Annotated in this window: 51 protein-coding genes and 5 pseudogenes (2 of these 56 only partly in view); 32 read left to right on the top strand and 24 right to left on the bottom strand. The window is 61.5% G+C overall.

Features of this window, described 5'->3' with window-relative positions:
* Window positions 1-73: the 5' end (the start) of a hypothetical protein gene (locus tag BB934_RS40855; RefSeq protein WP_237050650.1), read on the bottom strand. It extends 74 nt beyond the left edge of the window; only the first 73 of its 147 coding nucleotides appear in the window; the start codon lies at window positions 71-73; its stop codon lies off the left edge, out of view.
* 58 nt (window positions 74-131) lie between these two features.
* Entirely contained in the window at window positions 132-815 is a 684-nt protein-coding gene (locus BB934_RS40850) for a Crp/Fnr family transcriptional regulator (RefSeq protein ID WP_335645668.1), read from the bottom strand.
* A 317-nt stretch (window positions 816-1,132) separates the two neighbouring features.
* Between BB934_RS40850 and BB934_RS40845 the strand changes: the two genes are divergently transcribed.
* A complete protein-coding gene (locus BB934_RS40845) occupies window positions 1,133-1,645 on the top strand; it encodes a response regulator (RefSeq protein ID WP_099515318.1) in 513 nt (170 codons plus the stop codon).
* Between the two features lie 161 nt (window positions 1,646-1,806).
* A complete protein-coding gene (locus BB934_RS40840; RefSeq protein WP_099515317.1) occupies window positions 1,807-2,172 on the top strand; it encodes a hypothetical protein in 366 nt (121 codons plus the stop codon).
* Here BB934_RS40840 and BB934_RS40835 read toward each other — a convergent pair.
* The 5 genes from BB934_RS40835 to BB934_RS40810 all read right to left on the bottom strand — a co-directional run bounded on the left by BB934_RS40835 (window position 2,157) and on the right by BB934_RS40810 (window position 8,900).
* Window positions 2,157-2,435 carry a hypothetical protein gene (locus BB934_RS40835; protein ID WP_099515316.1) on the bottom strand — a complete coding sequence of 93 codons (279 nt, stop codon included), beginning with the start codon at window positions 2,433-2,435 and terminating at the stop codon, window positions 2,157-2,159. The genes BB934_RS40840 and BB934_RS40835 overlap by 16 nt on opposite strands.
* A 719-nt stretch (window positions 2,436-3,154) precedes the next feature.
* Complete coding sequence (locus BB934_RS40830) at window positions 3,155-5,029, bottom strand: adenylate/guanylate cyclase domain-containing protein (RefSeq protein ID WP_099515315.1); 1,875 nt, start codon at window positions 5,027-5,029, stop codon at window positions 3,155-3,157.
* A 450-nt stretch (window positions 5,030-5,479) separates the two neighbouring features.
* A complete protein-coding gene (locus tag BB934_RS40820) occupies window positions 5,480-5,662 on the bottom strand; it encodes a hypothetical protein (RefSeq protein ID WP_099515313.1) in 183 nt (60 codons plus the stop codon).
* 543 nt (window positions 5,663-6,205) lie between these two features.
* Window positions 6,206-7,501: an ISNCY family transposase gene (locus tag BB934_RS40815; protein WP_099514570.1), complete on the bottom strand. Its 1,296-nt coding sequence runs from the start codon at window positions 7,499-7,501 to the stop codon at window positions 6,206-6,208.
* Between the two features lie 832 nt (window positions 7,502-8,333).
* Window positions 8,334-8,900, bottom strand: a complete 567-nt coding sequence (locus tag BB934_RS40810; protein ID WP_099515312.1) for a DUF1003 domain-containing protein — start codon at window positions 8,898-8,900, stop codon at window positions 8,334-8,336.
* 444 nt (window positions 8,901-9,344) lie between these two features.
* Here BB934_RS40810 and BB934_RS51330 point away from each other — a divergent pair, with 444 nt between their 5' ends.
* The 5 genes from BB934_RS51330 (at window position 9,345) to BB934_RS40785 (ending at window position 12,917) form a co-directional block, all read left to right on the top strand.
* Window positions 9,345-9,680: a helix-turn-helix domain-containing protein gene (locus tag BB934_RS51330; protein ID WP_099510188.1), complete on the top strand. Its 336-nt coding sequence runs from the start codon at window positions 9,345-9,347 to the stop codon at window positions 9,678-9,680.
* The gene (locus tag BB934_RS40800; RefSeq protein ID WP_157934170.1) at window positions 9,641-10,459 is read left to right on the top strand and encodes an IS630 family transposase; all 819 of its coding nucleotides are present in this window, start codon (window positions 9,641-9,643) and stop codon (window positions 10,457-10,459) included. Before BB934_RS51330 ends, BB934_RS40800 begins: the two co-directional genes overlap by 40 nt.
* Window positions 10,460-10,855: 396 nt before the next feature.
* Window positions 10,856-11,857 (top strand): adenylate/guanylate cyclase domain-containing protein, encoded by a 1,002-nt coding sequence (locus BB934_RS40795; protein ID WP_099515311.1) that lies wholly within the window; start codon window positions 10,856-10,858, stop codon window positions 11,855-11,857.
* A gap of 103 nt (window positions 11,858-11,960) precedes the next feature.
* A complete protein-coding gene (locus BB934_RS40790; protein WP_099515310.1) occupies window positions 11,961-12,278 on the top strand; it encodes a DUF1330 domain-containing protein in 318 nt (105 codons plus the stop codon).
* A gap of 231 nt (window positions 12,279-12,509) precedes the next feature.
* Window positions 12,510-12,917, top strand: a complete 408-nt coding sequence (locus BB934_RS40785) for a hypothetical protein (protein ID WP_099515309.1) — start codon at window positions 12,510-12,512, stop codon at window positions 12,915-12,917.
* On the opposite strand, the gene BB934_RS40780 is transcribed toward BB934_RS40785, so the two are convergent.
* From BB934_RS40780 to BB934_RS50755, 4 genes are all read right to left on the bottom strand, one after another.
* Window positions 12,914-13,279, bottom strand: coding sequence for a hypothetical protein (locus BB934_RS40780; RefSeq protein WP_099515308.1), 366 nt, complete (start codon window positions 13,277-13,279; stop codon window positions 12,914-12,916). The two genes, BB934_RS40785 and BB934_RS40780, sit on opposite strands and share 4 nt — an antisense overlap.
* Before the next feature lie 56 nt (window positions 13,280-13,335).
* Window positions 13,336-14,430, bottom strand: coding sequence for an amino acid ABC transporter substrate-binding protein (locus tag BB934_RS40775; protein ID WP_418294820.1), 1,095 nt, complete (start codon window positions 14,428-14,430; stop codon window positions 13,336-13,338).
* A 1,143-nt stretch (window positions 14,431-15,573) separates the two neighbouring features.
* Window positions 15,574-16,017 carry a Crp/Fnr family transcriptional regulator gene (locus BB934_RS50760; protein WP_335645667.1) on the bottom strand — a complete coding sequence of 148 codons (444 nt, stop codon included), beginning with the start codon at window positions 16,015-16,017 and terminating at the stop codon, window positions 15,574-15,576.
* Window positions 16,018-16,095: 78 nt separating this feature from the next.
* Window positions 16,096-16,314 carry a hypothetical protein gene (locus BB934_RS50755; protein WP_335645666.1) on the bottom strand — a complete coding sequence of 73 codons (219 nt, stop codon included), beginning with the start codon at window positions 16,312-16,314 and terminating at the stop codon, window positions 16,096-16,098.
* A 124-nt stretch (window positions 16,315-16,438) separates the two neighbouring features.
* Here BB934_RS50755 and BB934_RS48765 point away from each other — a divergent pair, with 124 nt between their 5' ends.
* From BB934_RS48765 to BB934_RS40750, 3 genes and pseudogenes are all read left to right on the top strand, one after another.
* Window positions 16,439-16,717: a DUF6894 family protein gene (locus BB934_RS48765; protein ID WP_175608902.1), complete on the top strand. Its 279-nt coding sequence runs from the start codon at window positions 16,439-16,441 to the stop codon at window positions 16,715-16,717.
* Window positions 16,718-17,512: 795 nt separating this feature from the next.
* Entirely contained in the window at window positions 17,513-18,376 is an 864-nt protein-coding gene (locus BB934_RS40755) for a tyrosine-type recombinase/integrase (RefSeq protein ID WP_099515306.1), read from the top strand.
* A gap of 10 nt (window positions 18,377-18,386) precedes the next feature.
* Window positions 18,387-18,803: pseudogene (locus BB934_RS40750) on the top strand (IS91 family transposase); the annotation flags it as partial.
* Window positions 18,804-18,863: 60 nt separating this feature from the next.
* Here BB934_RS40750 and istB read toward each other — a convergent pair.
* Together istB and istA are read right to left on the bottom strand one after the other, a co-directional pair.
* Entirely contained in the window at window positions 18,864-19,736 is an 873-nt protein-coding gene (istB, locus tag BB934_RS40745) for an IS21-like element helper ATPase IstB (RefSeq protein ID WP_099514429.1), read from the bottom strand.
* Window positions 19,733-20,986, bottom strand: coding sequence for an IS21 family transposase (istA, locus tag BB934_RS40740; RefSeq protein WP_099514078.1), 1,254 nt, complete (start codon window positions 20,984-20,986; stop codon window positions 19,733-19,735). The genes istB and istA overlap by 4 nt, the downstream gene beginning before the upstream one ends.
* 143 nt (window positions 20,987-21,129) lie before the next feature.
* Here istA and BB934_RS40735 point away from each other — a divergent pair.
* Window positions 21,130-21,915 (top strand): annotated as a pseudogene (locus BB934_RS40735) (IS91 family transposase); the annotation flags it as partial.
* Window positions 21,916-22,492: 577 nt separating this feature from the next.
* On the opposite strand, the gene grxC reads toward BB934_RS40735, so the two are convergent.
* The gene (gene grxC / locus BB934_RS50750; protein WP_157934635.1) at window positions 22,493-23,350 is read right to left on the bottom strand and encodes a glutaredoxin 3; all 858 of its coding nucleotides are present in this window, start codon (window positions 23,348-23,350) and stop codon (window positions 22,493-22,495) included.
* A gap of 99 nt (window positions 23,351-23,449) precedes the next feature.
* Between grxC and BB934_RS40725 the strand changes: the two are divergent.
* The 6 genes and pseudogenes from BB934_RS40725 to BB934_RS40695 all read left to right on the top strand — a co-directional run.
* Window positions 23,450-23,701, top strand: a pseudogene (locus BB934_RS40725) (NAD(P)(+) transhydrogenase (Re/Si-specific) subunit beta); the annotation flags it as partial.
* An 89-nt stretch (window positions 23,702-23,790) separates the two neighbouring features.
* Window positions 23,791-24,289, top strand: a pseudogene (locus tag BB934_RS40720) (TerC family protein).
* 682 nt (window positions 24,290-24,971) lie between these two features.
* Window positions 24,972-26,255: a group II intron reverse transcriptase/maturase gene (gene ltrA / locus BB934_RS40710; RefSeq protein ID WP_237050646.1), complete on the top strand. Its 1,284-nt coding sequence runs from the start codon at window positions 24,972-24,974 to the stop codon at window positions 26,253-26,255.
* Between the two features lie 474 nt (window positions 26,256-26,729).
* A complete protein-coding gene (locus tag BB934_RS50490) occupies window positions 26,730-29,156 on the top strand; it encodes a calcium-binding protein (protein WP_269467698.1) in 2,427 nt (808 codons plus the stop codon).
* Between the two features lie 304 nt (window positions 29,157-29,460).
* A complete protein-coding gene (locus BB934_RS40700) occupies window positions 29,461-30,360 on the top strand; it encodes a tyrosine-type recombinase/integrase (protein WP_099515303.1) in 900 nt (299 codons plus the stop codon).
* A gap of 10 nt (window positions 30,361-30,370) precedes the next feature.
* Complete coding sequence (locus BB934_RS40695; protein ID WP_157934671.1) at window positions 30,371-31,567, top strand: IS91 family transposase; 1,197 nt, start codon at window positions 30,371-30,373, stop codon at window positions 31,565-31,567.
* A 486-nt stretch (window positions 31,568-32,053) separates the two neighbouring features.
* Here the strand turns inward: BB934_RS40695 and BB934_RS40690 are convergent, their stop codons facing one another.
* The 8 genes from BB934_RS40690 to BB934_RS40655 all read right to left on the bottom strand — a co-directional run bounded on the left by BB934_RS40690 (window position 32,054) and on the right by BB934_RS40655 (window position 40,395).
* A complete protein-coding gene (locus tag BB934_RS40690; RefSeq protein WP_099515302.1) occupies window positions 32,054-32,839 on the bottom strand; it encodes an SDR family oxidoreductase in 786 nt (261 codons plus the stop codon).
* Complete coding sequence (locus tag BB934_RS40685; RefSeq protein ID WP_099515301.1) at window positions 32,839-33,765, bottom strand: dihydrodipicolinate synthase family protein; 927 nt, start codon at window positions 33,763-33,765, stop codon at window positions 32,839-32,841. Before BB934_RS40685 ends, BB934_RS40690 begins: the two co-directional genes overlap by 1 nt.
* A gap of 13 nt (window positions 33,766-33,778) precedes the next feature.
* The gene (locus BB934_RS40680; RefSeq protein ID WP_099515300.1) at window positions 33,779-35,203 is read right to left on the bottom strand and encodes an FAD-binding oxidoreductase; all 1,425 of its coding nucleotides are present in this window, start codon (window positions 35,201-35,203) and stop codon (window positions 33,779-33,781) included.
* On the bottom strand, window positions 35,200-35,889 hold the full coding sequence (locus tag BB934_RS40675; RefSeq protein WP_099515299.1) for an aspartate/glutamate racemase family protein: 690 nt from the start codon (window positions 35,887-35,889) through the stop codon (window positions 35,200-35,202). Before BB934_RS40675 ends, BB934_RS40680 begins: the two co-directional genes overlap by 4 nt.
* Window positions 35,886-36,557 (bottom strand): flavin reductase family protein, encoded by a 672-nt coding sequence (locus tag BB934_RS40670; RefSeq protein WP_099515298.1) that lies wholly within the window; start codon window positions 36,555-36,557, stop codon window positions 35,886-35,888. The genes BB934_RS40675 and BB934_RS40670 overlap by 4 nt, the downstream gene beginning before the upstream one ends.
* 4 nt (window positions 36,558-36,561) lie before the next feature.
* The gene (locus BB934_RS40665; protein ID WP_237050644.1) at window positions 36,562-37,815 is read right to left on the bottom strand and encodes a Zn-dependent hydrolase; all 1,254 of its coding nucleotides are present in this window, start codon (window positions 37,813-37,815) and stop codon (window positions 36,562-36,564) included.
* On the bottom strand, window positions 37,812-39,161 hold the full coding sequence (locus BB934_RS40660; RefSeq protein WP_099515297.1) for a dihydroorotase: 1,350 nt from the start codon (window positions 39,159-39,161) through the stop codon (window positions 37,812-37,814). Before BB934_RS40660 ends, BB934_RS40665 begins: the two co-directional genes overlap by 4 nt.
* Window positions 39,162-39,273: 112 nt before the next feature.
* Entirely contained in the window at window positions 39,274-40,395 is a 1,122-nt protein-coding gene (locus tag BB934_RS40655; RefSeq protein ID WP_099515296.1) for a DUF917 domain-containing protein, read from the bottom strand.
* Between the two features lie 119 nt (window positions 40,396-40,514).
* Between BB934_RS40655 and BB934_RS40650 the strand changes: the two genes are divergently transcribed.
* The 7 genes and pseudogenes from BB934_RS40650 to BB934_RS40620 all read left to right on the top strand — a co-directional run bounded on the left by BB934_RS40650 (window position 40,515) and on the right by BB934_RS40620 (window position 47,177).
* Window positions 40,515-41,441 (top strand): LysR family transcriptional regulator, encoded by a 927-nt coding sequence (locus BB934_RS40650; protein ID WP_099515295.1) that lies wholly within the window; start codon window positions 40,515-40,517, stop codon window positions 41,439-41,441.
* A gap of 30 nt (window positions 41,442-41,471) precedes the next feature.
* Entirely contained in the window at window positions 41,472-42,428 is a 957-nt protein-coding gene (locus tag BB934_RS40645) for a substrate-binding periplasmic protein (protein WP_237050642.1), read from the top strand.
* Entirely contained in the window at window positions 42,428-43,195 is a 768-nt protein-coding gene (locus BB934_RS40640; RefSeq protein ID WP_099515294.1) for an amino acid ABC transporter ATP-binding protein, read from the top strand. Before BB934_RS40645 ends, BB934_RS40640 begins: the two co-directional genes overlap by 1 nt.
* 9 nt (window positions 43,196-43,204) lie before the next feature.
* Window positions 43,205-43,879, top strand: a complete 675-nt coding sequence (locus BB934_RS40635) for an amino acid ABC transporter permease (RefSeq protein ID WP_099515293.1) — start codon at window positions 43,205-43,207, stop codon at window positions 43,877-43,879.
* Window positions 43,879-44,553 (top strand): amino acid ABC transporter permease, encoded by a 675-nt coding sequence (locus tag BB934_RS40630; RefSeq protein WP_099515292.1) that lies wholly within the window; start codon window positions 43,879-43,881, stop codon window positions 44,551-44,553. The genes BB934_RS40635 and BB934_RS40630 overlap by 1 nt, the downstream gene beginning before the upstream one ends.
* 28 nt (window positions 44,554-44,581) lie before the next feature.
* Window positions 44,582-46,063 (top strand): dihydropyrimidinase, encoded by a 1,482-nt coding sequence (gene hydA / locus BB934_RS40625; protein WP_099515291.1) that lies wholly within the window; start codon window positions 44,582-44,584, stop codon window positions 46,061-46,063.
* Window positions 46,064-46,090: 27 nt separating this feature from the next.
* Window positions 46,091-47,177: pseudogene (locus tag BB934_RS40620) on the top strand (NAD(P)/FAD-dependent oxidoreductase).
* Window positions 47,178-47,513: 336 nt separating this feature from the next.
* Here BB934_RS40620 and BB934_RS40615 read toward each other — a convergent pair.
* Both BB934_RS40615 and BB934_RS40610 read right to left on the bottom strand, forming a co-directional pair.
* Window positions 47,514-48,380, bottom strand: a complete 867-nt coding sequence (locus BB934_RS40615; protein WP_173909566.1) for a group II intron maturase-specific domain-containing protein — start codon at window positions 48,378-48,380, stop codon at window positions 47,514-47,516.
* Between the two features lie 526 nt (window positions 48,381-48,906).
* Window positions 48,907-49,614 (bottom strand): GntR family transcriptional regulator, encoded by a 708-nt coding sequence (locus tag BB934_RS40610; protein ID WP_099515289.1) that lies wholly within the window; start codon window positions 49,612-49,614, stop codon window positions 48,907-48,909.
* Window positions 49,615-49,808: 194 nt separating this feature from the next.
* Here BB934_RS40610 and BB934_RS40605 point away from each other — a divergent pair, with 194 nt between their 5' ends.
* The 8 genes from BB934_RS40605 to BB934_RS40570 form a co-directional block, all read left to right on the top strand.
* The gene (locus tag BB934_RS40605) at window positions 49,809-50,468 is read left to right on the top strand and encodes an aspartate/glutamate racemase family protein (RefSeq protein WP_099515288.1); all 660 of its coding nucleotides are present in this window, start codon (window positions 49,809-49,811) and stop codon (window positions 50,466-50,468) included.
* Window positions 50,465-51,844 (top strand): dihydroorotase, encoded by a 1,380-nt coding sequence (locus tag BB934_RS40600; RefSeq protein WP_099515287.1) that lies wholly within the window; start codon window positions 50,465-50,467, stop codon window positions 51,842-51,844. The genes BB934_RS40605 and BB934_RS40600 overlap by 4 nt, the downstream gene beginning before the upstream one ends.
* Window positions 51,841-52,239 (top strand): VOC family protein, encoded by a 399-nt coding sequence (locus BB934_RS40595; protein ID WP_099515286.1) that lies wholly within the window; start codon window positions 51,841-51,843, stop codon window positions 52,237-52,239. The genes BB934_RS40600 and BB934_RS40595 overlap by 4 nt, the downstream gene beginning before the upstream one ends.
* Window positions 52,240-52,286: 47 nt before the next feature.
* A complete protein-coding gene (locus BB934_RS40590; protein ID WP_099515285.1) occupies window positions 52,287-53,855 on the top strand; it encodes an ABC transporter substrate-binding protein in 1,569 nt (522 codons plus the stop codon).
* A 90-nt stretch (window positions 53,856-53,945) separates the two neighbouring features.
* Complete coding sequence (locus BB934_RS40585; RefSeq protein WP_099515284.1) at window positions 53,946-54,911, top strand: ABC transporter permease; 966 nt, start codon at window positions 53,946-53,948, stop codon at window positions 54,909-54,911.
* A gap of 7 nt (window positions 54,912-54,918) precedes the next feature.
* Window positions 54,919-55,791, top strand: coding sequence for an ABC transporter permease (locus tag BB934_RS40580; protein ID WP_099515283.1), 873 nt, complete (start codon window positions 54,919-54,921; stop codon window positions 55,789-55,791).
* 20 nt (window positions 55,792-55,811) lie between these two features.
* Entirely contained in the window at window positions 55,812-56,792 is a 981-nt protein-coding gene (locus BB934_RS40575) for an ABC transporter ATP-binding protein (protein WP_099515282.1), read from the top strand.
* Window positions 56,789-57,671, top strand: the 5' portion of a protein-coding gene (locus BB934_RS40570) for an ABC transporter ATP-binding protein (RefSeq protein ID WP_099515281.1). It continues 146 nt past the right edge of the window; only the first 883 of its 1,029 coding nucleotides appear in the window; the start codon lies at window positions 56,789-56,791; the stop codon falls past the right edge of the window. Before BB934_RS40575 ends, BB934_RS40570 begins: the two co-directional genes overlap by 4 nt.

Below are 57,671 nucleotides of genomic sequence, written 5' to 3'. Positions count from 1 at the left end.
CCGCGTCGAGAACCATCATGCCCTCTTCGTCGAAGCCTGTGGTAACGCGGATTGGCTGAAGGGTGAAACTCATGCGGCCGCCTGATCCCTCTTCAGGTGCAGGTAGGTTGGGTCAAAGTCGCCTGCCCGCTTCAACGTCTCCAATCGGGAATGTTCAGATGCACGCCTTTCGTCTGGATCAGGCCATCGGCCCGCATGTAGTGAAGCACCCGGTTGACGTGAACCGTCGAGACGCCGATCGCATCGGCAAACTCGGCCTGGGTGATCGGCAGGTCCCAGGCATGATCCTCGGCCAGGCCAACCGCCCTCAGGCGCACCAGCAACTCGCAGAAGACATGGGCCATCCGGTTGTAGGCTTCGCGTCGTCCGACATTCATCACCCATTCCCGGAAGATGGCGGCGTCGACGAGGGTCTCGCGCCAGAAGGCGGCGGTGATGCGGGGGTAACGCTCGCACAGGTCGCGCAGGGCTTCGTGCTGGATGAACCCCACCCGGCACGGGGTGAGGGTGCCAAGGCTGTTGTCGAGAACCTCGAGGTGCAGGCTCTGCAGGTCGGGAATGTCACCGGGGATGCTGAAACCCGCGATCTGGCGCTTGCCGTCTCCTGTGACCTTGTAGACGCAGGCAAAGCCGCTCAGGAGCAGGCAGGACCGGGAGGGACGATCGCCTTCGCGCACAATGTCCTGACCTTCCTTGATGACCACAATCTGCATCGGCAGGTTTTTGAGGGCCTGCCGCTCGTCATCGGTAAGGGTGAAGATGCTGTCCAGCTTGCGGATGAGTGGATTGTACTCGTGATTTAAAGTGTTGTCCAAGATGGCTCTCCCGTTTTATTTAGGTGGGAGCGCGCGCATCTCTCAGCCATCAGAGCCTAATATTATCGTCTGGCGATAAAATACTTACAGCACATCAAGAAGCATCTGTCATTGATCTATGTTGGGTTTCCGATATCTTTGTGTCTGCCGGCGAGGCTACAGGGCGTTCCGCGTAGTGCCTATATGGAACTCTGCCTGTCTCGCGGCACTTGAAGAGTTAGCTGCCGGATCCCTTCCGGGCGGCACTGGCGTAAGCCGCCCAGCCCCGAGAGCCCCAGCACTCCTGTCTGAGTGCAGGTGAGGGAAAAGGGTCGGCCATGAACATCAATCAAAACGACCAGCAGCCGGTGGTTGTCCTCCTTGCGGAGGACGAGGCTCTCGTTCGCATGATGGCTGCGGATGTGCTCAGGGAAGAGGGTGGCTTCAAAGTCGTTGAGGTGGTCGATGCGGATGAAGCTCTGACCGTTCTCGAGGCAACAGCCGAGGTTCGAGCGCTCGTGACGGATGTGAATATGCCCGGTTCCCTGGATGGCTTTACGCTGGCCCGCGTGGTGAAGCAGGCATGGCCTCATATCGGTGTCGTGGTGACTTCAGGCAGAATGGCACCCGGGGCGCAGGAGCTTCCCTCAGGCGCGCTGTTCATTCCCAAGCCTTACCGGCCGGCCGATCTGGTTGCTGCCGTGCGGACGGTGATGCCGTCAGACCAGACCGAGATGCCTGCTGAAGCCCCTGTCCCAGTGCTTCCCTCCGCGATCAAGATCAGTCAGCCCCACACCGGCACTGGCGCTGCTGGCGGTCTCGCACAGCCCCTTCGCGAGCCCGAAGAATAGACCTTAGAGGGGGTGCGATTTCGCATAACCTCCAGTATGGAACAGCCGAATTGCAAGCGTAGCGGAGGAGGCGTATTCTAAGGCTGGCTATCGACCTGGCTCCTCCCGCGGCCTCGACGCTCCGATCCAGCGCCGCCGCCGCCCAGCACAGGGAGCGTCACATGCGTGTCAGATTTGCCCTTGCTCTCTCTGCCCTCGTCAGCCTGCCGTTACCAGCCCAAGCCCACGACATCTACTCGCATCTGCGGGATGTGTGGGGCGGCAGCTGCTGCGATAACAATGACTGCCGCCCTGCGCTCTATCGGTTTGTCGCAAGTGACCTGCAAATGTTCGTCGACGGGCGGTGGATCGAAGTGCCGGGCGAACGGATCCAATACCGTGGGCTGCCGGGCGACACTGGCGAAACCGGCGGGGGCCATTGGTGCGGGTTAATCTACCAGCCGGACTTCAGCAGCCGAGGCGCCCTTTACATGACGAAATGTGCGGTCCTGCCACCTCAATCAGCGGCGGCTCAGGACGAGCCGTAATTTCGCATAATCCTCATTAAGGGGCAGATGCCAAGTCGTTGAGCTGGCGTTGGCCGAGGGAGGTCCTCGTTACAGAATTCCTCGGCTCCATCAACAGCAGACATGAAATCCGCCGGATCAATCTCCGGCAGGGCCAATGTCCCGGTCGCGTCGACGCAGCCATCCCGGTCATCGTCGCGGAAGAACCGGCGGGAGCGAAAATCCATTATCAGAAACGGCTTCTGTTCGAGAAGCTGGTCACAGGCCATGTAGAACACTGCCATGGTGTTCAGCCCTTTTGGGGTCTCGGAGTAGAGTGACCCTTGATCAGGCGACCGGTCGCGAACACGCGTGGGCTGCTGCGCAGGACGAGCGCATTCAGGTCCGGCATGGGCTGTCGTCCTGAACGGCATGATTGTGAGGATGCTGGATAGCGGAGCGGACGAGCCAGACAGGCACTTGTCAGCACCAGAAGAACCGGAAGGCAGAGTAGGGCTGCAAACATCACAGCCTCCTCTCAAGGCCAGACAGTATGCGCCTCCTTGGACCCGAGGGTTAGCTTGATGTGCGGTAGCCGCGAAATTTTGCATAACGCCCAGTATGAGACGCGATTTGAAGTGCTCTTGAAATCCTCCCGCTGCTTCATGGACCGCCGCGCCGGCTATTCAGCAAAACCGGCTCCGCCGCAGACTTAAGACAGAGAGTGTGAATACTCGTGGTTGCGCAGCGTGGGAGAGGCCGAGATGAGCACGTTTCCCCGGTCTCTTCCCTGCCTGGATGAGAAGCAGTTGGGGCCATGCCCCGGACCCAGGCCAAGAGATCATAGCTGCCGCATCTCCCAGGCAGGAGGATGATAGCTGGCTTTGCACCGTCCTACAGCAGGATCGTTCCCCGCTTCGGCTTGGTCCGCTGCGAATTCAGCCGTCTTCAGCGCCGACCCGAGATGATCGTCAGCTTCTTTCGTCACGCAGGGCTCTCCGTTGCAGGACTTCTGTGAAGATCATTAGGTAAGGAGTTCAAGTACTTCTGCGAAGCGTGGATGACGGCGGATCGGATCGAGATCAGAGTCGTGTTTCACCCAGCTCTTTCTCTCCTGGGTGGCGCTCGGGAGGAGGTCCACCAGCAAGTCAATTGCTCGTTCATGTTCACCCACAAGAGAGCAGACGCAGGCTACATTGTACTTCGTCAGGCCGTCGTCAGGATCGATAACCAGAGCACGTGCTGCCCACTCTTTAGCCCGATCAAGCTCGCCAAGGACTGCCAGACCCACAGCTCCCAAATAGGCGGGTCTCGGGTTTCCTGGATGAAGCAGGAGCTCGCGCTCGGCGCGCGCAACACCTTCTCGCGCCGCCTCCTGCATTTCCTGCTCACGCCCGAGGGATCGGTAGATCCCAGTGAGCACAAGCAAAGCCTGATAATCGTCAGGCTTGAGCTCTGCCGCACGCTGAAAAAGCCGGGCGGCTTCCTCAAGCTTCCCTTGAGCAAAGCAGGCGCGAGCGTAGAAATAATGCGCTTCGAACAGATTGGGGTCAAATGCGATTGCCTGATCGAACTCAGCTACTGCCTCCGGATATCGCTCGCGCAACGAGAGCGCCAAGCCACGCGACGCATGCGCTTCAGCAAGGCCACCTTCCAGATCCAGCGCCTTGGCGCTCGCCGCTAGAATGCTGTCGGTCGAGACATCGGCGTTATAGTGCAGAAAAAGGAAGGAATCGCAGTCAGCCAATCCGGCATACGCCCGCGCATACAGCGGATCGAGCTCGATTGCCTTGGCGAACATGCGCTTTGCGAGAACGTAGTATGATTTTGAATGCCGGTGCAGGAACTGTCGGCCTCTCAGATAGTACCCATATGCCTCCATGTTCTCAGTCGGCACCCGGCTGATAATTTCCTTCTCCTCCGGCAGCAGCTTGATCCTCAGCTGCTCAATGATGGAATGGGTGATCTCGTCTTGAATGGTAAAGATGTCGGTGAGATCGCGGTCGTAACGGTCGGCCCACAAGTGACCGCCGTCTCTGCCATCGACAAGTTGTGCGGAGACGCGCACGCGCGAGCCGACCTTTCGAACACTTCCTTCCAAGATGAAGGTGACCCTGAGGTCCTGGCTCAGCTGCTGCGCCTTTACGGGCTTGCCCTTGTAGGTAAAGGATGTGTTGCGGGCAACGACGAACAGGCCGGATATCTTCGACAGGTCCGTGATAAGGTCCTCAGTGATCCCGTCGCCAAAATATTCCTGCTCGGGATCGCCGCTCATATTGTTGAAGGGCAGGACCACGATGGACGGCTTCTCAATGCTCCACGTTTTCTGTGAGCCTACATCCAACCGGCTCGCCACGAGCGCTGAGGGAATGTCGAGCAGGACGCTATAAGCGCGCACTGGCCTATCGATATTCTTGAGCCTTTGCTCGCCGATGTCTTCAAACCGCAGATCGAGCCGATTGCCGACATTGTCCCGCACAGCTCCAGAGACGATGATCCCGCCCGGCTCGGCAATGCCTTCGAGCCGTGCCGCCACATTGACGCCGTCGCCGTAGATATCGTCGCCCTCGACAATTACGTCGCCGAGGTTGATGCCGATGCGAAGTTCCATCCGGCGATCTCGCGGCAGCCCTGCATTACGCTCCCGCATGCCGTGTTGGATCGCAGCCGCGCAAGCAACCGCATTCACAACGCTCGGGAACTCCGCCAGAAAACCGTCACCGATGAGCTTGACGGTACGGCCTTCATGCCCAGTGATCGTGGCGTCGATCAGCTCGCCGCGATGGGCTTTCCAGGCTGTGTGAGTGCCTGTTTCATCCAAATCCATGAGGCGGCTATAGGTCACTACATCTGCTGCGAGGATGGCGGCCAACCGTCTGCGCACAATGGGATTGCCCATGTGACTACCAGTCTATGCGTCTTGCCACGTTCGCGGGTTGCTCAAATCTAGCCCACTCTCAGCATACTCCAGTGGGTCATGGATGTCTTATCTCAGATGAGGCCACGCTTATGCGGCGACGTCACTGACTGGCATCCGGCCAGTCCGGTTGGCCCGGAGATCTGTCACGACGAAAGCGAGAAGGACTGCATTCAGGAGGATGACCAGGAGCGTGACCATGCGCGTCACTCTCTCGCGGCGAATTAGTCGAGCGTTGGCGCCCCTAATCTTGCGGCGCTGCTCACCCAAATCGTGGGTTCGCCCTGTATGGCTTCTCCTCGGACTTGGACTCAGTTTATCAGCCTGATGCGCATCAGAAGAATGTCATGGTACAATAATTCGCAGAATTGCCTTTATGGAACCGGCGAGATGCTGAAGGTTATCGTCTCGTCAAAGCGGGGATAATCATCATCAGAGGTTCATCAAGATAGTCAGGAAGCCCATGGCGAGAAACACAAGGGTGAAGGCGGGATAAAGCACGAACATGGCAGTTGATGCAAGGAATGGCCGGACGTGTTCCCCTCTGCGGGGACGCCCCAGAAAAATCATCCCGAGACCGATGACCAGCATCACGATACCGATTGTTAGGTTCATCGCTTTCTCCCCTGGCCCTCCCCCGAGATCACGGCATTAGTACCAGCCTACTCCTCCTTGGCCGCTTTGGCTGCGTAATTCGCAGAAGGCGCAGTATGGAACTGGATCCCGGTGCAGATTTTGCTTGACCGGATGAGACACGAAACTCCCATCAAGAAAATTTGAACTTCTGCCGTTAATGCCCGTTATTGCTCCGCTCATCCGTGAGGTAGATTGACCTTATGGGACACCAATCCTGAGGGTCTGATGCCTAAGCCGAACGGTCACAGAGCCAGATGGGTGCAAAGGGAGGCGGCCCAGCACACCACCCCCGAAAGCATTCGGCGGCGAATTGCCCATGCGGAAAAGCAGATCGATGCCTTAGCGAGTGCCGGTCTCGGTCAAGAGATGGAGAAGGCTCGGGAAGCCCATGTCGATTTGATCCAGGTTCTGTCGGAACGCCTCGCGCGCGCAGGAAACCGGTCTTCGTTGTCAGAACTCGTTAGACAAGTCTCTGATTGTCCTCATTAGAGATGTCACCTCCGGGGAGTGACTGCTGAGAGCTCAACCCACCTTGAACAGGCTCTTGCCTTGGCCGCGCCGCCGCGGGGCGCTGTTGCTCCGGCTCATGTCGAGCTCCTTCTGCCGCTCGGCAATGTAGGCCAGAACCGGGCCCAGCCGCTTGTTCTCGACAACTGCCGCCTGATCCACCTGCTGACGGCGGTCAAAGGGCCTGTACGGCAGCTCCAGGCCCTTGTGCTTGATGGCAAAGCGCCCATCCGGATAGTCATAGACGGTCACCCGCTGGCGGGCGAGGGACAGCGTGATCGCGTTCGGCTCGAGAATGAACAGCACCTGGTCGTACTGCAGGGTCAGACTGCGCGAGACCGTCCGCTCCTCGCGCCAGGCGAACACGTCATCCAGCTCATCGTCCTCGCTGAGCGGGCGATGCAGGTCCTTGTCGCTGTAGGGCGCCTTGGCAAAGCGGCGGTTGAAGTCCGCCATGAATGCCGGCAGGAAGGCATTGCCCGCCTCAAGGGTCGAGATCCCAGCCAGTCGCATCTCCTTGACCAGGCGGTCCTGCAAGGTGCCGTTGGCGCGCTCGACGCGGCCTTTGGCTTGGGGCGAGTTGGCGCAGATGATGTCGATGTTGAGCTGATGCAGCGCCCGCCCGAACTGGGTCATGCCGTCACCGCCCACCGCTCCTTTGCCGTTGACGCGGAAGACGGCATGCTTGTCGGAGTAGAACGCCACCGGCTTGCCGTAGGCCTCCAGGTACTCCCGGGTCGATCGGAAATAATCAAAGGTCGACTCGGTCTCGACGAACTTCAGGTGCATCAGCCGGCTGGTGGCATCGTCAATGTAGACCAGAAGCGTGCAGGGTGGGCCGCGATCCTCGAACCAGGAGTGCTCGGAGCCGTCGATCTGGACGAGTTCGCCGACGCAGTCGCGCCGATAGCGCGGCTGGTGCACCCCTTTGAGCTTCTGCCGGCGCTCCTGCCAGAGACCCGCCGCGATCATCCAGCGCCGGATCGTCTCGACACCCAGATCGATGCCGTGCCGCTCGGCGAGCTTCTCGCAGGCGAGCGTCGGGCCGAAATCGGCATAGTTGGCTGTGATCAGCGCCAGCACCTCGGTCCGCAGCGCCGCCGGGTAGGAGCGGTTGCTGGGCTTGCCGCGCCGGCGCGACACCAAGGCCGTGGGACCACCGGTCTGATAGGCCTTGAGTAATCGGAACACTTGGCGCCGTGTGATCCGCAGCAGTTGGGCAGCTTCGCGCACCGTAATTCGCTCCGCCACGACGTCCCGCAGAATGTGAACCCGATCGATCTCCGGCCGGCTCATCCCGATCACCGTCATCAGACCCAATCTCCCCAGCACCATCACCCAGGGAGAGTGACATTTGTAACGGGGAGAGGAGTGACCTTTCTAACGGGGTTCTACAGGAAACCGGTCTTCGTAATTCGCATAAGCCTCAGTATGGAACGCGATTTGTAGATTTCGGAAAGTCTTCGCCGCGCCTTATGGAACGCCGCGCCGCCCATTCAGTAAAACCGGCTCGGGAAGGCGACACGGCGGCTGCGAACACTGGCGAATGCTGTCCTTGACGCGCGCGGGTGAAGAGGGATCGGTGACGCCACCTTCCGACCCCTCCTGCCCGGTCCCGAACACCAAGGGATTGCCGCGTCTCCAAGGCGGAGAAACCATAGCCGGCTCTGAGGATCCTAGCAGCAGAGTGATTATCCCGCGCTTAGGACAAAGGCCGGCAGTGGACTGTCTGCCGAGAGGGGCGGAGCGGTTAGAGGTCTGCAAATCCGTCGCCCCAGCCGACAAATGGGGTTGTCTCGCCGAGCGGGCTCATGAATTTTTGCCAATCGGATCAATCGCTCTAACAGCCATGTGTCCCAACCTCAGGATAGTCCGTAGTGGGTCAATCTGAGCCGTTGGGCTAGGCCTTATGAAGGTCAGCTTACCCTATGATCACGGAAGTTCGGCTTTCGTCTGCCTCGTGCCATCACCAGACCTCCGCCAAGGCGGGTGACGAGCTCAGTGCAGCATCTCAGCGGAAAGAGCTTGCGCTAGCTGGCACATGTCGAGGGGCTTGTCGCAGTAGAGCACGTCGGCGTAGGCCTGTGGCAGCGCCCATTGCTCATAGGCGATCCAGGGCAGTACGGACTAAATGCGTGGCAGATCAGCTTGATAGTGGCTTAGCGAGGGTTGCCCGCACCATCTTGTCTAGCTCCTCAACCCGCTGCGTCTGATCCTGAAGCAAGCCTTCGAGATGCTCGACGCGAATGCGGTCAAGCTTGTCGTGTAGGGCCATGATCTCAACCTCCGCCTTCAAGTTGACCTCGTAATCCAAGCTGGCGGCCAACCGATCCCTGGCGGCTTGTCGGTTCTGAGACATCAGGATCACAGGGGCTTGTAGCGCGGCAACCATCGACAGGATCAGGTTCAGGAAAATGTAGGGGTATGGATCAAAGCCTCCGCCGACGCGGGCCAGGGCAACGCTGTTCAGGACGATCCAAGCCATGAGCATCCCCGTGAAGATCGTGATGAAGGTCCAGGATCCCCCAAATTGAGCGACCCGATCCGCGAGGCGTTCGCCCAATGTCTGCTGTTCTTCAAGAACGCTGTTCACATTTCGGGCGATATGCGATCGCTTGGCGATGTGGAGAATTACCCGCTGCTCGCGCTCAGACAGTCTTGTTACGCCGCTGTCCAGCAACTGCCGGGCGAGTTGAGTCACCTCGTCCATAAGCACCCTCCGCTGTCACTCTGATCGGAGGTTGCAGTCTCCTCTAGCCTTAGAAGCCGGAGGAGCTTTGCCGTTCGCGCACGTGGCATATCCCAAGGTGATGTGGCGTATCCCAAGGTGATCAAGACAACCTTCTCTTGTACACCGAGACCCGTGCCGCTCTTCAGAATGCCGGGCGGCGGCTGCCTGATTGCCAAGTCCATAATCGGATCCCGCTGTACACATGATACACGCAAGACTCAGGAGGATCAGAGAAGCATAGTGATCCGCTTCCCAAGTTTCTAATCTCTTGGATTGCGCCCATAGCTTGCCAACTCTCTCCGACCCTATCGAATAATTCATGTTTCGAGACAATCATATACTTAAACTGCATCCAGTTTGAGAACCATGGTTTTGGGCTTGGATTAGCGGCGGGCGTTCCCATCTGAGGCACTTTCCTCAGATATGGGTGGCGTCATGCTACGGGTTGATTGTGCACGCTGGGGTCAAACACCGGATGACCTGCGGCGGCTGGCGCTAAACGCACCTCATGCGCGCACCCGCGAGCGCGCGCTCGCCCTCTACGACATGGCTCAAGGAAGCTGCGCCACCCAGGTGGCGGCACGCACCGGGCGCCACCCGCAGACCGTGATGGGTTGGCTGCATGCCTACCACACACAGGGCCCCGCGGCCCTGGCCTATGGCCGCACCGGCGGCCGTCCCCCCTTTGTGCCCGAACCGCCGCCAGTCTCGGCGAGGTCGTGCGCGCGGCCCAGGGTGCGGCGGCCGCGCCGCCCGTAGACGGCGCCGATCCGCCGCCTCGCTTCACCCTCAAGCGCCTGGTGGCGTTCGTGCGCGAGCGCTTTGGTCTCAGCGTCTGTCGCGAGACCATCCGGGCGGCCCTGCACCGCCTCGCGCTGTCGTGGAAGAAGGCCAAAAAGCTGCTCGGCCGCGCGGATCCGGAGCAACGACGGGCTTTCATCGATCGCCTCCCGGACCTGCTGGCCGGCGCCCAACGCGACCGCCACCTCCTAGTCTATCTTGATGAGGCTCACCTTCACCAAGACACCGATCTTGGTTATGGCTGGTGCGCCCGCGGCCAGCGGCTGTGGGTGGCCTCCTGCTCGCCCGGGCTCTCGGCCAAGGTGTCGTTCTATGGTCTCTATCTCTACAACGAGGGCGAGGTCCGGCTGTGGCCCTATGCCCGCGCCAACGGAGAGCACACGATCGAGGTGCTGCGTCGGCTGCGGGCCGAGGTGTCCGACCGCAAGATCATTCTGCTGTGGGATGGAGCGCCCTACCATCGCGCCCAGGCGGTCCGGGCGGAGGCCTCCGATCTGAACATCGCGCTTGTGCCCTTACCCAGCTACAGCCCTGACCTGATGCCCGTGGAGGCGCTCTGGCGCTGGCTGCGCGAGGACGTCACCTATCACCACTGCCACAGCAGCCCTGAAGATCTCACCCGACGCGTCGCCGCTTTCGAAACCCGCATCAACACGGATCCATGCGCCCTGGCCGATCGCCTCTGGGTCAAGGATCAGCTCGACCCCAAGGAGGAAGAACTACGGTTCCCAAAATAGACGCGGTTTAGGTCGAATAAGCGTGTATACTTCAATTAATTTAGGAGGACATCATGGTTCAGAGAATCAGGTCCTACATTTCTTACGAAAACGAGGCGCTCGTTGTTGCGGCCATGGCCTTCCTGTTCTGCGGGGCCGTGATCTTGGGGGTCATGTGATGCTTTCCCAAGTGTTGATTTCACTCCTCCTGATGGCTGGCATTCTCGCCGTTTGCACGCTGACGATCCGCTCCCACGGGTGAAAGAACCCGGATCTGGAGGGCCGGTCGTTGCAATTTCGCTGGTGCCGCCGGTCTGTCAGGAACGACACTCAGTCCTGGCCAATTATCCTGTAGACCACGAGGCTCTACCGACGCGACATGGGTCTAGGTTGGCCCATGAAGGGCGGTGTCCGACCATGAACAAGCGCGCCTCAGTCATGCAACGCCGCCTCGCAGCGATCTTCTACGCTGACGTGGCAGGCTACGTGCGCCTGATGAACGCGGATGAGGCGGGGACCCTCTGCCTGCTCGACTCGCGCCGTGAGATCATGGATCGGCACATCACCCAGTACGGCGGTCGCACAGCCAACACCGCAGGCGACAGTATTCTCGCTGAGTTCCCAAGCGTCGTTGACGCGGTCCTATGTGCGGTCGGCGTTCAGGAAAGGATTGCTGCGGCAAATGAGGAAACCCCAGAGGAGCGCCGGGTGACCTTCCGGATCGGCATCCACGTTGGAGAGGTTATGGTCCGCGACGGCGACATGTTTGGTGATGGGGTGAACATTGCCGCCCGCATGGAGAAGCTGGCACAGCCGGGATTGGTCTGCCTCTCAGGAATGGCCTATGACTACGTGTCCAGGGTGCTGCCGCTGGCCTTCGACGACCTCGGGACGCAACTCGTGAAAAACCTGGATGCGCCCATACGGGCTTATCTGGCCCATCCCACTGATCACCCGCTGTCTCGGGCGCTGCCACCGGTTCACCGCCGCAGTGAATTCAATCTGGGGCGACGCTTCCATACCATCCTGAACCGCGCGCTGGTGGACGTGACCAATCAAGAGGGCCTGACACTGGTCGAACCTGCGGTTCTGGCCTCCCTCCACGATGCGCCGAACATCGACGAGCGGCGATTGGCCGAGCGGATCGGCATTGACCTCGCCAGTGCCCAGCGGATGGTCAAGCACCTTGAGCTTCTAGGGTTCGTCAGCCGGACACCGGGGAAACACGGACGCGACCTGCGCCTTCTCAGCCTCTCACCAGAAGGGCTCGAACTCTATGCACGGTTATACCCGGCGATCCTTGCGGTGCGGGATCGCGTGATGGCTGCCCTGTCGGAACGGGAGCGGGAGACCCTGCAAGACCTCTTGGCGCGCGTGATCAACACCAATGAACTCAAGAGCGATCGTCGCTCCGACTAATCCTGGCAAAACCAAGCGGCTGCAATAAGGGCGCATCGTTCTGAGCGCTATGACTGATTGCTCGAGTGTGCTGTGATAGCGCAAGCCTTCAGGGAGGTATCCCATGGCCTATGTCATGTTTCAGTATGACCGCCCGACCGAGTCTCATCGCTGGAACGACTACAACCAGCATGTCAGAGATTGGATCGCGCAGCTTCTGCAAATCCCGGGTGCGGTGTCGTTTATGGCCTATCGTACGACTGATGGAGCCAGCCCGAACACGATCACCATGCTGGAGTTCCGTACTGTGGAGGATGCCCGCAAAGCGCAGGAATCCGAGCAGATGCAGAGAATTCTCGATGAGCTACGGTCGCTCGGCGTGGCCGCCAGGATCCTACTGGTGGAGCGCTCGCCATTTACGCCCAAGCCATTTCAAGCGTGAGACCAGAGCCGCGTTGGCAGGGCAAGCGCGCCCGCGCGCAACCACCCGACCTTGCAATCTCGACCGTAGACCGCAGTCCGTGGAATGGAGCCTGACTCAAAATCCGCTCCCCCTGATCAGGGAGCGTGCTTGAAGAAGGCCCGCGTCCTTTGCGGAATGTCATTTATAGAGTTCGGTGAAACTGTGCTATCATGTTGCGAGGGGCATACTCTTGGGTGAGAGGAGGCTGCCATGGGCGCATCGATCCAGAGGCTCCGCCACCACATCTCCCGTCTGCCGTTCTTAAGCTTCCTCCGTAACCGTGACTATCTCGTCGAGCCGTGGGGTTCTACAGATGAGGTCACATTCAGGTTCAAGGAGTGCGAGGACGACTGCGGGCCGTCCGCTGAGGAGGTCGAGGCGAAAGAGCATGAGCGTGCAGAACAGTTCAGGCGCGATCAGCTTTTACCTATCATGGGGATGGTCTACCGGCGCACCGGGCTAAACGAAGGGGGCCGGGGGGCATCCCTTGCGCGTGACAAACAAGGCCGCGTATTAGCCCTAAACACTTTATGGGTTGGGCAACCGCTGGGCCATGCAAGTTTAATTGATTGGGGGATGATGAATTGCGCAAACCGGATGGCTGATGCCTGGAGCTAGGCGCCGAGTTCGAAGATAAAGAACATCCCAAACCCGACGACGATCAGCCCTGCGCTCACGATCTTTGCCACGAGGAGCGGTACTGCGGCAGCCTCGAGTTCGGCATGCCTTTTTGCTCTCTCGGCTGCGGACATGCGCTCCACAGCGGTGATGTGCTGGGCGTAGAGGCTTGAGGCCTGACCGTGGCCGACTGGGCCACCCCGCTCCATTTCGATGGTCAAGGCAAGCACCCCAATGATCAGACCGACAACGCCTATGCCAAGGAAACCGACGATCCGGTAAGCGACGGAGGACACTCCTCCCACGCTGACCACCAGCAACAGGAGATAAGCCCAGTCCGGTGTCCTGAGGCGCAGGTGCATGTTACATTACCTACAGGGATGGACTGTAAACTGAAATCGGCCGCTCTTGAGTATCCTCAACGGACCGGAATGCCATACTGGAGCCCTCCCTTGCTCCACAGGGCGTTCTGACCGCGCTTGATCTTCAGGCGCGATCCCTCGCCGACATTCCGGTCAAAGCTCTCACCGTAGTTGCCCACATGCTTGATGATGCGCACGGCCCAGTCGTTGGGCAGGCCGGTGGCCTCACCGAACTTGCCCTCCGTGCCGAGGAGACGCTTGATCTCCGGGTTCTCGGAGGTCTTCATCTGGTCGACATTGGCCTTGGTCACGCCGAGTTCTTCAGCGTTCAGCATGGCATTGTGGGTCCAGCGGACGATGTCGGCCCACTGGTTGTCGCCGTGGCGGACGGCCGGGCCAAGGGGCTCCTTGGAGATGATCTCAGGCAGCACCACTTGCTCATCGGGCGCCGACGCGCGCAGGCGCTCGGCATAGAGGCCGGAAGCATCCGTCGTGTAGGCGTCGCAGCGGCCGGAATCGTAGGCCTTGAACGTCTCGTCCGAGGTCGCGAAAGCCACCACTTCGTACTTCATGTTGTTGCCACGGAAGAAGTCGGCGAGGTTCAGCTCGGTCGTGGTGCCCTGCTGAGTGCAGATCGAGGCGCCGTTCATCTCCTTAGCGGAGGCAACGCCAAGTTTCTTGCGGACCATAAAGCCCTGGCCGTCGAAGTAGGTAACCGCCGGGAAGTCGAGGCCGAGCTGCGTATCGCGCGACATGGTCGCGGTCGAGTTACGGGACAGCACGTCCACTTCGCCCGACTGGAGCGCCGTGAAGCGGTCCTTGGCGGCGAGCGGGATGAAGCGAACCTTGGTCGAGTCGTCGAAGATGGCAGCCGCAATGGCGCGGCAGAACTCGACGTCGAGGCCCGTCCAATTGCCCTGCGTGTCGGGCAAGCCGAAGCCGGCAAGGCCATTGTTCGAGCCGCAGGTCAGGAAGCCCTTCTGCTTCACACTATTGAGCGTCGCCTGGGCCGAGGCGCCCGTGGCAAACAGGCTAGCTGTCAGGCCGAAGGCAATCGACACAAGAGCCTTTTTCACGGTGTTGGATCGACTACGACGAGGATCGTCAGAGGTCTGGATCTGTGCCTGTGACAGGTTGCTTTGAAGTACCATTTTAGCCTCCCTCAAAGGGGAGGAAGTCGTCCAAATTCTGTGTGGCTAATGAGGACGGATTAGGAATCCGCCAGAATTAGGAGCACCGGCAGCCATGACGCGACGTCCTCACCCAGCAAGAGCATCATAGCACCTTTCAGGGCCCAGCCCGAAGATAATGCTGGCCGACTGGACCCGCCTCTGTTGTAAGGGCACCGGCTGCTGCTGACCGGGTCCATCGGTTTGAGGGCATCGGGTCCAAGACGGCCCGACCGAGCAGAGGCGAGATCGCGCGTGTAACGGCACCCGAAGGGCAGCTTCCCGAAGGGCTGGTTTCCTGATCCTAACAACACACATGGGACCGCACAATGAACAGAAGTGCCCTTATGGAACAGTCCGAGAGCCCGGGTGTCGACAGCCATTGGCATCAAATCCCGGAGTGCCATGCCCCGCTACTTTTTCAACATCCATGACGGTGACCACTTCACGCCTGATCATGTGGGGATGGAACTGGAGGGCGAACGAAGCAAAGAAGGCTCTGCCGATTATTGTGAAGGACGAGGCCGGACGGGAAATCGTGCGGACTACGCTCTCGCTGGCCTCGGAAGGCCGCTTGGCCACGGTTCTGTTGTAAGCGTGTCGGAACGGGCGTATTCTCAAGCCTGCAGTTGACCTAGCCTCTCTTGCAGCGCCTCGTGGCTCCGACACCGCCCCCGAGCCGCCCTGAGGGACCGAGCCCGTACGGAGGGGCGTATGTGTTCAAGCACTGCCCTTATCGCCATTGTTCTCGCTGTCAGCTTGCCGTTGCCGCTCCAGGCCCACGACATCTACTCGCATCTGAAGGACAAGTCGGGTGCAAGCTGCTGCGATGACAGGGATTGCCAACTTGCTCCGTACCGGTTCACCGTAAATGGTGTGCAAATGCTCGTGGCCAAACGATGGATCGACGTGCCAAGCGAGAAAATCCAATATCTTGCGATCCCAGGAGATACGGGCGAGACAGGTGGAGGGCATTGGTGTGGGTTAGCTTATGAACCCAGCGGTAGCGCTTTGTACCTAACGCGCTGCGCGATCCTGCCGCCTCAGTCTGCATCGGTCCAGGTCGACCCTCCGTAATTCCGAAAATGTCATTTATGAAATGGGCTGGTGAAAACCTCCCGCCGATCAAAGGGCCTCTTGTTTCACCAGATGCAGGTAGATGGGATCGAACTCGCCGGCCTTCTTTAGACCCTCCCAGTCCAGCACCTTCAGGGAGACACCGCGTAAGGTGATCAGGCTGTCTCTTCGGAGATCTTGCAACACCCGATTGACATGCACCGTCGAGAGCCCAAACGCGTCACCCAGCTCCGCCTGGGTGACCGGCAGCGTGAAGGCATGGTCCTCCACCAGCTCGACGGCCCGCAAGCGCACCAGCAGCTCGCAGAGGAGGTGGGCGATCCGACCATAGGCGTCGCGCCGCCCGAGCCCCACCATCCACTGACGGAAGATCGCCGCATCGATCAGGGTGTCGCGCCAGAGCAGGTCGCTGAGGCGGGGGTGGCTGCGCATGAAGGTGCGCAGGTTGTCATGCTGGATGAAGGCGAGGCTGGAGGGGGCGAGCGTCGCCAAGCTGTGATCCATCACGTCGATGTGCAGGCTCTGGAGGTCGGGAATATCGCCGGCAATGTGGAACGACAGGATCTGGCGCTAGCCCTCGGCCGTGATGATGTAGCGACAGGCAAAGCCCGCGACGATGAGGCAGCTCTCGGAGGGGCTGTCACCCGCCCGCACGATGTCCTGGTGCGCCGCGACGGTTTTCAGCCGCAGGGGCAGGCGCAGCAGGGCGGCCTTCTCCTCGGGCGCGAGTGGGGCGATGCTCTCCAGCTTGCGGATCAACGCGGCCGTGTGGTGGTGAATGGTGTTCAAGACAGCCCCCTGTGGTCAGGCGGGAGCACCGGTCTCTCTGTTGTCAGCGCCTCATGCTCGGATGCCGACAATGCGCAGATTATCATAGGTTAAGGCGCCTTTAGTAAGGCGGAACAAGGGACCAATGTCCCGGTTGATCAGGATGTCCCGCTATTACTTCGACATTCGCGAGGGGGCGAGGATCGTCCCTGATGAAGAGGGCATGGAGTTCGAGAGCCTGGACGCTGCCGAACGCGAGGCCGCCGAGGCTGCGGCCGAGATTGGTCGGGACCGGCTGCCGAAGGGCGACGCTCAGGAGGTCACAATCGAGCTAAAGAACGAGCATCGCCAGCGGGTGCTGACCGTGACCGTCGCCATAGAAATCAACCCGGTCGACCCGGAGCCGCTGCCCCCGCGCTGGTGAGGAAATCGTCTCCGAATTTCCGATAAAACCCCTTTTTGGGAGCCGGGTAGTGTATCTTTTGAGCGTCTTCGGAAGCTTTTTTGGACTGGTGCTTTGCGCCAGTTGAGTAGAGCGTCGGTCCAACAGGCTCTTAAGCGCCGTCAGTGCTGGCGGATATGCTGGCGAGATCTTGCGTGGCGCCCGGCCAAAAACTCCGGCCTGGTTTCACTTAGGTGAAGGCTGTCGCCCTGCGGAAGGCGCACTCTCAGGATTGTGGATTGGTCCTTTTTGATCCTTCGGGATCAATCCACCTCCAAAGACCAGCAAGTCAGCTCCTGAGAGAACTCCCCCGTCGATTGCCCCTCGACGGGGGAGTTTTCACGTCGGCTACTGGCCCGAGCGCACCGATCCGGTCGATATCTCCTGCCGCGTCTAACCTAAGTTTGGGGCGGTTGGGCCAGAGACGTAGCTTGATTTGCCCAACTTCGGGCGTTTCCTCCTGAAACTCGGCTCCCTCCTGCTCCCTCAGCGGCGAGGGAGCTTTTTCGTGATGAGGGGTGTATCGAACAGGAACTGAAGCGCCCTCCGCAAAGACGCATATAGTGTGTGATCTCGCGGAACGGGAATGACGGAGCCGTGGCAGACACAAACCATGTTGGAAAAGCTAGAGTCAGCTCCGGGTCAAATGGACTAAACCGCTACCGCGGTAGGATATGCCGGCTCTGTTGGCGTCTGGACCGATCATAGAGGTCACGCCGGGACGCGTCCGGCCTGAGAATGGAGAGGTTTCCTCCAGCCTCAGGACAGGAGCCTCCCATGACCCACGCGTCCGTCAGTCCTCTCCGCCAACGCCTGATCGACGACATGACGATCCGCCATTTCGCCTCGCGGACCGAGCAGGCCTACATCCGCGCCATCCGCCGCTTCAGCGCCTTTCTCGGCGCCTCCCCCGACCAGGCCGGCTTCGAGGATGTGCGCCGCTACCAGCTCTTCCTGAGCGAGACTGGCGCCAGCCCGCCCACCATCAACCACGCCGTCACGGCCCTGCGCTTCCTCTTCCAGGTCACCCTGCACAGGCCTGAGGTCATGCAGCAGATCCCGTTCGTGCCCGAGCCGCGCAAGCTGCCGGTGGTCCTCAGCCCCGACGAGGTCGCCCGCCTGCTCGAGGCGGCGCCCAACCTCAAGTCCAAGGCGGCGCTGAGTGTCGCCTACGGGGCGGGTCTGCGCGCCTCTGAGGTCGTCACCCTCAAGGTCAGCGACATCGACTCCACCCGCATGGTCATCCGCGTCGAGCAGGGCAAGGGCCGCAAGGATCGCTATGTCATGCTCTCACCGCAGCTGCTTGCGCTCCTGCGCGCCTGGTGGAAGGCGGCCCGGCCGCAGGGCTGGCTCTTTCCCGGTCAGAACCGGGTCAGCCCGCTCACCCCGCGTCAGCTCAACCGCGCCTGTCATGCCGCCGCCCGCCTGGCCGAGATCGACAAGCCCGTGTCGCTGCACACCCTGCGCCACAGCTTCGCCACCCACCTGCTCGAGCAGAACGTCGACATCCGCGTCATCCAGGTGCTGCTCGGGCATACCAAGCTCGACACCACCGCCCGCTACACCCGCGTGGCGACCCAGCTCATCCGCACCGTGATGAGCCCGCTCGATCATCTGCCTCTCGCGGATCCGCCCGCCTGAGGCCAGGCCCATGCCCCACCCGGCTCTCGAGGTGGCGGAGATCTTCCGCGCCCACGGAGCCGCCCGGCGTGCTGCCCATGCGGGTCACATCAGCCTCGGCCAGCTCAAGGTGATGAGCGCGATCGAGGCCTGCCGCACGGCCGCGCTCGGCGGGCATGTGGAGCGCTGCGAGAGCTGTGCCCGTACGCAGGTTGCCTACAATTCCTGCCGCAACCGGCACTGCCCTAAATGCCAAGGGGCGGCGGCCCGGGACTGGCTTGCTGAGCGCGAAGCCGAGCTGCTGCCCGTGCCCTACTTCCATGTGGTGTTCACGCTGCCGGCCGCGATCGGCGATCTGGCCTGGTCCAACAAGGCGGTGGTTTATGATCTCCTGTTCAAGGCCGCCGCCGAGACCCTGCTCACCCTGGCCGCCGATCCTCAACACCTGTGTCAATGCCGTGTGAATCATCCCCAGAAGCGCCGAAGTAAAATTCCCCACTTCTGCCGCTTACGTCCCCAGGGGCTCGGGACCATTTTTCGGAGGCCGACCTCGCGGACGGGAGACGGACACCGGATTGGGTGGCGTGATCAGCGCCTTGGAGCGCACATGCTCGGGCATCAGTTCGGCGTGTTGCCGCAGCCGGTAGCTCGAGCCTTCGATCTGCACCACCACAGCATGGTGAAGAAGGCGATCCAAAAGCGCCGTGGCCACAACGGGATCGCCAAAAACCTCGCCCCATTCCGCAAAGCCGCGATTGGAGGTCAGGATCATGGCGCCTTTCTCATAGCGGGCGTTGACCAGCTGGAAGATCAGGTTGCCCCCGCCGGACACCACGGGCAGGTACCCGATCTCGTCAACGATCAGCAGCGAAGGCCGGCAGAAGAACCGGATCCGCTCCGGCAGACGCCCCTCACGCTCGGCGCGGGCCAGCATGCCGATCAGATCCGCCAGCGTGCAGAAGTACACGCTCTTGCCGGCCTTGACCGCCTCTACCCCCAGGGCGATGGCGAGATGGCTCTTGCCGGTGCCGGGCGGGCCAAGAAAGTGCACCACTTCGCAGCGGGCGATAAAGCCCAACTGCGCCAGGGTCAGGATGCGGTCCCGGTCGAGCGAGGGTTGGAAGGTGAAGTCAAAGCCCGACAAGGTCTTGATCGTCGACAGCCGCGCCATGCGCAAGCCGGTCTTGATGCGGCTGTTCTCGCGCAGGCTCAATTCCTCGGACAGCAGCGTGTCGATCGCCTCCAGCGCACCGATCTCGCCCTGCTCGAGGCGACGCACGATGGCATCGAGCGCCTCCAGGGCGCGCGGCATCTTCAGGCCAACCAGATCCTGACGGATCCGCTCCAGGGTCGTGGGAATGAGCTCCAGGGGCGCACTCATGCGCGCGTCTCCCGGGCCAGGTGACGGGCGACCGCGTCGTAGAACGCGAGCGAGCGCTGGGCGACCACGTCGCCGGTGCGGCCGACCGGAGCGACCTTGGCTTCACGCCTTTGCGGTGCGGGAAAGCTCTTGCGGTGGCCCGGCGCGACCCGGCGCTGGTGGCGGCCCTCCAGAACGGGATGGGCGCCAATCAGCTCACCCTCCTCGAAGATGCGGATCTCATCAGCCAGGGTGTGGACCTCGACCACGCGCCGGCGTGTGGCATCGGGCACGCTATAGAAGTTGCCGCCGACACTGACCATGCCGTCGCGCGAGATCCGCCGCTCCAGCCGCAAGACGGACCGGAAGGGGGCCAGCGGCAGAGGCCGCAAGAAGGGATGCTCCTCGGCAAAGGCCTCCATGACAACGCGGCGCGTGGTGGCATGAACGCGCGGGTTGGCCACGGTGGACAGCCAGTGCTGCAGCTGCCGGTTCAGGTCCTCGAGATTGCGAAAGGAGCGGGCCAGGAAGAAGTCCTCGCGGATGTAGCGGAAGGGCCGCTCGACCTTGCCTTTGGTCTTGGCCCGGTACGGGCGGCAGGCTTTGGGATGGAAGCCGAAGTGCCGGGCCAGGTCGATCAGCGCGCGGTTGTAGATAATGCCGCCGGGAGAGGTCTCGCCGGTGACCACGGTCTTCATGCGGTCGTAGAGCACCTCGTGCGGCACTCCGCCCAAAGCCTCGAAAGCCGCCACGTGACAGCGCAGCACGGTGGCCAGATCCTGATGCAGCACGAAGCGGGCCCAGATCAGGCGGCTGTAGCCGAGCACCAGTGAGAACAGCCAGACGATGCGCGGGGTTGTAGGCTCGTCGGCGAACACGACCTGGAACTGGGCGAAGTCGACCTGGGCCTGCAGGCCGGGCGCGGTCTCGAAGCGGACCTCGAAGGAGGATGACGGGGTGGGGCGGATCTCGCGCAGGAAGTCGGTGACGGCGGTGTAGCCCCCGGCATAGCCGTGCTCCTTGATCTCGCGGAACAGGCGGCTTCCGGTCAGGCCCGGGAAGGCGCTCACCCGCTCGCGCAAGTAGCCGGTGAAGGGATCAATGACGGTCTGACGCGGCTTGCGTGGGCCATAAGCCGGAGCCTCCAGGCCGCGTTGGATATACTTGCGCACGGTTTTGCGATCGAGGCCGCTCTGTCGGGCAATGGCTGAGACCGACATGCCCTGCCGGTGCCAATCCAGGATCATGACTAACTCCCCAAGCTGGATCACCGCATGCCCTCCTGATCATCAGGAGCAGCATCAGCGAAGAGGGCCTGCCCGTCTTCCCCGAGACGGCCAAACCAACTGGCCACCGCTCTCACCTGGGGAAAATTCAATCGGCAGGTCTGGGGAGTTTTACTCCGGCATCAACACACCTGGGCGCCCGCATCGGCTTCACCGCGGTGCTGCACACCTGGGGCTCGGCCCTGACGCATCATCCGCATGTGCACGTGATCGTGCCCGGCGGCGGCATCGCCTTGGATGGGAGCCGCTGGATCGCGGGCCGGCCCGGCTTCTTTCTGCCGGTGCGGGTGCTCTCGCGGCTGTTCCGGCGCCTGTTTTTAGAGGGGCTGTCCCGGGCTCATGCGGCCGGGCGCCTGGGCTTCTTTGGACCTCAGGCTCGTCTGGCCGAGCCGGAGACGTTCAGCACCTTGCTGGCGGCGCTGCGGCGGATCGCGTGGGTGGTCTACTGCAAGCGCCCGTTCAGCGGCCCCGCGGCGGTACTGGCCTACCTGGCGCGCTACACGCATCGGGTGGCGATCTCAAACAGCCGACTGATCGCCTGCGATGCGGATGGGGTCAGCTTCCACTGGAAGGATTACCGGGACAAGGGACGTCAGCGCTCCAAGGTGATGCGGCTGAGCGTGGATGAGTTCATCCGCCGCTTTCTGCTGCACGTGTTGCCCGACGGCTTTCACCGCATCCGCCATTACGGGCTGTTCGGCAATGGCGTGCGTCAGGCGAACCTCGCTCGCGCACGGACGCTCCTGGCCGTGGCCGGGAAGCCGATGGCCGATGCTCCTGCAAGTGACGCATCGATCGAGCCATCGCGGTGTTGCCCGTGCTGCGGCGGTCGCATGATCCTCATCGAGCGGTTCGCCCGCGGATGTGCACCGCGCCCTGCGCCCTCTCATCCCATCCGGATCGACACCTCATGACCTCACGCGGGCCGCCCATGACCTTCATGCTGCTGATGATGGGTGCCGCATCCGGGGCACAGGCGCTCGCTGCGTCGCCCTCTGCGGTGATCCCGATGCATCCTCATCTATGCCGTTGGTACTCCGAGGGTGTCGTCTGCCGCGCCCGCGGTGGCCCTCACAGCGAACTCACCCACACCGGTTCTAGTCACTGGTGTTGGCTCGGCACCCGATGCCGACGCCACAATCCCCATAACAGCCGCAGCATCAGCACGGTGTTCCGCGGTTTCCTCCTTTGAGGCTTGTCGAACGCCTGCCGCTCGAGCCGCGGCTCCGTTCCGCCGCGGCAGGCATCCAACAAGCCTTAACAACCTAAGAAGGTTGCTGATGGCACCGAGCGAGGTAGCGGTGCCGATGGCCGCCAGACCGGCGACGCCGGCACCCACGACGAGTTGCAGTACCAGCGCACGCATAACAGGATGATCTCGACCGGAAACCGGCGGCGTTTGAACAGAGACAACAGGACGGCTCCTCACATAGCCGTCCCTCCCTATACCGCCGAGGTTAATGCAACAGTTCCGCAGGACCTCCTTCCATATCAGTCCGCCGACACCAGTTTGGAAAGCTCTCCCGACCGATCCAGAGCGGCCAAGTCGTCGGCGCCCCCGACATGCCGCTGTCCGAAGAATATCTGCGGCACCGTCTGCCTGCCCCCGCTGCGGAGAACCATGCTCTTTGCTGCGTCGGCATCTTTTCCGACATCAATCTCTGTGAAATCGATGCCTCTTTCAGAGAGCAAGGCTTTCGCAGCCTTGCAGTAAGGGCATTCCGTTGTGGTGAAGATCGTCACGCCCGAACCAAGCGGTGAAGCGTCACCGGGACTGGGCTGGTCCCGCAGCCAGTCGAGGACTTCACCCGCGGACTTGTTCGGCGGGAACACCGGGTAGAACACGTGCTCGATGACCCCATCGTTGATCACAAGTGTCAGCCTCTTGATGAGACGCATGTCCTCGACGCTCATCGTCGGCAGGTTCAGTGCATCGGTGAGCTTGAACTCGGTATCGCTGAGGATTGCGAACGAAAGGCCCAAGCGATCGGCAAGCTCCTTCTGATATTGGGGCGTCTGCGTGCTCAACCCGAATATCCGCACATTGAGCGCGGCGAAGATGTTCTGCTGCGCCTGGAAGGAGAGCGTCTGGGGCGTGCATCCGCGGGCTCCGGGAATGTCGGTCCATCCCTTCGGCAGCTCGACACCCGGGACGCCGGTCATCGGGTAGGCATAGACGACGGTGCGACCGGGCAGCCGGGAGAGATCGACATCCGCCCCGGACGTTGCCCTCAGTCCGATGCTTGGCATCCGCATGCCGATCAGGTGAACCGCTCCCCCGTCGTCGACTGGTTTGGGCAGATCATCCGGAAGGAACATCGGGTTTGTCGTTTGATGTTTTGGGTTCATAGTCAATCTCCTTGGATGACGGCAGCATGACCTAGATTTGGCCTATCGATTAGATCCAGTCATGACCTGAATGTCTGGACCAGTTTAGAGCAGATCAGGCCCCATGCGCAGTATGCCTTCGTGATCGGCGCCAACGACGTAACGACCCCGGCGGCAAAGACCGACCCGGCCTCGCCGATCTTCGGCATGCCCATCCTGGATGTCGAACGCGCCAAGACCGTGCTGTTCATCAAACGTGGCATGGGCTCGGGCTATGCGGGCGTGGAGAACGAGCTGTTCTTCCGCGACAACACCATGATGCTCTTCGGCGATGCCAAGAAAGTGGTCGACACGATTTTGAAGAACCTCTGATCCGGTCTGTCATCAAGTATCTCAAGGGGATGATTCTGCTGTGCCCCGGCAGCGACCCTCCTCGAAGTCAAAGTTCGGAAGGATCCACCATGAGTGAGCTTCTGACCACCGAGGCTTTATCGGCCTTGCTCCAGGTGATCATGATCGACTTGGTGCTGGCCGGGGACAATGCCGTTGTGGGTGTGCTGGAAGATGTGGCGCGAGCTGCGGGCGGGCCATGCCGAGAAGGATCTCGAGGCCGAGGAAGCCCTGGAGGACCGCGACCTCGATCAGGACGGCCTGATCGCCGAACATGCTCCGAGGAAGACGTTCGGCCAGGCGGCCTGGCAGATCGTGCTCGCCGACGTGTCCATGTCGCTCGACAACGTGCTGGCGGTGGCGGGAGCCGCGCAGGATCACCCGGTCATCCTTGTCTTTGGCCTTGTCCTGTCAATTGCCCTGATGGGCATTGCTGCCAGCTTCATCGCTCGCCTGCTTCAGAGGCACCACTGGATCGCCTACGTCGGCCTCGCCGTCATCCTCTACGTCGCGGTCGAGATGATCTACCGCGGGGCTTTGGAAGTCTGGCCAATGGTCGGCAGCGGCTGATCAGCAGCCCAGTCCTATGGCTTTCGCATGAACAATGCTTCTCTGGTGGGCTCTGATCAGAGCCCACCAGAGAAGCCTCTCGACCTAGCCCCTGCATCAGCAGGATGAAAGAACCCGACATCTGTGAAGGTCTGGACCGGGTGTGCGCCGTGACAAGGCGGCGCTTTCCAGTGGGTGCAAGTCCCACCCGGCAAAAGCTCCAGCCGGAAGCAACCGGAGCAGTCATGGAGGTAACGAAATGGCTGAAGCCTTCGGATAGCGGGTCACGAATTGGTGACCGCGCGAGTGTGCAGGCCGCAACGTGAGTGAACGCTGAGCAAGCCTCGAAAAGGACGATGTGCAGGCCGACCCGACAACCCTTTCGGGGAAGGCTGATACGGCTGGGTGAATGAGCAAAGAGTACGCCCAGGCGCTGCACCGGGGTAGTGGCGGCAGCATGGACACAAGGAAAGCGCACGCAACACGGGAAGCCCCAGGACGTGGTCAGGGATGACCAACCGGAGGCCCGCGAGGGACAGGCCGGGCGCCCTGGGGTGGCGGAGAGGCTCGTAGGACCTTGGAAGCCGGGTAATGCCGGTGGAGGAAAGGGGCCTCAGTTCAAGACAGACGCACGACGTGGTGAGGGACCTGGAGATTGGGCAACCTATCAACTCCGAAGAGTGTTCAGAAACTGCAGACGGCGTTGCACGCGAAAGCGAAGGCAGAAGCCGGTTATCGCTTCTACGCCCTGTACGACAAGATCAGCCGCGAGGACATCCTGGCGCATGCCTATGCCCAGTGCCGCTCCAATAAGGGCGCACCGGGTGGCGACGGTCAGGACTTTGCGGACATCGAGGCGTATGGGGTCGAGCGGTGGCTGGGTGAACTGGCGCTTGCGCTCAGGCAGGAGACTTACCGACCGGACCCGATCAGACGCGTGTTCATCCCGAAGGCCAACGGCAAACTCAGGCCGCTGGGCATCTCGACCGTGCGGGATCGGGTCTGCATGACAGCAGCGATGCTGGTGCTGGACCCGATCTTCGAGGCCGACCTTCCACCAGAACTCTACGCCTACCGGACTGGGCGCAATGCCCAGCAGGCGGTGATCGAGGTGGAAGAGCTGCTGTTCCGAGGCCATCCGGACGTCGTGGACGCCGACCTCGCGGACTACTTCGGGAGCATTCCCCATGCCGAGCTGATGACGTCAGTGGCGCGCCGCATCGTGGATCGGCGCGTGCTGCACCTGATCAGAGGGTGGCTGGACTGCCCCGTGGAAGAGACCGACACACGAGGACGGACGACACGGACAACGGAGGCGCGCGATCAACGGCGCGGCATCCCGCAGGGCTCACCCCTCTCACCCTTGCTGGCCAATCTGTACATGCGCCGGTTTGTGCTGGGATGGAAGAAGCTCGGGCTGGAGCACAGCCTCGGCAGTCGCATCGTGACCTATGCGGACGACCTCGTGATCCTGTGCAGGAAGGGCAAAGCCGAAGAGGCCTTGCACCGGCTGCGCGAGATCATGGGCAAGCTGAAGCTGACGGTGAACGAGGAGAAGACACGCATCTGCAAGGTGCCGGAAGGCGAGTTCGACTTCCTGGGGTACACGTTCGGACGGATGTATTCGGCGAGAACCGGCCAGGCCCGCCTGGCGCAACGGCCCTCGAAGAAGAGCATCCGGCGCGCGGTCGAGAAGATCCATGCGCTGACCGCCCGAGCGGGAACATGGCAAGAGACCACAGTGCTGGTGGGCAAGTTGAACCGCACGCTACGCGGATGGGCGAACTACTTCTCAGTAGGCACCGTCAACCCGGCGTACCGGGCGCTCGACACCTATACAGCGGTGCGGTTGCGCCGGTGGTTGCGCTCCAAGCATAAGGTCAGGCGACGCAAGGGCGGGGCTTATCCCCTCTCGCATCTTTACGGGCACTTCGGGCTCGTCCGCCTGAGCCGGCTTGGGCACGACGTGCCGTGGGTGAAGGCGTGAGGTCTTGTCCGAGAGCCGGATGCGGGAGATCTGCATGTCCGGTTCGATGAGCGGGGTGTGGAAACGGAGCAACGGCTCGGCTAATGAGGCACCGCCAGGCGAAAGCGGCGGAAACAGATAGGCCGCTCCTACCGCCACCGCGCCACACCTCGACTCTACCAACCCAGGAAATTCCCTGGCTATCAGGAACGTCCGGTGTTCCCAGATTGAGCGGACTTTCCGCTAAGGTCAGCCCCGTGCCATTAGGAGACTTTCCGAACTCATGGGCGGCGTTTGGGAGGTCCAATCATCCTACTCTGCACAATTTACTCTTCACTTTAATTAATCGCCTACGCAAGCCTCTCTCGATTGCGCCAGAGTTGGGAATTTTTTACAGTCCTGCCGTTACGTCAGCCGAGTCTCGGATTTGACTGGCGATAGGGCGAAAAATTCAGAGCCGTCGCGCACGAAATCGGCGCCGGCACAGGGGCAAACATGGCGGCATTGATCGTTAGGTTCGAAGAGGAACAAAAGGTCAATACCTATACTTCAGGGGTGCAATCCACTGTGGCCGTGGCAACTTTGGCGGGTGGCGGCTGGGCGGTCACTTGGCAATCGAATGGCCAGGACGGCTCCGGCTTCGGCATCTACCAGCAGCGCTACAATGCCGATGGTTCCCTCAGTGGCACTGAACAGAAGGTCAATTCCTACACGCCAGGTGAGCAATCAAGCCCGAGCATAACGGCACTGGCCGATGGGGGATGGGTAGTCACCTGGCAATCCAACGGTCAGGACGGCTCCGGTTATGGCGTTTACCAGCAGCGCTACAATGCCGATGGCTCGCTCAGGGGCAGCGAGCAGAAGATCCATTCCACCACATTCAACATTCAAACATTGCCGAATGTGACGGCGCTGACCGATGGCGGCTGGGTGGTGACCTGGCAAGCGAGTGATGGTTCTTCGCCTAGCGTCTATCAGAAGCGCTACAGCGCCGACGGTTCGCTTATCGGCGGTGAGCAGAGGGTCAACACATACACCACAGGCAACCAGGAACGTGCGGATGTGACGGCGCTAGCCGATGGCGGCTGGGTGGTGACCTGGTCGTCCTTCAGCCCCGAGCAGGACGGTGTCGGCTGGGGGGTGTATCAACAGCGATATAATGCCGACGGCTCGGCGAGGGGCGGTGAACAGCGGGTCAACACCACTGTCATGGGCAGCCAGCAATCTCAGAGCGTGACCTCTCTGGCGGACGGAGGCTGGCTAGTGACCTGGCAATCCCTCGGTCAAGACGGCTCCGGCCAGGGCATTTACCAACAGCGGTATAGTGCGGACGGCTTGATCAGCGGCAGCGAGCAACAGGTCAATTCCTACACGTCAGGGGATCAAACACTCCCGAGCGTAACGGCGCTGGCGGATGGCGGCTGGCTGGTGACCTGGAGTTCCAGCGGTCAGGACGGCTCGGGTTTCGGGATCTACCAGCAACGTTACAGTTCAGACGGCTCGCTCAGGGAGAGTGCGACCAGTGAGAGGAGAGTCAACAGCTTTACGGCGGGCTCTCAAGAGGCCTCAAACGTGAGGGTTCTGAAGGACGGCGGTTGGGTGGTGACCTGGGCATCCGACGGCCAAGACGGCTCCGGCTTCGGCATCTACCAGCAGCACTACAGGGCCGTGACTTCCTTTGGCAGCGGGAAGGAAAGCGGAACCGGGTGGATCGATGACGATCTCTTCCACGTCCGGAACGGCGGCCTCGCCAACGGCGACAGCCTGGAAGGCGGCCTGGGAACCGACACCCTCGCCATGATCGAGACCGGCACCCTGGATTTGACCGCACCGGATCTGCTGACCGGCATCGAGATCGTGCAAGGCACCGGCGGCCATGATGTGATCGTCACGAACGCCGCTCGCCTCGTAAGCATCTTTGGGCTTCAGGGCGGCGCGGGTTATGACGAGTTGCGCCTGAAGACCGGCGTCTATGATCTGACAAACAAGTTCATCTCCGGCATCGAAGCCGTCACGCTGGACAGTGCGACATCCGTCACGTTCGACGACAAAGCGGCAGCGCTACTGGCCCGCAGCCTTACGCAAGACGGGATTGTCAGTCTCCAAGGTGACACCTTCTCGCTTGCCGAGCGCATGCAGCTCTACGGCCAGGGCATCCGGACGGTGACCGATGCAGGCGGCGTCCATAACCTGACTCCCGCCGAAGCCAGCTTGAGCCAAGCGTCCGTGCAGGAAAACACCGCCGTCGGCCAGGGAATTGGCTTCCTGTCGGCCGCCGATCCTAATCCCCTGGATGGCCTGCACTTCGAGCTGATTGACAATGCTGGGGGGCGCTTTGGGCTCTCCGGCAACCAGCTCGTCGTGGCTAACGGCAGGCTGCTCGATTACGAGAACAGCACGTCGCATCAGATTGTCGTGCGCATCATCGATGATGGCGGGATCAGCATCGACAAGTCGTTCACGATCAACATCGGTGACATCCCGGTGGAAAGGCTCAGGGGCTCTGCGAGGAACGACACCCTGATCGGCGGCGCTGGCAAGGATGCTCTGTACGGCGGATCGGGCAACGACACCCTGATCGGTGGCGCGGGTAAGGACGTGTTCGTTTTCAATACCAGGCTCGATGCTAAGAACCTCGACAGGATCAACGACTTCAACGTGAAGGACGATTCGATCTGGCTGGAGAATGCGATTTTCAAGGTGCTCGGAAAGAAGGGCACCGAGTCCAAGCCAGCCAATCTCAACAAGAACTTCTTCGTCATCGGTACGGAGGCTAAGGAGAACGACGACCATCTCATCTACAACAAGAAGACGGGCGCCTTGTACTATGACGTTGATGGCCTTGGCTCGGCCAAGCAGGTTCAGATCGCGGCTCTGAAAAACAAGGCAACACTCACTTACAACGACTTCTTGGTCATCTGAGGCGGTTCGACGAGAAGAGATTGCAACCCAGGTGCTAACCTCGATTGCAATCTATCGCACTGACAGCAGGTTGGCGGAAACGTAAGACACCTTTCGCGCCAGCCCCCGAACGCCAACCGCCTCACGTACGGGCGGCGTTGGTCAGCTTAGGGTCAGGGAACGAACCCTCTCGCGCGGGAGGGCGCGCGTTTCAAGGCTGAAGCTTAGTCTCTGGCGTCAGTGAGGCTGTGGTCGATCAGAGGTGACGGACGCTGCTCCGCCTCCAAGCTTGAAGGGTCAACCTTCAGCTTGAGAGGAGCGCCCCATGATCGTCCATCCGTCCGGCAGCGCGTTGCGCCAGCGCATGATCGAAGACATGACGCTGCGCGGCTTCACCGAGAAGACGCAGCACGACTACATCCGCTGTGTGAAGACCTTCGCCGCCTTCCTCGGCCGCTCCCCCGACAGGGCCACCGCCGAGGACCTGCGCCGGTTCCAATTGCATCAGACCCAGAGGGGCGTACAGCCTCCGGGCATCAACAGCGCCGTCGCGGCGCTGCGCTTCTTCTTCACCGTGACGCTGGACCGGCCCGATCTCGCCTGCCGTCTCGCGCTCGTCCGCCAACCGCGCAAACTGCCGCTGGTGCTGAGGATCGAGGAGGTCACGCGACTGCTCGAAGCGGCGCCGGGTCCGAAGTACAAGGCTGCGCTGGGCACGGCCTACGGCGCCGGATTGCGGGTCTCCGAGATCGTGTCGCTCAAGGTGAGCGACATCGACAGCACCCGCATGCTGATCCGGGTCGAGCAGGGCAAGGGCCGCAAGGACCGCCACGCCATGCTGTCGCCGCACCTGCTCGAGCTCCTGCGCGCCTGGTGGCGGGAGGGAAGCCGCCGCGGCCTGATGCTGCCGCAGGGCTGGCTGTTCCCGGGCCGCAATCCGGTCACGCCGCTGTCGACCCGTCAGGTGAACCGCGCCGTCCACGCCGCGGCCCAAGCCGCCGGGATCCGCAAGCGGGTGACGCCGCACACGCTGCGCCACAGCTTCGCCACGCATCTGCTGGAGCAGGACATCGACATCCGCGTCATCCAGGTCCTGCTCGGCCATGCCAAGCTCGAGACCACCGCGCTCTATGCCCGCGTCGCCACCACGACGATCCGCACTGTCATGAGCCCCCTCGACCGGATCTGGCTTGGGCCGCAGGACGGGGCGCGGCCGGACGGATGACAGGGCGGCGGTGAGCCGTCCGCCGCTGGAGGTCGCCGATATCTTCCATCGTCATGGCGCCGCCTGGCGCGCGGCCCATGCCGGCCATCTCAGCCTCGGCCAGCTCAAGGTGATGGCGGCGATCGAGGCCTGCCGCACCGCAGCCCTCGGCGGCCATAGCGAGGCCTGCGCGGACTGTGGCCAGGTCCGCATCGCCTACAATTCCTGTCGCAACCGGCACTGCCCAAAATGTCAGGGCGCCGCGGCCCGGGACTGGCTCGCCGCGCGCCAGGCCGATCTGCTGCCGGTCGGCTACTTCCACGTCGTGTTCACGCTGCCGGCCCGGATGGCCGACATCGCCTGGCAGAACAAGGCCGTGATCTATGATCTGCTCTTGCGCACCGCCTCCGAGACGATGCTGACCATCGCCGCCGATCCGCGCCATCTCGGCGCCCGCATCGGCCTCACCGCCGTGCTCCATACCTGGGGCTCGGCCATGACCCACCACCCGCATGTCCACATGATCGTGCCCGGCGGCGGCATCTCGCTCGATGGCAAGCGGTGGGTGGCGTGCCGGCCCGGCTTCCTGCTGCCCGTGCGCGTGCTCTCGCGGCTGTTTCGGCGGTTGTTCCTGTCAAAGCTCGCCGACGCCCATGCGGCCGGGCATCTCCACTTCTTCGGCGATCAGGAAGGCCTCAGCGACCGGCGCGCCTTTGCCGCCGTCCTGGCGCCCCTGCGCCGGAAGAACTGGTTCGTCTACGCCAAGCCTCCCTTCGCAGGGCCCGAGGCTGTGCTGGCCTATCTGTCGCGCTACACCCACCGCGTCGCGATCTCCACCTCTCGGCTGATCTCGCTCGACGACAGGGGTGTCACCTTCCGCTGCAAGGACTATCGTCGCAACGGCACTGAGCGCTACCAGGTCATGACGCTCGATGCGGGCGAGTTCATCCGGCGTTTTCTGCTCCACATCCTGCCCAAGGGTTTCCACCGCATTCGCCATTACGGCCTTCTCGCCAGCGCCGGCCGCAAGGCGAACATCATGCGGGCCCGCGCCCTGCTCGCTGCGCCGGAGCCTGAGGCGGACCGCGGTGGCACGGACAATGCCAGCCTCGCCACGCCCACGGACACGAGGCCGCGCTGCCCGTGCTGCGGCGGCCGCATGATCGTCATCGAGACATTCGCGCGCGGCCACCATGCCCGCGCGCCGCCCTGGACCCAAACGCCATGAGCTTGAACCACAAACCGGCTTACAACGCTGCCGCAGGCGCCAACCATCGGCAGCCGGATCGCTGTGTGCAACAGCGCTCGCGGGCCTCGGTCATACAGGTCGCAAGGCTGAAATCATCCGCCTTTCGCCGGCCACATTACAAATGGCGCGGGCTTCACCAGCCCCGGCCACCGGCCGAAGACTTCCGTTCATCCCGCCAAACGCATTTATCCGGCCCCAGCGGGCTAGGCGGAACCGTCAAATCCCCATAGGCCCCGAAACTGCGATCGTCATCCCGCGGGTTCGTTCCCTGGAGGCTTTCGGACGCCGGCCCCGGTGCAACTGGCTGCCGCTGTGATGGCCGACATCCGAAACCCTTCACAAGAGCTGACCTTTGTCGCGTTAGCAATACGCCTAAAACGGCCAAATTTTAATCCATAAACCCGCTCCTCGCTCGGACCACTCAATTCCGAACAGAGGCTTAGCCGGGAAGGTCGGAGCGGCCGATCAGATCGAGCGAGTGGCACCGCCGTCGATGCGGATTTTCGAGCCAGTCACGTAAGAAGCGCGCTCACTGGCAAGAAAAGCTACCACATCGGCGAATTCTTGCGAGCGGCCGTAGCGGCCGACCGGAATGCTGGCCATCGAGGCCTTCGCGACAGCCTCGACGGACGCGTTGCTGCGATCGGCCGCCGCCCTGTCGAGCTGATCGACACGCTCGGTGTGAATGCGGCCCGGCAGCACCACGTTGACGGTGATTCCCTGTGCCGCCACTTCGGACGCAAGCGTCTTCGACCACCCTATCACCGCGGACCTGATTCCGTTGGACAGCGCCAAGCGCGGGATTGGTTGTTCGACGCCGGAGGAGGCAATGGTGACGATCCGTCCCCAGCCTCGTTGGGCCATGGGCGGCACCAGTCGCTGCGTCAGGTGAAAGAGGTTCGCAGCCATAGCCTCAAAATGGACGAGCCAGGCCTCGCGCTTGGCCTCGCGGGCTTCCGCCGGTGGCGGACCACCGGAGTTCCCGACGAGAATGTCGACCCCACCTGCCTCAAGCAGCCAGTCACATAGGCCGTCGACGGATTCGACGACTGAGAGATCGAGCTGCGCGGCCTCCACGCGACCACGGATGTCTGCCGGAATTTCGGCGATCCAACCGTCGATCGCTTCCACACGGCGGGCCGCCGCTATGACGGTCGCTCCTTCTGCCGCAAGCGTCTTTGCTATTGCGGCGCCGAGACCGCGGCTCGCGCCGATCACAAGCGCTCGTTTTCCATTCAGTCCGAGGTCCATTAGCCAATCTCCGCAAGGCGACGTGTCTGGCGGGTGATCAAGCGCTCAATCTCCGCAATATCAGAGTTGGAGAGTTTGGGGCCAGGCTTGCGCAGGGCTCCCGAGGCAATGGCCCCGCGCTTGGCGAGTGTATATTTCCGGATCGTCAGGCCAAGGCCCGGCTGCTGCTCGTAGCGGGCAAGCGGCAGATAGGCGTCGAAGAGGTCATGGGCACGCTCCACGTCGCCCGCCGCGTAAGCTTTCCAGACATCTACCATCATCTCCGGATAGGCAAATCCCGTCATGGCCCCGTCGGCGCCACGTCCCAGCTCCTCCGGAAGGAACATGCCGCCATTTCCGACCAGGATCGAGATGCGCCGCTCACCCTTCTCGCTTGCCGCGCGCAGAGCGGAAATCTTGGAAAGACCCGGCCAGTCCTCATGCTTCAGCATCACGCAGGTCGGCAGAGCCTTGACGATGCGCAGGATCGTCGCGGGCGAGATCTGCACGTTCGTCACCAAGGGGAAATCCTGGAGCACGAAGGGTGTATTGCCGAGAGTTTCGGGGACTGCCTCGTAATAATTGAAAATCTGGTCGTCGGTCCTGAGGTTCCCGGGTGGCGCTACCATGACGCCGGCAGCGCCTTCCGCCATCACGCTCTCGGACAACTCGCGCATGGGTGCAAAGCCGGGAGCCGACACGCCCACAACCACCGGGACGCGTCCACCGACCCGCGCCAGGACTCGCTTCACAAACGTGTTCGACTCCGCAGCAGTCAGCTTGGGGGCCTCGCCCATCATGCCCAGCACGGTCAGACCGGTGGCGCCCTTCTCAAGATAGAAGTCGACCATCCGATCGGTGCTCTCCAAATCGAGAGCACCGTCATCTGTGAAGGGGGTGACAGCAATGACGTAGACGCCCTTGGCGCTTTCATCGAGCAATGCCATGAAATGTCGTTCCTTACTGTTTGGCTGAGAGAGGCAGAAGTTTGCCCGGATTGAGGAGCTCGGCGGGATCGAACAATCCCTTCAATGCCGCCATGAGCTCCAGTTCGATTGGTGCCTTGTAGCGGGGCATGTCGCCGACGCGCAGCTGTCCGATCCCGTGTTCGGCACTGATGGAGCCTCGATAGGCCTTGGCCTCGTCATGCACGACCCGGGTGAGCCTCGGCGCCAGAACGGCGAAATCGGCCTCGCTCATGTCGATGGCCCGCAACAGGTTATAATGCAGGTTGCCGTCTCCGAGATGGCCGAACACGACATGCCGGACGCCGGGAGAGACGGCCGCAACGGCCCTGTCCGCAGCCGCGATGAATTCGGCCATGCGAGAGACAGGAACCGAGATGTCATGCTTGGCGGCTTTTCCTTCGCGCACCAAGGCCTCGGATATCCCTTCACGCAGGCGCCAGGAGGCTTTGGCCTGGGCGATATCCTGGGCGATTGTCGCGTCTAGAGCAAGTTCTGCTTCCGATGCGGCGACGAGCGCATCCTCGAGCCGGGCGTTCAGGGCTGCGTCATCATCCGTGTCCGACAGCTCCACCAGCACCAGTGCCGGAGGTACGGCCCCAAAGGGGATACGAGCGTCGGCGATATGGCGAAGCACGAGATCTATGCAGGCGCCCGTCATGAATTCGAAGGCTGTCAGGCGATCGCCGCACTTGCCTCGCACGAGTGCAAGCAGAGAGAGCGCCGCTTCCGCGTCCGGCACGGCGACGAGAGCAGTCGCCTTGGCCTTGGGTTCCGGGAACAGCTTCAGCACCGCGCCGGTGATGACGCCGAGCGTGCCTTCAGAGCCGATGAAGAGATCGCGCAGGGCATAACCGGTATTGTCCTTGCGCAGGGCTGTGAGGCCATCCCAAATGCGACCGTCCGGCAGGGCCACTTCGAGGCCAAGGGTCAGTTCTCGCATCGTGCCGTAGCGCAGCACGGCAACCCCTCCCGCATTCGTCGCGAGATTACCTCCGATCGTGCAGCTTCCCTCGGCTCCGAGGCTCAAGGGGAAGTGGCGCCCGACCTCCTTTGCGGCCGTATGAACGTGCGCCAGCACGACGCCGGCATCGACGGTAATCGTGTTTCCAATGGGATCGATCTCGCGGATCCGGTTCATTCGCGTCAACGACAGCACGACCGCGCCGCCCGAAGCATCAGGGGTTGCGCCGCCCGACATGCTCGTGTTGCCGCCCTGCGGAACGATCGGAGTTCCTGTCTCACGGCAAGCTGCGAGAATGGCCGCCACCTCCGCTGCAGAGCCGGGCCGGACCACGGCCTGTGCCGAGCCATGGTATTTTCCGAGCCAGTCATTGACGTACGGTGTCATCGATGCATCGTCGGTGAGAACGTTCCTCTCGCCGACGATGGCTGCAAGCCTGCCGAGGAGCCCGGTCATCGGCCTGGCCCGACGGTTGAACCGCCGCTCCAGCCCAGACGCACCCGGCCGACGGCCATGGTGACGGCCGCCTGCGTCGGCTCCACAACCGGGATCCCGAGCTCCCGCTCCAGCGTCTCGCGGAAACGGGCCATGCCGGCGCATCCCATGACGAGAACGTCGGCTCCATGCGTGTTCCGGAGCGTCCAACCGACGTCGATCATGCGTCCGAGCGTGCGCTGCTCGTCCGACAGTTCGGAGACGCCCAGGCCGATGGACAGATCGGCGGCGAACCGGTCGAGTACGCCCATGGCGCCGAAATAGCGAAGATGACGCGGGATCGAGGTTGGCAGGATCGCAATGACGCCGAACCGCTGGCCGAGCGTCAGGGCCGTCAGGACGCCGCACTCGGCAATGCCCAGGACGGGCCGAGCACTCTGCTCGCGCAGTGCATGCATGCCAGGGTCGGAGAAGCAGGCTACGACGAAGGCCGCTGCCTCGCTCTCGAGCGACCCCGCTTGCTTCAGGAGCGGTCCGACGATGCCGTCCACGTCACGCTGGGACTGGATACCAGGAGGGCCTTCAAGCAGGGTCACGCAGGCGATCGCGGGACCATCGGCGGAACGGAGCGGCGCAACAGCTGCGTCGATGCCCGCCGTTACGCTGTCGTTGGAATTGGGATTGATGACGTAGATCGTTCCGCTCATGGTTCACCTTCATCCTTGTTGGCCCGCACGGCCTGTTGTTGCGCGCGCCATGTGTCGTAGCTCTGCCGCGGGACCTGGAATCGGTCCCTCGTCGTGACATACCAGTCCGCTCCGTGCAGGCGGCCAACGAGATCCAGCGCGTCGATATCGACATGGAAATTGCTGTCCACGAGACCATCGCGGATGTGCAGATGGACGATTTCGCCCACGACGAGATTACGGTGGCGCGTGCCGAGTGACAGGGACACGGTCTCGCGGCACTCAAGCTGCACCGGAGACGGGGCGATCCGCGGCGCGGCGACCTGTCGGCTCGGGGCCGAGGTCAAGCCGGCGGCGGCAAGCTCGTCGATCCCGGACGGCAGATCGATGGCGCAGATCGTCATCGCCTCCACGAGAGCCCTGTCCACCAGATTGACGACGAAGCTTCCCGTCGTGCGGATATTGCGCATGGTGTCCTTCAGCGGCGCCTCTGCCGGCTCACGACCCTCGATGCCCAGGACTACGAGCGGCGGAGCATGGCTGAAAATGTTGAAGAAGCTGAAGGGCGCGGCGTTTACGTTTCCGTTCCCGTCGACGGTGGTGACGAGCGCGATTGGCCGCGGGAGGACAGTGTTCACCAGAAGCTTGTATAGGTTACGGTCGGTGAGGTCGCTTGTCGCCCAATCCATGGTATCACCCGAGGATCGCGTCGAGCCGACGCACCGTCTCGAAGAGGACGCGGGCGCCGTCGGCAGCCTGATGCGGTTCGATCGACTCCTCCGGCGCGTGGCTGCGGCCGTCGAGGCAAGGCACGAAGATCATACCGATCGGCCCGGTCAGCGCGACAAAGACGCCGTCGTGCCCTGCACCGCTCGGCAGGTCCCGGGATGATAATCCAAGAGAGGATGCGGCGGCCCTGATTGCGTCGCGCACGACGGGAGCGCAGGGGGTCGGCGAAGCATGGCTCACAGTCTCTGCCTGAACTTCGAGTCTCAGTGCCTCCAGCGCAGGGCGAACCTCTTCGATCAATGTCTTGCCGAAGGTGCGGGTCGCGGCTTCGTCGCCGCACCGCACTTCAAGAACCATTTCGACTTCGCCCGGCACCGCGTTGGCCGCGTTCGGAAGAACATCCAGCTTTCCGACCGTAGCGACGAGGGGCTTGTCGCTGTCCGCCAGTGCAAGAGCGCGCGCATATACTGTCCCCACAATGTGAGCGGCACCGACCAATGCATCCGCCCGCAGGAGCATCGGCGTTGCGCCCGCATGATCGGCACGCCCCTTGACCGTGATACGCTCCCGGTGAATGCCGACGATATCCGTGACGATCCCGATGGCGGTGCCCTCCTGCTCGAGCACACGCCCCTGTTCGATATGCACTTCCACATAGGCCGCCGTGCCGTCGGGGGAACGCCTGACGGAAGCGAGCCTTTCGGGATCCCCGCCCACATAGGCCAAGCCCTCTCTCAATGTCATCCCGTCAGGCCGCCTGAGATCCCGCATGCTGGCGGAGAACATTCCGGCCAAGGCCCTGCTGCCGATGCAGGATAGGCCGAACTCGCTCGGCTCCTCGGCCAGGAAATCGTAGATCTCCAGCGGATGACGCAGACGATCGCCGCGTTCGACGAGGCTCTGCGCGACTTCGAGGCCGGCGAGTACGCCGAGGATGCCGTCGTAACGGCCGCCCGAGGGCACCGTGTCGGAGTGGGATCCGATGACGATCGGCTTCAGGTTCGGATCGGATCCGGCGAGCCGGCCGACGAGGTTGCCGGCGGCATCGATCGACGTAGCAAGCCCACCGGTGCGGAACTCGTTGGCGAGCCATTCCCGTCCCTTCAGGAAGAGGGGCGAGAAGGAGCGGCGCGTCCACGGGCGGTCGGGATCGGTGATCCGCGACAGGGCCTCGATGCGCTCCCAGAGGCGATTGGCGTCGATGGCCACGGCCGTCACGCCGCCGGGCGGAGGAAGCGGCCGTCGCCGGCGTTGTTGCGGATCGCCGATCCATCCCAGGCGAGTGCACCGCGGACATAGGTCGCCGCCACGCGGACGGTGAACTCACGGCCTTCGAAGGAACTCCACTTGACGGCGGAGAGGCTCTTCGACGGATCGAACGGGAAGCGGCCGGGCTCCAGCACGACGATATCCGCATCGGCTCCCGCTTCGAGGCGCCCCTTATCGGCCAGGAGGAAAGCCTTCGCCGGTCCCTCGCAGAGCTGCTTGACCACCATGGTTGGCGAGATGCCGTGTTCTTCACAGCCCGTCCAGAAGGCTGGCAGCAGGGTTTCGATGCCCGGGCCGCCCGAGGTGTTCTTGAAGATGTTCGGATCGCTCTTCTTCTCCAGTCCCCACGAGACGTGGTCGGAGGAGACGAAGTCGCAATGTCCCGCAGCGATATGGCTCCAGAGGAGCTCCGTTTCGGCCTTTGGGCGGATTGGCGGGTAGTGCTTCACCTTCGCGCCAAAACGTGGGACATGCTCCTCTTGGTTCAGCATCAGATATTGCACGCAGCTCTCGATAGAAGCCTTGTAGCCGGCGCGCTTGTACATGTTTGCGATCTCGAAACCGCGCGAAGTCGAAACGTGGACTGCGTGGGCGCGGGCACCTGTCTCAGCACCAATCTCGTAGATGCGGGCGGTGGCGAGGTTCTCGATCAGCGGCGTGTGTGCGCGGCCAAAGGCGTCGGGGCCGGTGTCGCCAGCCTCGACGAGGCGAGCGATGTTGCGCCTCGTCATTTCCTGATCTTGATTATGGACACCACAGAGCAAGCCCGAGGGAGCAAGGCGTCTGAAGGCCTCGAAGATCGTGTCATCCCCAACTCGCGGGAAGCGGGTGGGATTCGCCTCGAAAGTTGAGAACTTAAACGCGCATGCGCCGGCATCAACCAGACCTGGAATTGCATCAAGGCCATTCTCAACTGTGATCGTGGCATAGAGCGCCACATCGACATGGGCGTCACGTTGGACCGTGGCGACCTTTTCATTGAACAGGGTGGAATTCGTAACCGGCTCCGGCTCGTCATAGGGCATGTCGACCATGACCGTCACGCCGCCTGCCGCTGCGGCGCGCGAGCACATGCCAATACCCTCGTGGTTGGCTTGGCTGCCGGAATGAACCTGGCCGTCGATCACGCCAGGAATGATCCATTGGCCGCGAAAGTCCTGAGACTCGCGGGCCGAAGGCGGCGTGCCTGTACCGACAGCTGCAACTTTTCCCCCGGAGACGGCGACATAGCCGTCTTCGATGATCCGGTCTGTCAGAACTATGTTGCCGCGAAGGGCAAGATCAATATCGCTCATGAGAACCTGCTTGTTAGAGGGTGGCGGGCAAGCCCGGCGTATGATGCGGCAAGCATAATGGCAGCCATTCAAAACCGATCATGCTTATTCTGGCATGCTTCATAACCGCGTGTTATTCCCTGCTGTGAGATGCCTCCGTGCGGTCTCTGCCCAGAGCATAGCTTGTCAAGTCGAGACCCAAAGCCTCCTCGACGATGGGGTACACGCTAGGATCCGACACGCTGGCGCTGAGCGGGATATGACTTTTCGCGATGCGCAGGATGGCGAGCTCCATGCCTTCCTGTACATGGCCGACGCTGATCGGCGCGCCATCGTCGTTGAGCGTGGTGATGACATCTGGATAGGTCGCGACACGCTGCCCGTCGAGATCGGTCACAGCCATGTATTCATTCATCACGTGCAGAATACGGCCACTCTTCCCCTCGCCGATCTGAATGGTGCCGACGTCAAAGGCCTGCCGGGTGTACTCGACGGATTTTCGGATGACTTTGCCTTGCCCGACCACCGCACCCGACGTCTGGTCGCAGATCGCGTCAATGACAGCGCGGCCGCCTTTCGGCCTTGCAGCCAAAATACGTTTGCCAAGCGCCAATGCCATCGAGATACCACCCAGAGCCGCGTGCTGACGCACGTAGGAGGCGGGTACGGGGTTGCGGCAGGAAGCAATGAAACCGCCCGACATATCAGAGGCCGTGCGCAGGATCGGCGAGACCTTCGCAGTCGTGCCGCGGACCACAAGCTCGATATAGGCGTTCCGGGAGCGATTCCCGCCCGCCGCGGTCTGGATTGTCGCTTCAGGGCTGCCGGCGAGCCCGATTGATCCCATATCCCCAGTAGGATGCGCGCGGATATCGCCAACTGCATCGATGACCTTTGTGCCCAGAACCGCACTTGGCAGCCAAGCATTCAGCGTGCTCGACATACCGTTCTGACCAATTATCAGGCCGTAGATCGGCTTGCCGAGGGAGTCCTGCAGCAGCTCGACAGCACGCACGTAGTCGATCCCGAGCATCTGCCAGTCGGTTGTTCCTGCTGGAGCCCCAATGGCCGCCGCCGTTGCGATGATGGCATCGTCGGGAACCTCGTCCATGGAGACGAGCTCGGGCTGGCCTGTCATGACCGCGGCCTGGCCTAACATGCGACCATGGTCCGGCCAGCCACCTCCCCCCGCCGCGAAGATTGATCCGCCGGCGATCGCCGTCTCGACATCGTCAATGGTCAAGATGCGTTTCATGTCCCCTCCCTCACCGACGCGGCATGCACCGGAATACCGGTCCGAAACCGACCATAGTGGGTGTTATCCCATCAGGAACATGCTATTTCTGCGTCAGGTCATAACCGGATGTTATCTCTATGCGCTTCAATCTACGGCAGATCGAGGTGTTCCGCGCTGTCATGGTGACAGGCTCGATTAGCGGTGCGGCTCGCCTGTTGGCGGTATCGCAACCCGCGATCAGCCGGTTGCTCGCATATACAGAAGATCGTCTCGGCCTGAAGCTCTTTGAGCGTGTAAAAGGCCGCGTTCAGCCGACCCCCGAGGCCAAACGCCTTTTTGCGGAAGTGGATCAGGTCCACCAGGGCGTTCTTCGGGTCAACAACCTGGCGCAGGAGTTGCGTGAGCGTGGTACGGGCGGCATGCATGTTGTCGCCAGCCCAAGCGTCGGTCAGGCTTTCGTGCCTGAGGCTATCTACCTCTTCCGGCACCACTTTCCCGATGTGCGGGTCGAGTTCGAGATCCTAACCCTGCCGGAGCTTGTAGCCCGTGTCAGCGCAAACCGGGTGGATCTAGCCCTTTCAGTCCTGCCGGTCGATGAGCCAACCATTGTGGATACAACCATCTTTGAGGGAAGCCTCAGGGTCATCGTCCCGCGCGGCCATGAGCTCGCTCAGTTGTCCGTGATCACCCCTGCTGATCTAGCGCCTTATTCTCTTATTGGCTACGGCCCGCAAACCCCTTATGGCCTCTATGTCGAGCACGCCCTTGCGGCAAGTGGCGCATCGCTTCGGTTCGACACTGTCGTGCGGTTCACGCCCGTGGCCTGCTCCCTGGTCCAGGCCGGAGCCGGTGTTGGCATCGTGGATGAATTCGTGATCCGCGGCGGTACCTGGCCCAAGATCGAGACGCGGCCGTTCCTGCCGCACACACGGATGCACATTCACCTTCTCAAATCGCGCTTGGAACCTCTATCGCGCGTGGCTCAGGCATTCGCGAAAATCTTGTACGACCTTGCAGGCGAACGTGCATCGAAATCCGATGGTGACTTAAACATTGTTACTTAACATAACGTTATGCCTTGGCCATAAGATAGCATGGGCAAGGAATGGGTCACTGCTGATACGCTGATCTATGGATGGGCTTGTTCCGTCAAAAACATTAAGGGAACAGAGGATATGTGGATTTCGTCGATGAAGGGGATGCGCGCTGCAGCCCAAGGCCTGGCTCTCGCCGCTCTGCTCACAACTCCCGCCCTGGCACAGGATGCCGATCACCCGCAGAACGAAAAGCTGAAGATCGCATGTGACCTCGGTTTCGCTCCGTTCTGTTTCAAGAAGACCTCAGGCGAGATTACCGGCTTTACCTATGATTTCGCGGAAGCCATCGCGAAAAAGCTTGGCCGTCCTGGCATTGATGTAACCGATAGCAATTTCTCGGCGATCTTTGCAGGCCTGTTCTCCAAGCGTTACGAAATGATCCCGGCACCGACAAACATCACCACCGAACGTGCGGCCCAGATGTTGTTCAGTGAACCCTACATGCCGACCGGCATGGGTTTCCTCGTCAAGAAGGGTGGCAAGATCGCCAACCTTGAGGAATTGAAGGGTAAGGAAATCACCGTTAATAACGGCAGCATCTCGGACAAGTGGCTCACGGATAATCAAGCCAAGTACGGCTATTCAATCCAGCGCTACAACAAGAATGCGGATGCCGTGCAGGCAGTTATGATCGGCCGCGCATTCGCGAATGTCGCGGATGCTCCTGTCTCGCGCTATGTCTCGACCCAGGTGCCCAATACCAACGTTGCTTTTGTTCTCGACAGCGGCAGGCACTTCGGCATTGCCTTCCGCAAAGAAGATACTGCATTCCGCGCAAAGGTTGAGGAAGCTGTCGAGTGCCTGAAGACGGATGGTACCCTCGCCAAAATTCATGAGAAATGGTTCGGTGTGGCGCCGGAGGAAGGGTCCTCCACCGCGAAGGTCTACCCCGGCACCGGAGCGCCCGACTTCGAGGGCTACGATGTTACCGAGCGCAAGACGTCCTGCCAGTGATGGTTACACAAGACAGCATCGGCCCCAACGGTGACGGCGACATCGTCGTCATCGATGGGCTCCGTAAATCGTATGGTGCCGTGGAAGTTCTTCGCGGCATCGACCTCACGGTCAGAAAAGGCGAGGCCGTCGTCATCGTCGGCTCGTCTGGCTCGGGCAAGAGCACCTGCCTGCGATGCATCAATCGCCTCGAGGAGCCAACCAGTGGACGCATCGTTGTCGGCGGGCACGAGGCTACGGGCAATAACGTGGATCTTAACGCTCTGCGACGGCGCATCGGCATGGTGTTCCAGAGCATCAATCTCTACCCGCACAAGACAGCACTCGGCAACGTGACGCTCGCTCTGCGCAAGGTCGTCGGCCTTTCCAAGGCCGAGGCGGATGCGAAGGCCCTCAAGCACCTTGAGCTTGTAGGGCTCGCACAAAAGGCGGACTCCTACCCAGCTCAGCTCTCGGGCGGCCAACAGCAACGCGTGGGCATCGCCCGTGCCATGGCGCTCGAACCGCAGGTGATGCTCTTCGACGAGCCAACCTCTGCTCTGGATCCAGAGCTGGTCGGCGAAGTGCTCAACGTAATGGTGCGCACGAAGGAGCTGGGTATGACCATGATCGTGGTCACCCATGAGATGCAATTCGCCCGTGAGGTGGCAGATCGGGTGGTCTTCATGGATCACGGATCAGTGCTGGCGCAAGGCACGCCGGAGGAGATCCTGGTTTCCCCGCAGAACTCCCGCATTCGCGAATTCGTCACTCGCACCAAATCCTGACAGCAGCCGATGGATCAAATTGTTCGATATTTCTTCGACTTTCCGCTGATGGCGGACTACTGGCCGGATATTCTTTGGGGGTTTTTCATCACGATCCAGATGTCGGTGCTGACGGTCGTGATCGGGACTCCGCTCGGGCTCCTGATTGCCATCATCCGGCTCTACGGCATCAAACCACTGAATGCGCTGATCATCTTCTATATCGACTTCTTTCGTTCGATTCCGCAGCTTGTGCTGATTGTGCTCGCCTATTTCGCTCTACCCCATCTCGGACTAGTATTAGACCCGTTCACCGCCACTGTGGTCGCTCTCGCGATAGTTCTGTCGGCATTCGCGGAAGAGATTTTTTGGGCCGGGATCAACGCAGTCCATAAGGGACAATGGGAGGCGGGCCGCTCGACTGGTTTGGGGTTCACTCAGACGCTTGCTTATATTATCTTGCCACAAGTGGTGCGGATATCCATTCCGCCCCTCACCAACCGTGCCATCGGCATTAGCAAGGGCACCACACTCGGCTCAGTCATTGCCGTTCCAGAACTGCTTAGTGTCACATCGAGCATCCAGTCTAACGTCGCAAATCCGACTGCCTTGACTGTTGGCGCGCTTCTCTTCCTCGCTCTGTTCCTGCCCTTCGTGCGCTTCACACGCTGGCTTGAGCAGGCCTACGCCCATCCGAGGTCTTAATGAGCGAGCTCGTCACCACCTTCTTCAATCTCGACGTTCTCCGGGAAGTCTGGCCCCTTCTCGTCGAGGGACTATGGCTAACCCTTGCCTTGGCGGCAGTTGCGGTGCCGCTGTCCATTGCCATCGGTCTTGTCATCGCGGTGGCGCAAGACCTGCGCAGCACCCCACTACGCATGGTGCTCGTTGCCTATGTCGACACGCTACGGGCAATCCCGCCTCTCGTCCTACTGATTTTCATTTTCTTCGGCCTTCCTTTCCTCGGACTTAGCCTTGGGGAATTCTCGGCAGCCGTTCTCGCTCTGACGCTAAACGGCTCAAGCTATTTCGCCGAAATTTTCCGAGCGGGTCTTGAATCCGTGCCGAAGGGCCAGCGGGAAGCCGCCCGATCGACAGGTCTCAGCTGGCTCCAAAGCATTACATATGTTGTCGCACCGCAGGGGACACGCAACGTGCTGCCGGATCTGGTTAGCAACACGGTAGAGCTCGTTAAGCAGACTTCCATTGCGTCTGCGGTGGCGCTGCAGGAGTTGCTGCGCTCGGCACAAATCGCGCAAGGTCTCCTCTACAACCCGACCCCGCTCGTGGCGGCGGCCATCGTGTACTTCCTCATGTTCTGGCCGTTCGTGCGCCTTGTATCCCGGATGCAGAACAAGACCGTTATGCATTCAGCCTGACCCTTTAGCGGCGGAGGCCGAGATCCTTATGAGCACGCAATCCTTCGACATAGTAATCCGCGGCGGGCGGGTCGTGACTCCAAAGGGCACTGCGGAAACAGATATTGGCATCCGCGACGGCCGGATCGCGGTGCTAGGTTCAGGGCTCTCGGCCACGGCCGAGGTGGTAGACGCGAGCGGACTTCTCGTTCTCCCTGGCGGTGTGGATGCCCACTGCCATATCGACCAAATGGTCTCAAGCGGGGCCCGTACCGCGGATGATTTCGAGGGGGCGAGTGTCACGGCAGCCTTTGGCGGAACCACCACGCTGATCTCTTTCGCAGCCCAGCACCGAGGCCAGAGCCTTCGTCGTGTAGTCGAGGAATACAAGACCCGTGCACAAGGCAAGTCCGTGCTCGACTACGGCTTCCATCTGATCGTGACGGATGCGTCGCAGCAGACGCTGGACGTCGATCTACCTGCGCTCGTGAATGAGGGCTTCACGTCCGTGAAGATCTATCTCACCTACGATGCCCTTCGTCTCGACGACCGGGCGGCGCTCGACGTTCTGACAGCAGTCCGACGCGAGCGGGCGATGCCGCTCATCCATGCGGAGAGCCACGATATGATTGCGTGGTTCACCGAGAAACTCCTGGCATCCGGCTACGGCCAGATCCACCATCTTGCCGATGCGCGGCCCAGGCTAGCAGAGCGCGACGCGGTGCACCACGCCGTCTCCTTAGCGGAGCTTGTCAACATTCCAATCGTGCTCGTTCATATGTCGAGCGCGGAAGCGGTGGAACAGGTCCGCTGGGCCAGGAGGCGCGGCTTCCCCATCTATGCTGAAACCTGCCCGCAGTATCTGGTCCTGACACGCGAGGCCCTCGACCGACCATCCTTCGAAGCCGCCAAATTCTGCTGCAGCCCTCCACTGCGCGACAAGGCGAGCCAGGACGCGCTGTGGTCGGCCCTAAGTGATGGCACACTTTCCATCCTGTCCTCGGATCACTCCGCCTTCGTGATGGAAGGTCCTGACGGCAAGCTGAGGGACGGTCCTGATACCGTCTTCAACCGGGTCCAATACGGCATGCCCGGCCTGGAGCTTCGCCTTCCCCTCATTTTCTCGGAGGGCGTCGTGAGTGGACGTCTATCGATTGAGCGGTTCGTCGAGGTGACGGCTACCGAGCCCGCGCGCCTTTATGGCCTCGCCGGCCGCAAAGGTGTCATCGCCCCAGGCGCTGACGCCGATCTCGTCCTCTGGGATCCCAAGAAGCAGATTAGGATCACTCCCGAGGCCTTGCACGACGGCCTTGGCTGGACACCTTATGAAGGACGTTGTGTGACGGGCATGCCCGTGATGACGATGGCGCGCGGCACGGTTGTTTGTCGCGAGGGTGAGCGACTCGCGGCAGGTGGGCACGGCCGCCTCCTAGCACGGGCCCGGCCCGAGGCCTGCGCTATCAACACGCCCCCGGTCACTGGATTTGATGTAGTGAGCGGCCAATTCATTTGTGACGTGCCCGCCTCATAGATCGTTCAACACGACGGACCGAACTCTATGGACCACTTCGATGTGATCGTCATCGGCGCAGGTGTCGTCGGACTTGCGGTCGCGCGGGAACTCGCTCTTCAAGATCTGTCAGTGCTCGTGCTGGAAGCAGCACAGGGCGCTGGCACCGAGACCTCTTCGCGCAACAGCGAGGTGATCCACGCCGGGCTCTATTACCAACCGGACAGTCTAAAGGCGCGTCTCTGCCTGGAGGGGCGGCACGCACTCTATGCCTATTGCGCCGAACGCGGCATTCCCCATCGCCGGTGCGGAAAGATTCTTACAGCATCGAATGGGTTGGAGTTGGCTTCCGTCGAGGCTCTCGCAGCACAGGGACACGCTAATGGGGCGGACGATCTGGAAATGATCACTGCCGGACAAGCCCGCGCGATGGAGCCGGCCCTCAAGACCGTCGGGGCAATGTGGTCGCCTTCTACCGGAATCGTCGATAGCCATGCCCTTATGCTGACCTTGCAGGGTGACGCGGAGAATGCCGGAGCACTTTTTGCATTCCGTACGCCATTCACCAGCGCCGAGCCTGCTGCAGGCACAATGCGGAGGCAATGAACCCGTGGAGGTCGGTTGCCGAATTCTGGTGAATGCTGCTGGTCTTCATGCTTCGATAGTTGCACGAAGCATTGTAGGGCTGTCGGCGGATGACATCCCGGAGACGCGTTTCTGCAAAGGCAACTACTTCATGCTTTCGGGTCGGGCTCCCTTCTCGCGACTGATCTATCCCGCCCCCCATGCCCATGGTTTGGGTGTCCATCTCACCCTTGACATGGCGGGCCAAGCCCGGTTCGGACCAGATACGGAATGGATTGACACGCTCGACTACCATGTGCGGCAGGATCTCCGGAATGCTTTCGAGGACGCAGTTCGTCACTACTGGCCTGGCTTGCCCCAAGGTTCACTAGTCCCGGGATATGCAGGCATCAGGCCCAAGCTGACGGGGCCCGGGGAGCCTTCCGCAGATTTCCAAATTCACGGCCCGGAGGTCCACGGCATTCCGGGCCTTATCAATCTCTTTGGGATCGAGAGTCCCGGGCTGACGTCATCTCTGGCAGTAGCATGCGAGGTAGCACGTCGACTTTGAGATCTTACTACTCGTTTAGCCAACCCTAGAGCCCGCTCGCCCGGGTGGAGTTTTCTTCATTTTAGTTAGTCAAACCCAGCCGGCAGCCGGCGGGCGTTCCGTGTCACGGGCCTGATCACTGTACGCAGGAAATTTCTGCTTTGGGTCAGGCATTCGCATTCCGGCGGCTCAACGAACGTCGGCAGTTGAGTGCCGAAGCGGACCGAAAGCTTACGTCTCAGGAGGTAGAGTCGAGGATGGGCGCGGTAGCTTGGGCCATGCGGCAACGCCCCGTTTCCCATCCCCGCTCATCGAACCGGACGTGCGGCGCTACCGCATCCGGCTCTCCGACCGGCTTCATTGCCAGGCCCACGGCGAGGCAGTTCGGGGCAAGCGTTCCAGAGCCAGCACACCGCGCTCACCATGGATCACGTCGTAGGTGAACCGTCGGTTGCCGCGCCCATGCACCTTATGCCGTCGGGCGAGGAAGGCACGCACGCGCTCGGTGACGTACTGGTCCATCCCGCGGAAGGCCGGCCGACATGTCCCATAGGCGAAGTAGTTCGACCAGCCGCGCAGGGACCTGTTCAGCCTATCGCGCACTTCCTCCCATGGTTCAGTGTGGCCGGGCGTCAGCAGGTTGGCGACCTTCGTCTTGAGCCGTTGCACACTCTTCTTGGACGGGCTCGCACCCAGATACCGTCGGCCGTTCGCCTTGTAATAGTGAGGCCCGAACGCGTAGCCGAGGAAGTCGAAGCGCTCCTGGCGGGCGTCCTTCAGCGAGGTCTTGGCCTCGTTGATGCTCAGCCCAAGCCTTGTCATCACGGCCTTTGTCCACGTCAATGCCTCAACCGCACGACCGCGGCTGAGAATGACGAAGTCGTCGGCATACGAGACCACGTGGGCTTGGAACGCTTCGCCGCCGTCCGGGTTCGGGATCATCACCCGCCGTACCGGATCGGGCCGGTACGTCTTCGAGATCAGTTCCTCGCGCAAGCCCGCCAGCCAGACTTCCAGGTCCCGCGCCTCGATCTGCTCGAAGCTCATCCCGTCCACCCCTGAAGCACCCGCATTGGCGCGGGCCAACCCGTAGGCGTGACGCAGGATGTCATCGCGACAGATCTTGTCGTAGAGCCCATAGAAGCGGAAAGCGGGCTGCGCCTTCGCCTTGCAATAGAGCTTTCTCTGAAGGATCCGGATCTTCTCAGGTGTTCCTAGGCGCATGGCCAATCACCCTCACCTCACCAGCTTCGAAAGCGCGCCAGAAGTCAGGGTCCTTTGCTCCGCCGGCGTTACCCGGCCTCAGCGCTCGTATGACCCTGTCCGACTCCCGCCCTGGCCGGCGCCGTACAACGCCGTTGAGGCCGCTACCCTCGCGCAGGACGGGTCTCCCCCGATGACCCGCATCACCCTTCCGACGTGCCGTGCCCACTACCCCGGCGGATCGAGCGAGTGCGTGTGTCGATTGCTTCCCCGCTCGCACGGCCTTCCCCAAATGGCAGGAGGGTCGGCATCCGCATTGTCACGCTCATAGCCTGCTCAGGCTTCACTCACGTTACGGCCCATCGGATTGCTCAGCCGCCTTACAGCGACCTTTGTCACGAGGCTCCAGCCCGTCCGGTTGCCCGGCCGAACCGCTCGTCAGCTACCAGATCAATCGACAACTCTCTGGGTGGAATCCTCCTCCACTGGTGATCCGCGCCTTCGGGGCGCACTGCCACTTCCAGACCTTGGGTCATTTCCCCTTACGTCAAAGAGTGAGTGCAGAAGTATTGCTTGAGATCAGAGCCTTTAGAATACCCTGTTGTGTATGTTCGCTGTGCTCCACAATTGCCGCCCGTGCCTGATCCGGATCACGTAGGCGCAAAACGCCCACGATGCGCCGGTGGTCGTTACTGGTTTCAGGGTTCACGTCACGGCTAAGCGCACCGAGATAGAAGAGCCGTGTACATTCGTCGAGAAAGGCGGCGACCATCGCCAGCAAACGCGGGTTGTTAGCACCTTCAGCAATGGCAATATGGAAATCGCGATTGGCCTTCACGAACGATTGCACGCTCTCGCCCTGGGAGGGATCGTACCGAGCCTCCGCCAGCGTCTCCAACCGGTCGAGATCGGCGGGCGTCAGGTTCAGCGCTGCCATCGAAGCGGCCGTTCCCTCGGTCATGGCACGGATGGCGAATAGGTCGTTGATGTCCTTGACGGTCACCGGAGTGACTCTGTAGCCGCGGCGGGGAAAAGCTTCAATCAACCCTTCGGCGACTAACCGTCCGAGAGCCTCGCGCACCGGCGTCTTGCTCATAGAGAGCTGATCGGCAAGTTCCGATTCGGAAAACTCGGCACCGGGCCGCAATTCCCCGGAAAGCACACGCGCGCGCAGGACCTGGTGGGCGGTCTCGGTCAGCGACAGCTTCTTGCTGCGGGTACCCGTGCTATCGCGCACGGAAATGAGGGTCTGCACTCTGTCGCACTCCAATTGTCGAAACCGACTGGCCCGCTTCAGCAGGTTCGCCGGTGCAGCCCCTTGGCTCAATCGTCCTTCTCTCTCGGATTTGTCCGTCATGCAAGAGAGTGACAGTCGACATGACATATTTTATAGTATATTACGAGAAATATCATAAAGACTGCACCAGTTAAGGTCGGTTGGAGGGACGTTTGGCAGACATTCTCGTGATCAACCCCAACAGCTCGAAGGCGGTCACTCGATCCATGGAGGAGTGCCTTGGAGTGTTCGATGGGAATGGACATCGAATCCGCTGCATGGAGCTGGAAAACGCCCCGCCCGGTATCGAGACCGACGATCACGTGTCCGAGGTGATCCCCCTTCTCATCGATGCCACCGCGAATGCCCACGCCGACGCCATCGTCATCAGCTGCTTCTCGGATCCAGGCATTGGCCGCGTCCGCGCCGCGACACCCATGCCAGTCACCGGCATCGCTGAGGCCGCCTATCTGGCCGCGCTTGGCCTTGGAGATCGTTTCGGCATCGTGTCCCTCGGACCCTCGTCCATCGTTCGGCACCGCCGCTATCTCGAAGCCCTGAAACTCGAGGGCCGGCTTGCAGGTGACCGCTCGCTCGACATGACAATCGTCGAACTTGTCGCATCAAATGTGGTCGAACGGGTCGCGCGCATCGGGGCGGCTCTCCGCGATGAGGATGGTGCCGACGTTGTCATCCTGGGCTGTGCCGGCCTCGGCGCCTATCGGGCCGCGCTGCAAGCCGAACTTGGCCTGCCCGTCATAGACCCGGTTCAGGCAGGTGTGGCACTTGCCTGCACCCACGCTGAACTCGGTTATCTGGGGAGAGGCAAGTGAGCGTCGATCTTGTCATTCGAGGAAAGGTCGCCACCCCCGATGCCGTTTTAGAGAATGGCTGGGTTGCTATCGAGGGCCGGACCATCCATTCTGTCGGCACAGGGGAAGCTCCGGAAGCCAGAGACACGCACGACGCCGGTGATGCCTATATCCTGCCGGGTGTCGTCGATGGGCAAACTCATGCTGGCAGCTATCTCGGGCTCCCCGGCATTGAGCCTACGACGCGCTCGGCGATTGCGGGCGGCGTCACGACTCTCGTCGACATGCCCTATGACAACCCGGCGCCCTTGAGTTCAAGCGCGCAGCTCTCCGCGAAGGTCGAGGCGATCCACCGCTATGCCCATGCGAACGTGGCCCTTTACGGCACTGTCATGCCCGGCCAGCCGCTGGATGAGGTTTCGCGGTTGATCGACAGCGGCGTCATCGGCTTCAAGATCTCCGCCTTTGAGAGCAGCCCGACCCGGTTTCCCCGCATCGACGCGGCCATGACCCTCGACCTGCTTGAGGCGCTTGCTGCAACCGATCTCCCGCTCGGTCTTCACAACGAAGACCAGGAAATCGTCCGGGCTCACGTGGCTCGAGCCCGCGTGGCGGGAAGCAACGGGATCGCTGCTCATTCGCCAAGCCGGCCGCCCGCTGCCGAGTTGGCATCGACGGCCCATTTCCTTGAGCTGGCCGCCAGTGCCGGCGCCCATGCGCATATCGTGCACATCAGCGTGCCGCGTGGCTTTCAGTTGGTCGATCACTACGCCCGCGACGGGTATCGGGCGACAGGCGAGCTCTGCGTTCATTATCTCTGGTTCGATCCGGAGCGCGATGGTAACGAACTCGGCCCGCGCATGAAGGTCAATCCGCCGATCCGGCCCGGCCAGATCGACGCTCTCTGGCAAGAGTTGTTTGAAGGGCGAATCGCCTTTGTCAGTTCGGACCATTCGAGCTGGCCCATCGACAACAAATTCACCGACAGCATCTTCGACGCGGGTGCCGGAGTGCCGGGCATGGAAACGCTGCTGCCGGCATTTTTCACCGCGGCCAAAGACCGTGGCACCGATGCCGCCCGCATGACAGCCGACCAGCTCTCGGCACGCCCATCCCGGTTCTTTGGCCTCTATCCGCAGAAGGGTGTGCTCCAGGCCGGCGCCGACGCCGACATCGCCATCTTCGAGGAAGCCGAGACGGTGTGGGACTCCTCGCGCGCCCAGGATGGTCTGCGCTGGAGTCCATACGATGGACGCCGGTTCGCCGGACGGGTGGCGCGCACATACCTCGGCGGCCAACTCGCCTATGACGGCACATCAGTCGTCAACACGCCCGGTGACGGTCGCTTTGTCGCTCGTGGCACCTCCAAATGGTTTCAACAGGACAAAGCCCGATGAGCGAAGCTACCCTCAGCCGCCCCGATAACGGCACCGTGGAGAAGGCGATCACCTTCCTCTACTATGTCGACCTGGACAGGGCCTTCGCCTTCTACTCGCAGGTGATGGGCTTTCCGCTGGAGATCGATCAAGGTTGGTCGAGGATCCTGCGCATAGCGGATAATGCGTATGTAGGGCTCGTGGACGAGACGCGCGGTATGCACCGCGCCCATCCTGTCAAGCCCGTGCAGATCTGCATTCGCGTTCCGGATGTCGATGCCTGGCACCGCTACCTCTCTGCCCACAAGGTCGCGGCTCTGACCGAGCCGAAGGACAGCCAATCTCTCGGGATCAGAGCATTCGTGTGCGAGGATCCCGAGGGCTATCAGATCGAAGTGCAGACCGCACTTCGATAAATTCCATCGTAGGCAACAGATCGACAAATCAATAAAGGGAACTGAAAATGTTGAACTTACGCATGATCAACGGTCGGAACGCTCTCTTTGCGGCCACCGTTTTCCTCGCCTCCACCACGCTGGCCGGCATCGCCGACGCCAAGTCTCTCAAGATCGGGCTGACATCGGATGCAGTGAACCTAGATCCGCAGGCCGGCGAGGAGCTGTCGAGCAACATCCTCTTCTATCATATCTACGATCCGCTGGTTCGCCGGAAGGCCGACCTGTCGTTCGGGCCCGGCCTGGCGGAGAGCTGGGAGCTGACGGACCCGACCACTTGGGTGTTCAAGCTCCGGAAGGGCGTGAAATTCCACAATGGTACGGAGTTCAAGGCATCGGACGTGGTGTTCACGCTCGACCGGCTCAAGAAGTCGTTGATGGCTAACCTCGGCGCCAACATCTCGGCCTTCAGGGCAATCGACGACTACACAGTTGAAATCAAGACTCCCCGCCCCTACGCGGTCCTTCCGAACGATCTCGCTGCTGTCCTCATCCTCAGCGAGAAATACGCAAAGGAAGTTGGAAACGAGAAGGTCGACCTGAAGCCGATCGGCACCGGCCCTTACAAGCTGATCGAGTGGATAAAGGAAGATCATATCACCCTCGAAGCCAACAAGGACTATTTTGCAGGTGCTCCTAAGATCGATTCGGTGACGTTCCGTCCGATCACTAACGGCGCCACCCGCACCGCGGCTCTTTTGACCGGCGAGGTCGATGTCATTCAGGACCTCAACGTGCGCGACGTCAGCCGCGTCAAGTCCGATGAGCGCTACAAGGTTCTCACGCAGCCGAGCCTGCTGAACGTCGTCATCTCCATTGACAACCGTCCCAAGAGCCCGACGATTTCGCTCGACAAGAACCCGATGATGGACCGCCGCGTCCGCGAGGCGATGATACGCGCCATCGATACCGGTGCGATCAACAAGATCATCATGAACGGCCTGTCGACTCAGTCCGACCAATATGTCCCGGCATCCCATACCGGCCATGTCGACGGGGAAAGCTTCCGTAAGATGTACCCCTTCGATCTCAAGAAGGCCAGTGAGCTGATGGCCGAGGCAGGCTATGCCGACGGCTTTACCGTGACCCTGGACGCGACCAACAACCGCTACGTGAACGACCAGCAGATCGCCCAGGCCCTGGCCTCGATGCTGGGCAAGATCAAGATCGACCTCAAGCTCAACCTGATGCCGAAGTCCAACTTCTTCGGCTACATCCGCGTACCGAGCAATCAGTCGAGCCTGATCATGAGCGGCTGGGATGTCCCGTCCGGCGATGGCGGCTCGATGTACAGCGTGATGTTCTACTCGCGCGGCAAGAAGGAAGGTTATGGCCAGGTCAATCGCGGCTCCTACTCGAACCCCGAGGTAGACGCCCTGATCGACAAGGCCGACGGGACCTCGAAGCTCGAGGAGCGCGACGCCCACCTGCAGGCGGTCACGAAAATCCTGATGCGGGACATTCCGATGATCCCGATCCATTACGAGCAGGATCTGTATGCCGCCAAGAAGAACGTCGAGCTGACGCCCCGGGCCGACAAGTTCCTCTGGGCCTACGAGATCGACGTCAAGGAATAAGGCTCGCCGCCTTTTCCATTAAATGCGCCGCCGGTCACTCTCGTCGGCGGCGCCTTGTCTTTCCCCTCGGCAACCGATGGAACCACCGTCTTGCTTGGTTACCTGATAAAGCGGCTCCTACAGATGGCGCTGGTACTCTTTGCAGTATCCGTCATCGTCTTCCTGATGATGAGCTTCACCGGAGATCCCGTCTTCATGGTGATCCCGATTGATTCAACGACAGCCGAAATCGAGCAGGCACGCCACCTCCTCGGCTTGGACCGTTCTCTTTTCAGTCAGTACTGGATCTTCGTGACCAATCTTATGCAGGGTGATTTCGGCCGCTCCTATGTCTTCCGGCAGCCCGCAATGGATCTCATCCTCGAGCGCCTGCCTGCCACCATCGAAATGGTCCTCGTGGCGATCACACTGGCAACGGTCATTGCAGTTCCTCTCGGGGTCTTTGCAGGCGCGAATCCGAACCGGCCTGTCTCACGCGGCATCATGGCGGGCTCTCTGCTCGGCATCTCTCTCCCCGGCTTCTGGGTCGGCATGATGCTGATCTTTTTCTTTTCGGTCCGGTATCAGTTCCTGCCCTCCTCGGGACGCGGCGAGACCGTCCAGTTTCTAGGTTTGCGCCTCTCCATTCTAACGAGCGACGGCTGGTCTCATATTATCCTGCCGGCCGTCACCCTTGCCCTGGCGACTCTCGCCATTATCTTGCGTATCACCCGCGCCGGGATGATGGAAGTGATGCGTCAGGATTACATCCGCTTCGCCCGTGCGAAGGGCGCCTCGCGGCGGCATATCCTGTTCGGTCACGGTTTGAAGAACGCACTCATTCCGGTTGTGACGATCTTTGGCCTTCAACTCGGCGACCTGATCGCTTTCGCGACCATTACCGAGACCATCTTCGCCTGGCCCGGCACCGGCAAGCTTCTGATCGACTCGATCTATCGCGGCGACCGCCCGGTGATCGTGGTCTATCTGATGCTGACCGCCTTCATCTTCGTCGCCATCAATTTCATCGTCGACATCGTCTACACGCTGATCGACCCGCGCATCGCCGTGAAGTGAGGACGACATGACCCGGTTCCTCTCCTCGGAATTCGTCTTCAACTACCGCAGAAACCTTCCGGCGATCCTCGGAAGTGCCCTGCTGGTCGTTTTCGCCCTCATGGCCATTCTGGGCCCGCTGCTCGTGCTCCAGGACCCCTATGATGTGTCGCAGCTTGAGCTGATGGACAGCTTCAAGCCGCCGGTCTGGCTGGAGGGGGGTGACGGTCGCTACCTTCTCGGAACGGACGGCCAGGGTCGAGACGTTCTGGCCTCTATCGTTTACGGCGCGCGCATCTCCGCATTCATCGGCCTCACCGCCATGGCCTTATCGTGCACGATCGGAACGACGCTTGGATTGCTGTCGGGATATTATGGCGGCACGGTGGACAGCGTGATCATGCGCATCGCCGACATCCAGCTCTCGTTCCCGTCGATGCTGATCGCACTATTCCTCATGTCGGCCTTCGGCACGGGGATCGTCATGGTCTTGATTGCCCTGACGGCCGTTGGCTGGGTGGTCTATGCCCGCACGGTTCGGGGATCCACATTGAGCGAAATCCAGAAGGAATACATCCAGGCCGCCCGCGTCGCGGGGCTCGGCGATCTGCAGATTATCGTACGCCACGTCCTTCCCAACGTCATGACGCCTCTCATCGTGGTGTCCACCATCCAGGTCGGTACCTTCATTCTCATCGAAGCCTCGCTGAGCTTCCTCGGCGTCGGCGTGCCGATTACCGAACCTTCGTTGGGATTGTTGGTGAAGGAAGGTTTCGACGTCCTGCTCTCCGGGATCTGGTGGACCTCTGCCTTTCCTGGCCTGTTCATCATGTTCCTCGTCTTCGGCATCAACTTGTTCGGCGATTTCCTGCGCGACGAACTCAATCCCCGTCTGCGGTGAATCATGAAAAGAGATGCGCGATGAGTGAGATGCTGCTCGATATCCGTGGTCTGAAAACCCATTTCCACACCTTTGGCGGCCTGGTGAAGGCGGTCGATGGCGTGAGCTTCGACGTGAGGAAGGGCGAGGTCGTCGGCCTTGTCGGTGAGTCCGGTGGCGGAAAGTCGGTGATCGGCTTCTCGATCCTGCGGCTGATCGATCCGCCCGGCCGCATCGAGGCAGGCGAAATCCTTTTCGACGGCGAGGATCTCACCAAGAAGAGCGAGGATGAGATTCGCTCGGTGCGCGGTGGCGAAATCGCCATGGTGTTCCAGGATCCGATGACGTCCCTCAACCCGGTCTACACCATCGGGCGCCAGATGGACGAGATGCTCCAACTCCATACCGATCTCGACGAACCCGCCCGTCGAGCCCGCTGCATCCGCATGCTGGAGGACGTTGGAATTTCCGAGGCGGAAAGCCGGCTCGATGCCTATCCCCACCAGTTCTCCGGAGGCATGCGTCAGCGTGTCGTGATCGCCATAGCTTTGCTGGCCGGCTCACGGCTGATCATCGCGGACGAGCCGACCACGGCGCTGGACGTGACCGTGCAGTCGCAGATCCTCAAATTGATGCGTCGCCAGATCGCCGAGCGGGGAGCCGCGATGATCCTCGTCACCCACGACCTCGCCGTGGTGTCAGAAATGGCCGACCGGATCGTGGTGCTCTATTGTGGCAGGGTGGTCGAGCGCGGGCGCACGGAAGATGTGATCACCCACCCGGCCCATCCGTATACCCGTGGCCTGCTGGACAGCATTCCCCGCATCACGGATCGCCAGCATCGATTACGGCAAATCCCCGGCACAGTACCCGATATCCGCAAACTCGGCATAGGCTGCAGCTTTCGGGAGCGCTGCTTCCGCGCGCGACCGCTCTGCGCGGAAAAGACGCCGGAGCTCGCCCCGGTTCGGCAGACGCTTGACGCCGCCTGCCATTTTCCACTTGAGGAGACCGAGGCATGACGACACCCGTTTTGGAGGTTCGCGGCCTCGTGAAGGCCTTCCCCGTCAGCGGAGGCATTTTTGAAAGACTGCGCTTCAAGAAGGGCCAGCTACTGGCGCCTCAAAAAATCCTGCGTGCGGTCAACGGCGTAAACCTGTCGATAGCACCCGGGGAGGTGATGGCGCTGGTGGGCGAGTCGGGCTGCGGTAAATCGACCGTCGCCAAGACCATCGCGCGGATCTACGAGCCGACCGCCGGCGAGATCCGTGTCGACGGTGAGGATGTGTCGCATCTGGGTTTCCGGGAGATGCGTCCCGTGCGGCGCAAACTGCAGATGATTTTCCAGGACCCCTATGCCTCCCTCGATCCCCGCCAACGGGTGAAGGACATTGTGATCGAGCCCCGGCGGGCTCAGGCCGGGCGCACGATGAGCCGTAAGGCGCTCGAGGAAGAGGCTGTGGCGCTGCTCGCCCGTGTCGGCCTCAACGCCGAACAGGCGAACCGATACCCGCATCAGTTTTCCGGCGGCCAGCGGCAGCGCATCGGCATCGCCCGGGCGCTCTCGGTGCGTCCGAAGCTGATCATCGCCGATGAGCCTGTCTCCGCGCTCGACGTATCCATCCAGGCCCAGATTCTCAACCTGATGATGGATCTTCGGGACGAATTTGGCCTGTCCTACCTGTTCGTTTCCCATGACCTGTCGGTCGTGCATCATATCGCCGACAAGATCGGCGTGATGTATCTCGGTTTCATGGTCGAGACCGCCAGTCGGGACCAATTGTTCAACCAGCCGAAGCACCCCTACACGAAAGCCCTTCTTTCAGCCGCGCCGACCGTCGACAAGGCCCTGCGCAAGCCGGAGATCGAGATCACCGGCGAGGTTCCGAGCGCCCTGCGCC

The sequence above is a fragment of the Microvirga ossetica genome (assembly GCF_002741015.1).
GTDB lineage: Bacteria > Pseudomonadota > Alphaproteobacteria > Rhizobiales > Beijerinckiaceae > Microvirga > Microvirga ossetica.
This window is presented reverse-complemented; position numbering and strand designations above follow the sequence as displayed.

Bases quoted from the DNA above. Each gene is read 5' to 3' on its own strand.
- BB934_RS40845 (WP_099515318.1), top strand. From the start codon at position 1,133: ATGAACATCAATCAAAACGACCAGCAGCCGGTGGTTGTCCTCCTTGCG.
- BB934_RS40840 (WP_099515317.1), top strand. From the start codon at position 1,807: ATGCGTGTCAGATTTGCCCTTGCTCTCTCTGCCCTCGTCAGCCTGCCG.
- BB934_RS40835 (WP_099515316.1), bottom strand. From the start codon at position 2,435: ATGGCAGTGTTCTACATGGCCTGTGACCAGCTTCTCGAACAGAAGCCG.
- BB934_RS40830 (WP_099515315.1), bottom strand. From the start codon at position 5,029: ATGGGCAATCCCATTGTGCGCAGACGGTTGGCCGCCATCCTCGCAGCA.
- BB934_RS40820 (WP_099515313.1), bottom strand. From the start codon at position 5,662: ATGAACCTAACAATCGGTATCGTGATGCTGGTCATCGGTCTCGGGATG.
- BB934_RS40815 (WP_099514570.1), bottom strand. From the start codon at position 7,501: ATGACGGTGATCGGGATGAGCCGGCCGGAGATCGATCGGGTTCACATT.
- BB934_RS40810 (WP_099515312.1), bottom strand. From the start codon at position 8,900: ATGGACGAGGTGACTCAACTCGCCCGGCAGTTGCTGGACAGCGGCGTA.
- BB934_RS51330 (WP_099510188.1), top strand. From the start codon at position 9,345: ATGGGTGGCGTCATGCTACGGGTTGATTGTGCACGCTGGGGTCAAACA.
- BB934_RS40795 (WP_099515311.1), top strand. From the start codon at position 10,856: ATGAACAAGCGCGCCTCAGTCATGCAACGCCGCCTCGCAGCGATCTTC.
- BB934_RS40790 (WP_099515310.1), top strand. From the start codon at position 11,961: ATGGCCTATGTCATGTTTCAGTATGACCGCCCGACCGAGTCTCATCGC.
- BB934_RS40785 (WP_099515309.1), top strand. From the start codon at position 12,510: ATGGGCGCATCGATCCAGAGGCTCCGCCACCACATCTCCCGTCTGCCG.
- BB934_RS40780 (WP_099515308.1), bottom strand. From the start codon at position 13,279: ATGCACCTGCGCCTCAGGACACCGGACTGGGCTTATCTCCTGTTGCTG.
- BB934_RS40775 (WP_418294820.1), bottom strand. From the start codon at position 14,430: ATGGTACTTCAAAGCAACCTGTCACAGGCACAGATCCAGACCTCTGAC.
- BB934_RS48765 (WP_175608902.1), top strand. From the start codon at position 16,439: ATGTCCCGGTTGATCAGGATGTCCCGCTATTACTTCGACATTCGCGAG.
- BB934_RS40755 (WP_099515306.1), top strand. From the start codon at position 17,513: ATGACCCACGCGTCCGTCAGTCCTCTCCGCCAACGCCTGATCGACGAC.
- istB (WP_099514429.1), bottom strand. From the start codon at position 19,736: ATGAGTGCGCCCCTGGAGCTCATTCCCACGACCCTGGAGCGGATCCGT.
- grxC (WP_157934635.1), bottom strand. From the start codon at position 23,350: ATGAACCCAAAACATCAAACGACAAACCCGATGTTCCTTCCGGATGAT.
- BB934_RS50490 (WP_269467698.1), top strand. From the start codon at position 26,730: ATGGCGGCATTGATCGTTAGGTTCGAAGAGGAACAAAAGGTCAATACC.
- BB934_RS40700 (WP_099515303.1), top strand. From the start codon at position 29,461: ATGATCGTCCATCCGTCCGGCAGCGCGTTGCGCCAGCGCATGATCGAA.
- BB934_RS40690 (WP_099515302.1), bottom strand. From the start codon at position 32,839: ATGGACCTCGGACTGAATGGAAAACGAGCGCTTGTGATCGGCGCGAGC.
- BB934_RS40685 (WP_099515301.1), bottom strand. From the start codon at position 33,765: ATGGCATTGCTCGATGAAAGCGCCAAGGGCGTCTACGTCATTGCTGTC.
- BB934_RS40680 (WP_099515300.1), bottom strand. From the start codon at position 35,203: ATGACCGGGCTCCTCGGCAGGCTTGCAGCCATCGTCGGCGAGAGGAAC.
- BB934_RS40675 (WP_099515299.1), bottom strand. From the start codon at position 35,889: ATGAGCGGAACGATCTACGTCATCAATCCCAATTCCAACGACAGCGTA.
- BB934_RS40670 (WP_099515298.1), bottom strand. From the start codon at position 36,557: ATGGATTGGGCGACAAGCGACCTCACCGACCGTAACCTATACAAGCTT.
- BB934_RS40660 (WP_099515297.1), bottom strand. From the start codon at position 39,161: ATGAGCGATATTGATCTTGCCCTTCGCGGCAACATAGTTCTGACAGAC.
- BB934_RS40655 (WP_099515296.1), bottom strand. From the start codon at position 40,395: ATGAAACGCATCTTGACCATTGACGATGTCGAGACGGCGATCGCCGGC.
- BB934_RS40650 (WP_099515295.1), top strand. From the start codon at position 40,515: ATGCGCTTCAATCTACGGCAGATCGAGGTGTTCCGCGCTGTCATGGTG.
- BB934_RS40645 (WP_237050642.1), top strand. From the start codon at position 41,472: ATGGGCAAGGAATGGGTCACTGCTGATACGCTGATCTATGGATGGGCT.
- BB934_RS40640 (WP_099515294.1), top strand. From the start codon at position 42,428: ATGGTTACACAAGACAGCATCGGCCCCAACGGTGACGGCGACATCGTC.
- BB934_RS40635 (WP_099515293.1), top strand. From the start codon at position 43,205: ATGGATCAAATTGTTCGATATTTCTTCGACTTTCCGCTGATGGCGGAC.
- BB934_RS40630 (WP_099515292.1), top strand. From the start codon at position 43,879: ATGAGCGAGCTCGTCACCACCTTCTTCAATCTCGACGTTCTCCGGGAA.
- hydA (WP_099515291.1), top strand. From the start codon at position 44,582: ATGAGCACGCAATCCTTCGACATAGTAATCCGCGGCGGGCGGGTCGTG.
- BB934_RS40615 (WP_173909566.1), bottom strand. From the start codon at position 48,380: ATGCGCCTAGGAACACCTGAGAAGATCCGGATCCTTCAGAGAAAGCTC.
- BB934_RS40595 (WP_099515286.1), top strand. From the start codon at position 51,841: ATGAGCGAAGCTACCCTCAGCCGCCCCGATAACGGCACCGTGGAGAAG.
- BB934_RS40590 (WP_099515285.1), top strand. From the start codon at position 52,287: ATGTTGAACTTACGCATGATCAACGGTCGGAACGCTCTCTTTGCGGCC.
- BB934_RS40580 (WP_099515283.1), top strand. From the start codon at position 54,919: ATGACCCGGTTCCTCTCCTCGGAATTCGTCTTCAACTACCGCAGAAAC.
- BB934_RS40575 (WP_099515282.1), top strand. From the start codon at position 55,812: ATGAGTGAGATGCTGCTCGATATCCGTGGTCTGAAAACCCATTTCCAC.